Source organism: Micromonospora sp. CNZ296 (assembly GCF_007827635.1).
The window spans coordinates 1-53,579 of record NZ_VISW01000031.1 but is presented as its reverse complement, the minus strand read 5'-3'; the positions used below and the strand labels follow the sequence as shown (position 1 = coordinate 53,579).

At 73.1% G+C, this 53,579-nt stretch carries 49 protein-coding genes; 28 read left to right on the top strand and 21 right to left on the bottom strand.

Annotation, left to right across the window (positions count from 1 at the left end; genetic code table 11):
* Window positions 1-462, top strand: a 462-nt coding sequence (locus FB455_RS31800) for a hypothetical protein (RefSeq protein ID WP_145755696.1), incomplete at its 5' end; no start/stop codon positions are given.
* A 58-nt stretch (window positions 463-520) separates the two neighbouring features.
* On the opposite strand, the gene FB455_RS31795 is transcribed toward FB455_RS31800, so the two are convergent.
* Window positions 521-1,327: a DUF3109 family protein gene (locus FB455_RS31795; protein ID WP_145755695.1), complete on the bottom strand. Its 807-nt coding sequence runs from the start codon at window positions 1,325-1,327 to the stop codon at window positions 521-523.
* Window positions 1,328-1,401: 74 nt separating this feature from the next.
* Between FB455_RS31795 and FB455_RS31790 the strand changes: the two genes are divergently transcribed.
* Both FB455_RS31790 and FB455_RS31785 read left to right on the top strand, forming a co-directional pair.
* Window positions 1,402-2,346 (top strand): Ppx/GppA phosphatase family protein, encoded by a 945-nt coding sequence (locus tag FB455_RS31790; protein WP_013475139.1) that lies wholly within the window; start codon window positions 1,402-1,404, stop codon window positions 2,344-2,346.
* Window positions 2,347-2,421: 75 nt separating this feature from the next.
* Entirely contained in the window at window positions 2,422-3,228 is an 807-nt protein-coding gene (locus FB455_RS31785) for a sugar phosphate isomerase/epimerase family protein (protein WP_013288771.1), read from the top strand.
* 57 nt (window positions 3,229-3,285) lie between these two features.
* Here FB455_RS31785 and FB455_RS31780 read toward each other — a convergent pair whose 3' ends face one another.
* From FB455_RS31780 to FB455_RS31770, 3 genes are read right to left on the bottom strand one after another with little or no spacing between them, the layout of a single operon-like run.
* Complete coding sequence (locus FB455_RS31780; protein WP_013288770.1) at window positions 3,286-3,852, bottom strand: CGNR zinc finger domain-containing protein; 567 nt, start codon at window positions 3,850-3,852, stop codon at window positions 3,286-3,288.
* A 19-nt stretch (window positions 3,853-3,871) separates the two neighbouring features.
* Window positions 3,872-5,038, bottom strand: a complete 1,167-nt coding sequence (locus FB455_RS31775; RefSeq protein ID WP_013288769.1) for a glutathionylspermidine synthase family protein — start codon at window positions 5,036-5,038, stop codon at window positions 3,872-3,874.
* A gap of 1 nt (window position 5,039) precedes the next feature.
* On the bottom strand, window positions 5,040-5,315 hold the full coding sequence (locus tag FB455_RS31770; RefSeq protein ID WP_225319763.1) for a hypothetical protein: 276 nt from the start codon (window positions 5,313-5,315) through the stop codon (window positions 5,040-5,042).
* A 117-nt stretch (window positions 5,316-5,432) separates the two neighbouring features.
* Between FB455_RS31770 and FB455_RS31765 the strand changes: the two genes are divergently transcribed.
* Window positions 5,433-6,353: a proline dehydrogenase family protein gene (locus FB455_RS31765; RefSeq protein ID WP_013288767.1), complete on the top strand. Its 921-nt coding sequence runs from the start codon at window positions 5,433-5,435 to the stop codon at window positions 6,351-6,353.
* Between the two features lies 1 nt (window position 6,354).
* Here FB455_RS31765 and FB455_RS31760 read toward each other — a convergent pair whose 3' ends face one another.
* On the bottom strand, window positions 6,355-6,759 hold the full coding sequence (locus FB455_RS31760) for a VOC family protein (protein WP_030269182.1): 405 nt from the start codon (window positions 6,757-6,759) through the stop codon (window positions 6,355-6,357).
* A 77-nt stretch (window positions 6,760-6,836) separates the two neighbouring features.
* Between FB455_RS31760 and FB455_RS31755 the strand changes: the two genes are divergently transcribed.
* The 11 genes from FB455_RS31755 (at window position 6,837) to FB455_RS31705 (ending at window position 16,796) form a co-directional block, all read left to right on the top strand.
* Window positions 6,837-7,631 (top strand): alpha/beta fold hydrolase, encoded by a 795-nt coding sequence (locus FB455_RS31755; RefSeq protein ID WP_145755694.1) that lies wholly within the window; start codon window positions 6,837-6,839, stop codon window positions 7,629-7,631.
* Entirely contained in the window at window positions 7,624-8,193 is a 570-nt protein-coding gene (locus tag FB455_RS31750; protein ID WP_145755693.1) for a TetR-like C-terminal domain-containing protein, read from the top strand. Before FB455_RS31755 ends, FB455_RS31750 begins: the two co-directional genes overlap by 8 nt.
* The gene (locus FB455_RS31745; protein ID WP_013288764.1) at window positions 8,190-8,525 is read left to right on the top strand and encodes a YrdB family protein; all 336 of its coding nucleotides are present in this window, start codon (window positions 8,190-8,192) and stop codon (window positions 8,523-8,525) included. The genes FB455_RS31750 and FB455_RS31745 overlap by 4 nt, the downstream gene beginning before the upstream one ends.
* Window positions 8,526-8,641: 116 nt before the next feature.
* Entirely contained in the window at window positions 8,642-10,189 is a 1,548-nt protein-coding gene (locus tag FB455_RS31740; protein WP_145755692.1) for a hypothetical protein, read from the top strand.
* 28 nt (window positions 10,190-10,217) lie between these two features.
* A complete protein-coding gene (locus tag FB455_RS31735) occupies window positions 10,218-11,615 on the top strand; it encodes an efflux RND transporter periplasmic adaptor subunit (RefSeq protein ID WP_145755691.1) in 1,398 nt (465 codons plus the stop codon).
* Window positions 11,612-12,481 carry an ABC transporter ATP-binding protein gene (locus tag FB455_RS31730; protein ID WP_013288761.1) on the top strand — a complete coding sequence of 290 codons (870 nt, stop codon included), beginning with the start codon at window positions 11,612-11,614 and terminating at the stop codon, window positions 12,479-12,481. The genes FB455_RS31735 and FB455_RS31730 overlap by 4 nt, the downstream gene beginning before the upstream one ends.
* Window positions 12,478-13,662: an ABC transporter permease gene (locus FB455_RS31725; protein WP_013288760.1), complete on the top strand. Its 1,185-nt coding sequence runs from the start codon at window positions 12,478-12,480 to the stop codon at window positions 13,660-13,662. The genes FB455_RS31730 and FB455_RS31725 overlap by 4 nt, the downstream gene beginning before the upstream one ends.
* A 213-nt stretch (window positions 13,663-13,875) precedes the next feature.
* On the top strand, window positions 13,876-14,085 hold the full coding sequence (locus FB455_RS31720) for a helix-turn-helix domain-containing protein (protein ID WP_013288759.1): 210 nt from the start codon (window positions 13,876-13,878) through the stop codon (window positions 14,083-14,085).
* 220 nt (window positions 14,086-14,305) lie between these two features.
* On the top strand, window positions 14,306-14,407 hold the full coding sequence (locus FB455_RS31715; RefSeq protein ID WP_007465623.1) for a 30S ribosomal protein bS22: 102 nt from the start codon (window positions 14,306-14,308) through the stop codon (window positions 14,405-14,407).
* A 119-nt stretch (window positions 14,408-14,526) separates the two neighbouring features.
* On the top strand, window positions 14,527-15,600 hold the full coding sequence (locus FB455_RS31710; RefSeq protein ID WP_013288758.1) for an NAD-dependent epimerase/dehydratase family protein: 1,074 nt from the start codon (window positions 14,527-14,529) through the stop codon (window positions 15,598-15,600).
* A gap of 338 nt (window positions 15,601-15,938) precedes the next feature.
* Complete coding sequence (locus FB455_RS31705) at window positions 15,939-16,796, top strand: lysophospholipid acyltransferase family protein (protein ID WP_030269196.1); 858 nt, start codon at window positions 15,939-15,941, stop codon at window positions 16,794-16,796.
* Window positions 16,797-16,811: 15 nt separating this feature from the next.
* On the opposite strand, the gene FB455_RS31700 is transcribed toward FB455_RS31705, so the two are convergent.
* From FB455_RS31700 to FB455_RS31690, 3 genes are all read right to left on the bottom strand, one after another.
* Complete coding sequence (locus FB455_RS31700; RefSeq protein ID WP_145755690.1) at window positions 16,812-17,690, bottom strand: HAD family hydrolase; 879 nt, start codon at window positions 17,688-17,690, stop codon at window positions 16,812-16,814.
* Window positions 17,691-17,802: 112 nt separating this feature from the next.
* A complete protein-coding gene (locus FB455_RS31695; RefSeq protein ID WP_013288755.1) occupies window positions 17,803-18,660 on the bottom strand; it encodes a DUF5667 domain-containing protein in 858 nt (285 codons plus the stop codon).
* 283 nt (window positions 18,661-18,943) lie between these two features.
* Window positions 18,944-19,915, bottom strand: coding sequence for an ECF subfamily RNA polymerase sigma factor, BldN family (locus tag FB455_RS31690; RefSeq protein WP_013288754.1), 972 nt, complete (start codon window positions 19,913-19,915; stop codon window positions 18,944-18,946).
* A gap of 495 nt (window positions 19,916-20,410) precedes the next feature.
* On the opposite strand from FB455_RS31690, the gene FB455_RS31685 reads away from it, so the two are divergent.
* From FB455_RS31685 to FB455_RS31675, 3 genes are read left to right on the top strand one after another with little or no spacing between them, the layout of a single operon-like run.
* Window positions 20,411-22,087, top strand: a complete 1,677-nt coding sequence (locus FB455_RS31685) for an AMP-binding protein (RefSeq protein WP_013475151.1) — start codon at window positions 20,411-20,413, stop codon at window positions 22,085-22,087.
* On the top strand, window positions 22,077-22,331 hold the full coding sequence (locus FB455_RS31680; RefSeq protein ID WP_145755689.1) for a glutaredoxin family protein: 255 nt from the start codon (window positions 22,077-22,079) through the stop codon (window positions 22,329-22,331). The genes FB455_RS31685 and FB455_RS31680 overlap by 11 nt, the downstream gene beginning before the upstream one ends.
* Before the next feature lie 24 nt (window positions 22,332-22,355).
* Entirely contained in the window at window positions 22,356-22,997 is a 642-nt protein-coding gene (locus FB455_RS31675) for an HAD family hydrolase (protein ID WP_013288751.1), read from the top strand.
* Between the two features lie 9 nt (window positions 22,998-23,006).
* On the opposite strand, the gene FB455_RS31670 is transcribed toward FB455_RS31675, so the two are convergent.
* Complete coding sequence (locus tag FB455_RS31670; protein ID WP_013475153.1) at window positions 23,007-23,663, bottom strand: LuxR C-terminal-related transcriptional regulator; 657 nt, start codon at window positions 23,661-23,663, stop codon at window positions 23,007-23,009.
* A gap of 102 nt (window positions 23,664-23,765) precedes the next feature.
* Entirely contained in the window at window positions 23,766-25,070 is a 1,305-nt protein-coding gene (locus FB455_RS31665; protein ID WP_047893141.1) for a sensor histidine kinase, read from the bottom strand.
* Between the two features lie 389 nt (window positions 25,071-25,459).
* Between FB455_RS31665 and FB455_RS31660 the strand changes: the two genes are divergently transcribed.
* The 6 genes from FB455_RS31660 to FB455_RS31635 all read left to right on the top strand — a co-directional run bounded on the left by FB455_RS31660 (window position 25,460) and on the right by FB455_RS31635 (window position 32,339).
* The gene (locus tag FB455_RS31660; protein WP_013288748.1) at window positions 25,460-26,230 is read left to right on the top strand and encodes a redox-sensing transcriptional repressor Rex; all 771 of its coding nucleotides are present in this window, start codon (window positions 25,460-25,462) and stop codon (window positions 26,228-26,230) included.
* The gene (locus tag FB455_RS31655; RefSeq protein ID WP_013288747.1) at window positions 26,227-27,600 is read left to right on the top strand and encodes a glutamyl-tRNA reductase; all 1,374 of its coding nucleotides are present in this window, start codon (window positions 26,227-26,229) and stop codon (window positions 27,598-27,600) included. Before FB455_RS31660 ends, FB455_RS31655 begins: the two co-directional genes overlap by 4 nt.
* A complete protein-coding gene (gene hemC, locus FB455_RS31650; RefSeq protein WP_013288746.1) occupies window positions 27,597-28,583 on the top strand; it encodes a hydroxymethylbilane synthase in 987 nt (328 codons plus the stop codon). Before FB455_RS31655 ends, hemC begins: the two co-directional genes overlap by 4 nt.
* Complete coding sequence (locus FB455_RS31645) at window positions 28,580-30,160, top strand: bifunctional uroporphyrinogen-III C-methyltransferase/uroporphyrinogen-III synthase (protein WP_013475156.1); 1,581 nt, start codon at window positions 28,580-28,582, stop codon at window positions 30,158-30,160. The genes hemC and FB455_RS31645 overlap by 4 nt, the downstream gene beginning before the upstream one ends.
* Before the next feature lie 13 nt (window positions 30,161-30,173).
* On the top strand, window positions 30,174-31,157 hold the full coding sequence (gene hemB / locus FB455_RS31640; protein ID WP_145755688.1) for a porphobilinogen synthase: 984 nt from the start codon (window positions 30,174-30,176) through the stop codon (window positions 31,155-31,157).
* Window positions 31,158-31,640: 483 nt separating this feature from the next.
* Window positions 31,641-32,339, top strand: coding sequence for a helix-turn-helix domain-containing protein (locus FB455_RS31635; RefSeq protein WP_486481626.1), 699 nt, complete (start codon window positions 31,641-31,643; stop codon window positions 32,337-32,339).
* A gap of 32 nt (window positions 32,340-32,371) precedes the next feature.
* Here the strand turns inward: FB455_RS31635 and FB455_RS31630 are convergent, their stop codons facing one another.
* The 3 genes from FB455_RS31630 to FB455_RS31620 all read right to left on the bottom strand — a co-directional run bounded on the left by FB455_RS31630 (window position 32,372) and on the right by FB455_RS31620 (window position 38,130).
* On the bottom strand, window positions 32,372-35,641 hold the full coding sequence (locus FB455_RS31630) for a lamin tail domain-containing protein (RefSeq protein WP_145755686.1): 3,270 nt from the start codon (window positions 35,639-35,641) through the stop codon (window positions 32,372-32,374).
* Window positions 35,642-35,732: 91 nt separating this feature from the next.
* On the bottom strand, window positions 35,733-36,749 hold the full coding sequence (locus tag FB455_RS31625) for a GNAT family N-acetyltransferase (protein WP_013288741.1): 1,017 nt from the start codon (window positions 36,747-36,749) through the stop codon (window positions 35,733-35,735).
* A gap of 67 nt (window positions 36,750-36,816) precedes the next feature.
* A complete protein-coding gene (locus tag FB455_RS31620) occupies window positions 36,817-38,130 on the bottom strand; it encodes a murein transglycosylase (protein ID WP_145755685.1) in 1,314 nt (437 codons plus the stop codon).
* A gap of 38 nt (window positions 38,131-38,168) precedes the next feature.
* Here FB455_RS31620 and FB455_RS31615 point away from each other — a divergent pair, with 38 nt between their 5' ends.
* On the top strand, window positions 38,169-38,384 hold the full coding sequence (locus FB455_RS31615) for an FmdB family zinc ribbon protein (protein WP_013288739.1): 216 nt from the start codon (window positions 38,169-38,171) through the stop codon (window positions 38,382-38,384).
* Window positions 38,385-38,539: 155 nt separating this feature from the next.
* Window positions 38,540-41,356 (top strand): ATP-binding protein, encoded by a 2,817-nt coding sequence (locus FB455_RS31610; protein ID WP_013475161.1) that lies wholly within the window; start codon window positions 38,540-38,542, stop codon window positions 41,354-41,356.
* A gap of 58 nt (window positions 41,357-41,414) precedes the next feature.
* Here the strand turns inward: FB455_RS31610 and FB455_RS31605 are convergent, their stop codons facing one another.
* Together FB455_RS31605 and FB455_RS31600 are read right to left on the bottom strand one after the other, a co-directional pair.
* Window positions 41,415-41,957, bottom strand: coding sequence for a phospholipase (locus FB455_RS31605; RefSeq protein ID WP_013475162.1), 543 nt, complete (start codon window positions 41,955-41,957; stop codon window positions 41,415-41,417).
* Window positions 41,958-42,116: 159 nt separating this feature from the next.
* On the bottom strand, window positions 42,117-43,784 hold the full coding sequence (locus FB455_RS31600; RefSeq protein ID WP_145755684.1) for a family 10 glycosylhydrolase: 1,668 nt from the start codon (window positions 43,782-43,784) through the stop codon (window positions 42,117-42,119).
* Window positions 43,785-44,057: 273 nt separating this feature from the next.
* Between FB455_RS31600 and FB455_RS31595 the strand changes: the two genes are divergently transcribed.
* Entirely contained in the window at window positions 44,058-45,551 is a 1,494-nt protein-coding gene (locus tag FB455_RS31595) for an amino acid permease (RefSeq protein WP_145755683.1), read from the top strand.
* 96 nt (window positions 45,552-45,647) lie between these two features.
* Here FB455_RS31595 and FB455_RS31590 read toward each other — a convergent pair whose 3' ends face one another.
* The 4 genes from FB455_RS31590 to arfA are packed head-to-tail and all read right to left on the bottom strand — an operon-like array spanning window position 45,648 to window position 50,331.
* Entirely contained in the window at window positions 45,648-46,472 is an 825-nt protein-coding gene (locus FB455_RS31590; protein ID WP_013288734.1) for a carbohydrate ABC transporter permease, read from the bottom strand.
* Between the two features lie 9 nt (window positions 46,473-46,481).
* Window positions 46,482-47,444 carry a carbohydrate ABC transporter permease gene (locus tag FB455_RS31585; protein ID WP_013288733.1) on the bottom strand — a complete coding sequence of 321 codons (963 nt, stop codon included), beginning with the start codon at window positions 47,442-47,444 and terminating at the stop codon, window positions 46,482-46,484.
* Window positions 47,445-47,450: 6 nt separating this feature from the next.
* On the bottom strand, window positions 47,451-48,782 hold the full coding sequence (locus tag FB455_RS31580) for an ABC transporter substrate-binding protein (RefSeq protein ID WP_047894643.1): 1,332 nt from the start codon (window positions 48,780-48,782) through the stop codon (window positions 47,451-47,453).
* Between the two features lie 37 nt (window positions 48,783-48,819).
* Complete coding sequence (gene arfA / locus FB455_RS31575; RefSeq protein WP_114921144.1) at window positions 48,820-50,331, bottom strand: arabinosylfuranosidase ArfA; 1,512 nt, start codon at window positions 50,329-50,331, stop codon at window positions 48,820-48,822.
* Between the two features lie 150 nt (window positions 50,332-50,481).
* Between arfA and FB455_RS31570 the strand changes: the two genes are divergently transcribed.
* Complete coding sequence (locus FB455_RS31570) at window positions 50,482-51,480, top strand: LacI family DNA-binding transcriptional regulator (RefSeq protein WP_145755682.1); 999 nt, start codon at window positions 50,482-50,484, stop codon at window positions 51,478-51,480.
* Between the two features lie 15 nt (window positions 51,481-51,495).
* On the opposite strand, the gene FB455_RS31565 is transcribed toward FB455_RS31570, so the two are convergent.
* A protein-coding gene (locus tag FB455_RS31565) for an IS5 family transposase (RefSeq protein WP_145823076.1) occupies window positions 51,496-52,361 on the bottom strand; the annotation gives its coding sequence in 2 pieces (ribosomal slippage) (window positions 51,496-52,028 and window positions 52,028-52,361; 867 coding nt in all).
* 162 nt (window positions 52,362-52,523) lie between these two features.
* Window positions 52,524-53,249: a BON domain-containing class I SAM-dependent methyltransferase gene (locus FB455_RS31560; RefSeq protein WP_123110762.1), complete on the bottom strand. Its 726-nt coding sequence runs from the start codon at window positions 53,247-53,249 to the stop codon at window positions 52,524-52,526.
* Between the last annotated feature and the right edge of the window lie 330 nt (window positions 53,250-53,579).

Below are 53,579 nucleotides of genomic sequence, written 5' to 3'. Positions count from 1 at the left end.
CCGGTCAGTGTGAGCGTGCAGGGTGACAAGCTGATCCCGCACGGTGTGCAGGGTGAGCAGTCGCGTATCGACCTGAACGACGAGCAGACCAAGAATGTGAAGGCGATCATTGCGGCGACGAAGAAGGCCGGTATGGACGAGCGTGCCGCGGTCGTGTCGATCGCCACGGCGTTGCAGGAGTCGAAGCTGGAGAACCTCGGCCACCTCGGTGACCGTAACGACCATGACTCGCAGGGCCTGTTCCAGCAGCGCCCGTCCAGTGGCTGGGGCACGGTGGAGCAGATCACCGACCCGGAGTACTCCACGACGGCGTTCCTGAAGGGTCTGAAGCAGGTCGACGGCTGGCAGGACATGCCGCTGACCAAGTCCGCCCAGACCGTTCAGGTGTCGGCCTACCCGGACCACTACGCCCAGTGGGAACAGCAGGCCGCCGACCTCGTCGCCCAGCACTGGAACAGCTAAGACCAACAAGTAAGACCAAGCTGAAGGCCGGCACCCCGAACCAACGGGGTGCCGGCCTTCACTCGCTTGCGGGGTGCGGGGCGATCTGACCCTGGCGCTGCCGGGCGGCGCAGAGTTCGGCCAGCTTCGCGTACGCGGGCGCACCGATCAGCGCGGTCAGCTCGGGCCCGTACGAGACGTACATCGGCTCGGTGCCGACGTGCGCGTCGGTGGAGGACGTGCACCACCAGTCGAGGTCGTGCCCGCCGGCGCCCCAGCCGCGCCTGTCGAACTCGGCCAGCGTGGAGATCAGCACCTTCGTGTTGTCCGGCCGCTTGTGCCACTCCTGGTCGCGGCGTACCGGCAACTGCCAGCAGACGTCCGGCTTGTACTCCAGCGGGTGCACGCCGTCGCGCAGCGCCTGGGCGTGCAGCGCGCAGCCGCCCCCAGCGGGGAAGTCGGCGTCGTTGAGGAACACGCACGGGGCGTCGACGTCGCGGGTGGCGGTACGCCGGGCCGGCGTCTTGCCGTCGACGGTGTCGTTCTCGGTCCAGTTCTTGAAGCCGCGCCGGAAGTGCTGCCACGTCTCCGGCGTCAGCCGCTTCACCGCTGCCCGGACCCGCTTCTCGTCGTCGGAGTCGGTGAAGAACGCGCCGTGCGAGCAGCACCCGTCGGCGGCGCGTCCGGCGATGATGCCGTGGCAGCCCTGACCGAAGATGCACGTCCAGCGGGACAGCAACCAGGTCAGGTCGGCGCGGACGACGTGCTTCGCGTCGGCCGGGTCGACGAACTCGATCCACTCCCGTGGGAAGTCCAGCCCGACCTCGCGGCTGCGCGGGTCCTCGGGGTCGTCCACCAGCACGTGAAGCTCGATCTGCCCTGTCACTCGGACCAGCGTACGCGCGGTGACCCCGCCCGGCCGCCGAGCCGACGAAACGTGTTGGCCCTAGGGTCTTCCCCATGCGACTGGGTGTCCTCGACGTCGGTTCCAACACGGTGCACCTGCTGGTGGTCGACGCCCACCACGGCGCGCATCCCTGGCCGGCGCACTCGGAGAAGGTGGTGCTGCGGCTGGCCGAGCAGATCGGGCCGGACGGCGCGCTCACCGACGGCGGCGCGGACGGCCTGGTCAAGGCGGTCGGCATGGCCCGGGCGGCGGCTGACGGGCTGGGCGCCGAGGATCTGCTGGCGTTCGCGACGAGCGCGGTCCGCGACGCCACGAACGCCGCCGACGTGCTGGCGCGCGTCCGCGACGAGACGGGCGTACGCCTGGAGGTGCTCTCCGGCGCGGACGAGGCGCGGATGACGTTCCTGGCGGTGCGGCGGTGGTTCGGCTGGTCCGCAGGGCGGCTGCTGGCGATGGACATCGGCGGCGGCTCGCTGGAGCTGGCCGCCGGCATCGACGAGCACCCGGACGTGGCGATCTCGCTGCCGCTCGGCGCGGGGCGGCTCAGCCGGGAGCGGCTCGCCGTCGATCCGGCCGGCACGGCGCCGCCGTCGGCCGAGGCCGTGGAGGAACTGCGGGCGTACGTGAACGCGCAGCTCGACCCGGTGGTGGAGCAGTTGACAGCGGTGGGCTGGGAGCGTCCGGTGGCCACCTCGAAGACGTTCCGCACGCTGGCCCGGCTGGCCGGCGCCGCGCCTTCGGGTGCGGGTCTGTGGGCGCGCCGCAGCCTGACCCGTACCGGCCTGCGGCAGGTGCTGGGGTTCATCAGGCACATCCCGCCGGCCCAGTTGCCCGAGCTGGAGGGGGTGAGCGCGCAGCGGGCCCACCAGCTCCTCGCGGGCGCGGTGGTGGCGGAGGCGGTGATGCGGCGCCTCGACGTGGACTGCGTGGACATCTGCCCGTGGGCGCTGCGGGAGGGCGTCATCCTGCGCCGGCTGGATCAGCTCGCGCCGATGTGACAGTACGAGCGCTCTGGGTTGCTTTGCGCTTGCTCGTCCCGATGCTCGCTGGCGGTTGGAGCTACCCTCGGAGGTGTGACTTACCGCGTTCCGGTGCTCCTGTCCACGTCCTCGGTCTTTCCCGAACGGACCGCGGCGGCGTTCCAGCTCGCCGCCGAGCTCGGCTACGACGGCATCGAGGTGATGGTCTGGACCGACCCGGTCAGCCAGGACGCGGGCGCGCTGCGCGGCCTCGCCGAGCACTACGGCGTCCCGGTGCTGTCGGTCCACGCCCCGTGCCTGCTCGTCACCCAGCGGGTGTGGAGCCCCGACCCGTGGGAGCGGCTGCGCAAGGCCGCCGAGCTGGCCGAGACGCTGGAGGCGCCCACTGTCGTGGTGCATCCGCCGTTCACCTGGCAGCGTGACTACGCGCGTACCTTCGCCGACGGGCTTGACACGATCGCCGGGCAGTTCGGCGGCCTGCACTTCGGGGTGGAGAACATGTACCCGGTGCGGATGGCCGGGCGGCAGTTCGTCCCGTACGCGCCGGGCTGGGATCCGACCGAGATCGGGTACGCCTCGTACACGCTGGACCTGTCGCACTGCGCGGCCTCGCACACCGACGCGATGGCGATGGCCGACCGGATGGGTTCCGGGCTGGCGCACGTGCACCTGGGCGACGGCACCGGCGAGGGGCGCGACGAGCACCTGGTGCCCGGTCGCGGCGGTCAGCCCTGCGCGGAGATGCTCCGCTCGCTCGCCGGGCGGGGGTTCACCGGCTCGGTGGCGGTGGAGGTGACCACCCGGGGCGCGAAGAGCCGCGCGGTCCGCGAGGCGGACCTGCGGGAGTCGCTGGAGTTCGCCCGGGCCAACCTGACCGCGCCGTCGCCGGTCGACGTCTGACCGGCACGCGCCGCCCCGGCCGCCGTTCGAGCAAGGGCGGCCGGAGCGCTGCGGAGGTCAGCTCACCGGGGACAGCGGCTGCGCCGGGACGGCCTGCTCGCCGACCGCGGCCCGCTTGCGGGCCCGGTGCGCTGCCACGTGGGAGCGGGTGGCGCAGCGCTCGGAGCAGAACCGCCGGCAGCAGTTGGACGAGGTGTCCAGGTAGACGTTGCCGCAGCGGTCGTCGGCGCAGACCCCGAAGCGGGCGCTGCCGTACTCGCACAGCCACACCGACAGGCCCCAGACCGCGCCGGCCAGGTATTCGGAGGAGACCGACGCGCCCCGGCTGGTCACGTGCATGTGCCAGTCGGAGGAGTCGTGCCCGGAGATGCGCGGCTGCACCGGGAACGCCTCCAGCATCGCGTTCAGTTCGGAGACCGCGTCGGCGTCCCGGCCCGAGGTGCCGTACTCGAAGACGTCCCGGAGGCGTTTCTGCGCCCGCCGGAAGATCGCCAGGTCCCGTTCCGCGACCTCGTCGCGCATCCAGCCCTGCTCGTCCGAGAAGACGGCCCGCAGGCCGTCCAGGTCGTCCAGCCGGGCGTTGACGAGCTCGACCCCGGTCCGGGCGTACGCGTCGAAGTTCACGACACCAACGGTAGACGACTCAGAGCACACGCGGTGCGTCGATGTAGTGGGGCAGGAACCGCGCGTAACCGTCAGTGATGAGGCTCTCGCTCTCACGGACCCCGGCGCCTGCCGACTCGCCGTCCACGATCCAGCTGCCGAGCACCGTCCGGTTGCCCTCGAACTCGGGCAACGCGCGGAACTCCTGGAAGCAGAAGCCCTCGTCGCCATAGATCCCCGGGTTGGTGATCTCCGTGTCGCCGGTCACGATCCGTACCGAGCCGCCCTCGCGGCCGAGCAGCGGCTTGGCCACGTACTCGGTCATGCCGCGCGGCGAGTCCAGGTACGCGGGCAGCAGGTAGTCGTGCCCCGGGTACATCTCCCAGAGCACCGCCAGCAGCGCCTTGTTCGACAGCAGCAGCTTCCAGGCCGGCTCGATCCAGGTGGTGGGCGTGCCCGGGTCGAGCGCCGGCCGCCCGTACGGCTCGGCCAGCATCCACTCCCAGGGGTAGAGCTTGAAGCAGGTGGTGATCGGCCGATCGTCGGCGTCGACGAAACGCCGCCCGTCCCAGCCGACCCGCTGGATCGGCATGAGCGTCACGTCCAGCCCGGCCTGGCGGGCCGTCTCGGCCAGGTAGCCGGCGGTGATCTGGTCCTCGCCCGACTCCTCCTCGGAGGACCAGAGCACGTGTGCCCTCGGCTCGTGCAGGCCGGCGCCGATCTTGGCCCACGCGCCGACCAGCCGTTCGTGCAGGCTGTTCCACTGGTCCGCGTCCGGGCGGGTGTGCTCCAGCCAGTACCACTGCACGATGCTCGCCTCGACCAGCGCGGTCGGGGTGTCGGCGTTGTACTCCAGCATCTTCGGCGGTCCGCTGCCGTCGTACCAGAGGTCGAACCGGCCGTAGAGCGTCGGCGGGGACTCCCGCAGCGAGCGGGCGACCGCCTCGGCGGCCCACTCGGGGATGCCGAACTCGGCGTACCGGCGGCGGGCCACCACGTGCTCGGCGGCGGCCACCGACATCCGGTGCAGTTCCTCCGTGGCCTCCTCCAGCCGGAGCACCTCGTCGAGCGTGAACGAGTACGCCGCAGTCTCGTCCCAGTACGACATGATCTCGCCGTCGGGCAGCTCGGTGTCCACGTACACCAGGCCCTGGGCCCGGATGGTCTCGTCCCAGCCGGGGCGCGGCGTGCTCGCCTCGCGGCGCACGTCAGCCGCCGCAGGAGGCGAGGTGGGTGCCGAAGCCGCCGCGCTCGGGCAGCGCGGCGGTCGGGGCGGGTTCGCCGCGCGCGGCGGTGGCCGGCGCGGGCACGAGCAGGGCGACCGCGACGGTGTCGCCGCCTCCGCCGGCCGGTCCGAGCGCGCAGTCGTCATCGTCGTCGTCGTAACCGTTGTTGCAGCCGGAGAGCGCGAGGGCCAGCGCGGTCAGCGCGCCGAGCTGCACGGAGGCCGAGCGGAGCCGGCGCCGGGGGTGTCGTCGATCCACGTGAACGTTGTAGCCGATCCCCGCCAGCCGGGGGTGCCCGGGCCGGTCGGAGGGCGGGAGGGAACGGGCCTCGGACGCACCCGGCGAGGGCCCGGTGGTGAGCGTTACGCTCGGCTCATGCTCCGTTCCGTCATCCTCGCCGCCTCCCGGTCTACCCAGGTGGAGCGGCTCGTCGCGACGGCCCCGTTCACCCGGGACGTCGTCCGCCGGTTCGTCGCCGGCGCCGCCACCGACGACGCGCTGCGCGCAACCCGCGAGCTGGTCGCCGACGGCCAAGCGGTCACCCTCGACTACCTGGGCGAGGACACCACCACCCCGGAGCAGGCGAACGCCACCCGGGACGAGTACCTCACGCTGCTGAGCCGCCTCGCCGCCGCCGGGCTCACCCCGGCCGCCGAGGTCAGCGTGAAGCTGTCCGCGCTGGGCCAGATGTTCGACGAGCAGCTCGCGTACGACAACGCGCGGGCGATCTGCGCGGCGGCCGACGCGGCGGGCACCACTGTCACGCTGGACATGGAGGACCACACCACCACCGACTCGACGCTGGACATCCTGGCGAAGCTCCGCAAGGACCACCCGGGGACGGGTGCGGTGCTCCAGGCGTACCTGCGGCGGACCGAGTCGGACTGCCGGGAGCTGGCCTCGGCCGGGTCGCGGGTGCGGCTGTGCAAGGGCGCGTACAAGGAGCCGGAGTCGGTGGCGTACCAGTCCGCCCGCGAGGTGGACAAGTCGTACGTGCGCTGCATGAACGTGCTGATGTCCGGCGACGGCTACCCGATGCTCGCCACGCACGACCCGCGGCTGATCGCGATCGGCGAGGACCGGGCGCGCTGGTTCGACCGCGACCCGGGCCGGTTCGAGTTCCAGATGCTCTACGGCATCCGCCCGGAGGAGCAGCAGCGCCTGGTCGGCGAGGGCTACACGGTGCGGACGTACGTCCCCTACGGCGACCAGTGGTACGGCTACCTGATGCGCCGGCTCGCGGAGCGCCCGGCCAACCTGGCGTTCTTCGGCCGCGCGGTGCTGTCGAAGAAGTGAGTCAGTCGTTCGACCAGGCCCGGGTGCACAGCACGAGGCGGTAGCCGTCCGGGTCGGCGAACGTGACACCCCACCTGTCCCAGTACGGGCCGGCGGAGACCCTGGTCCCGCCGGCCCGTTCCAGTCTCGGGACCAGCTCGTCGTCGGCCGGGCCGTCGAGATAGAGCACGAACAGGTCCTCTCCGGTGGGACGCGGCTCGACCGCGAGCGTCGCGCCGCCGACCAGCTCCAGGTGCCAGCCGGCCCCGGGCAGCCCGAGCATCACCAGGTCGTGCTCGTCCGCGTGACCGCCCTCGCTCCGGTAGAGCACGTCCAGGCCCAGCCCTTGCGTCCAGAACCGTTCGGCGGCGGCGAGGTCGCGGCTCGGGCGGGCGAGGCGTACGTGGGTGTCGGCGGTGATCGGCATGCCCGGGATCGTGCGACCTCATCCCGGGTTGAGGTCAAGCTTGACGGTGGTTGGCTAATACCATTAGCTTTACGGCTATGACGGTTAGCCAAGTGGCGCGGGACGGCGGCACGATCGCGTACGAGGTGCACGGGTCGGGACCGCTCGTGGTCCTCTCGCACGGCATGGGGGAGAACCGGGCGGCCTTCCGCCACCTGACGCCCCGGCTGGTCGCGGCCGGTTACCGGGTCGCATCGGTCGACGTACGCGGGCACGGCGACTCCAGCCCGCGCTGGCCCACGTACGCCCCCGAGCACGTCGGCGGCGACCTGCTCGCCGTGGTGCGGGCGCTCGGCGGGGAGCCCGCCACCCTGGTCGGCAGCTCGTCCAGCGCCGCCGCGGTCGTCTTCGCCGCCGCCGAGGCGCCGGAACTGGTCAGCGGCATCGTGCAGATCGGCGCGTTCGTCGGCACGCCGAAGCCGAACCCGCTGATGCGGGTCGCGCAGGCCGCAGTACTCCGTAGCCCTCGCCTGTTCGGGCTGTTCCACCGCACGCTGTTCCCGTGCGGGCGCCCGGCGGACGACGCCGCGTACCGCAGGGAGCTGGTCGCCAAGCTGCGCGGGCGGATGGCCGCGGTGCGCGGCGTGGTCGCACCGGCCGACCCGCACTGGACCGCGCGGGCGCCCGAGGTGCGCCGCCCGGTGCTGGTGCTGATGGGCACGAAGGACCCGGACTTCCCCGACCCGGGCGCCGAGGCGCGGGCCGCGCGCCGGCTGTTCGCCGTCGCCGAGGCCCGGATGATCGCCGACTCCGGGCACTACCCGCACGCCGACCAGCGCGACGTCACCGCCGCCGACCTGGTCGAGTTCCTGGCGGTGACCGCGCGTGCCTAGGGCCGGCCTGACCCCGTCGACCGTCGTGCGGGAGGCCGCCACGCTCGCCGACGAGGTCGGCTACGAGAAGCTGACGCTGGCCGCGCTCGCCGCCCGCCTCGGCGTCGCGCTGCCGAGCCTCTACAAGCACGTCCGGGGTGTGGACGCGCTGCACCAGAAGCTCGCCGTGCTCGCCACCGCCGAGATCGCCGACGTGCTCACGGCCGCCGCCGCGGGCCGGGCCGGTGGCGACGCGTTGCGCGCCGTCGCCGCCGCCTACCGGGCGTACGCGCGGCAGCACCCCGGCCGCTACCCGGCCGCCCAGCGGGCGCCCGACCCGGCCGACCCCGAACACCTCGCCGCCGGGCAGCGCGCGGTCGGCGCGGTCCGCGCCATCCTGCTCGGGTACGGCCTCGACGGCGACGCCGCCACCGACGCCATCCGGATGTTCCGGGCCGCCGTGCACGGCTTCGTCGCCCTGGAGGCGGCGGGCGGATTCGGGCTGCCCCGCGACACCGACCGTTCCTTCGACGAGATGATCGCCGGCCTGGACCGCGCCTACCTCTCCTGGGAGAACCGATGAAGGCCCTGCTGCTCGGCGTGATCTTCCTGCTGGAACTGGCCCTTCTGGGCTCGGCCGGATACTGGGGCTTCACGCTCGGCACCGGCTGGCCGGTACGCCTGCTGGCCGGGCTCGGCACGCCGCTGGTGATCGCCGTGGTGTGGGGTCTGTTCTGCTCGCCGCGTGCAGCCGTTACGCTGCCCGACCCGGCCAAGCTCGCCGTCCAGGCCGCCTGCTTCCTGACCGGCGGCGTCCTGCTGACCCTGGCCGGCCACACGGTGCCGGCGGTCGCCCTGGTGGCCCTCTGGGCAGCCGACAAGACGGCCTTGACGCTGACCGGCACCCCGATCTGAGAGATCTTGGTACGAAACGGCCCCCATCAGGGCGCTTTCGTACCAAGATCTCTCGGCGGGGCGGAACAGCGGCGGGACTCTTTCCCGGAACGCCCGATTGGTCGTACCCTTCGCCGGTGACCGACGGCGACGAGCAGCCTCCCGGCCGGACGACGGACGGCGACGAGCCTCGCCCCACCGCCGACGCCGCCGCCGACGCAGGCGCCGCCAACGTCAGCGCCGCCGCCAGCGCTGACGACACGCGCGCTGACGACGCCCGCGTCGAAAACGCCGCCACCTCCGCCGGCGTGGACGCCGCCGTCGACACCATCGCACCGGCACCGGCACCGGCACCGGATGCGGCGTCATTGCCGCACCCCGCCGCTGGTCCGGCGTCGTACCCCGTACCCCTGGCGCAGCCGGACCCGACGCGGACGGTGCGGCAACGACGGCGGTGGCCGCTCTGGACCGCGCTCGGGCTGGCGCTCGGCCTGGTGGCGGGCGCCGTGCCCGGCGTGCTCCTGCGGGAGTCGGCGCCTGATGCGGCCGGGCGGTCGGCCGCGAACGCCGACCCGGGCACGGCGGCGCAGCGGCGGCTCGGCGAGCGGATGCTCGCGCTGCTGGACCGGCAGGCCGCCGCCCTCGTCGGCGCGGACCGGGCCGGCTTCCTCGCGGTCGCCGAGCCGGCGGCCCGGCCGGCGCTGAGCCGCCGGTACGCGGCGCTGCGGGCGCTGCGGGTCACCGCCTGGCGGCCGGCTGCGGACGGTGTGCCGGAGGCTGTCGAGGGGCGGCCGGGGGAGTGGCGGCAGACGGTGACAGTGGGCTACTGCTTCGTGGTGCCGGAATGTGAGCCGAGCACTGTGGAGCTGGGTGCGCGCTGGCGGCTGGCCGGGGAGGAACCCCGGCTGACCGCGCTGGAACCGTCCGAGGCGGACCTGGCCGGTGTACGGCCGTGGCAGATGAACGACCTGGCCGTGACGGTCGGCAAGCGGGTCGTGGTGGCCACCACGCCGGCCCAGCGGCGCAAGTTGCCCGGCCTGCTCGCCCAGGCCGAGACCGCCGCCCGGGCCGCGGACCGGTACGCGATCGGCGGCCGGCCGCCGGACCGGTACCTCGTCTACTACGCCGGGAAGGGCGAGTGGCAGCGCTGGTACGGAGGCGGGCGGCCGAAGTGGACAGCCGGTTACGCGGTGGGCGTCGGCGGTGGACGCCACGACGTGGTGCTCAACGCCCAGATCGTCACCCCGGCCGGCCTCGACGACCTGCTCCGGCACGAGCTGACCCACGCCGCCTCGCTGCCCGACCGGGGCTACGCCGACCGCGCGGACTGGTGGCTGGTGGAGGGGCTGGCCGAGTACGCCGGTGCCGACGGCCAGCCCGTACACCGCTACGACGGCCTGACCGAGGTGCGGGACCTGCTGCGCGGCGGCTGGTCCGGGCGGCTGGAGGCGGTGGCGCCCGCCGACGACGCGAGCGACGACCGGGTCGGCGGCGCGTACGGCGTCGGCTACCTGGCCGTACGCCATCTGGTCGACAGGTACGGCGAGCAGCGGATGCTGGACTTCTACCGGGCCGTGGTGCACCAGGGACGGACCCCGGAGCAGGCCGCCGACGAGGTGTTCGGCGACCCGTGGTCGATGCTGCACGACGACTGCGTGGCCTACGTGCGGGCCGTCATCGGCTGAACGTCGACGCCTGTCGACGGGTCGTAGCATGGGCCGGGTGGCCCGCACTCCCTCGCCGCGGCTGCCCGCGGCCCGCCGCCCCCGTCTCGTCACAGCGGTGCTCGCCGTCGTCGCGCTGACCGGCACGACCGCCGCGTCCTGCGGCGACGACGCCCCGGCGGTCACAGTCGCCGAGGTGGGCCGCGCGCCGGTCAGCGAGGTGATCGACGCCCCGGCCACAGTCACCGCGCGAGCCGCCGCCACCCTCACCGCACCCGCCGACGGCACGCTCGCACGTCTGCGGGTGCAGCCGGGGCAGCGGGTGACCCGGGGGCAGGTGCTCGCGGTGATCGACTCGCCGTCGGCCCGGGACCGCCTGGCGAAGGCGCGGGACGCGCTGCGTGCGGCGAAGCGGGCCGGGCGGGGCACCGGCACCGGCGGCCTGGGTGGCAGCCGGCGCGGCACCGACCGGGCTGCCGACGAGGCGTTCGCCGCCGCCCGCGCCGCCGCCGGCAAGGTCGGCGATCCGCAGGTACGCGCCGCGCTCCTGCTCCAGGTCCAGTCGGCGCAGCGGCAGTACGAGTCGGCCGCCCGCGCCGCCGACCGGGCCGTGGCCCAGGTGCAGCGCGGGGTCGCCGGCCTGAACAGCGCCGTCGGCGCGCTGTCGTCCGCGCAACGACTCCAGGCCCAGCAGGCGTACGACCTGGCGAAGGCGACAGTGGACGCGTTGACGTTGCGCGCGCCGATCGCCGGTGTGGTGCAGCCGGGCGGCACCCGGTCGGCGGGGCCGGCCGACCTGGCCGGGCTGCTCGGCGCGGCGGGTGGCGCGGCGGTGCCCGGTCTCGACCCGTCGGCGCTGGGCGGTGGCGGGCAGGGCGGCCCGCCGCCGGGGGTGGACGACGCGATCCCGGCCGGTGGCCGGGTCACCGCCGGCACGCCGGTGCTCACCGTGGTGGACCTCGGCCGGCTCGGCCTGCTCGCCGAGGTGGACGAGACCGACGTGCTGCTGGTCCGGGCCGGGGTGCCCGCCTCGGTCGAGCTGGACGCGGTGACCGGCGCGACGTACGAGGCGACTGTGCGGTCGGTGGACGTGCTGCCGACCAGCTCGGCGCGGGGCGGCGTCACCTACCGGGTCCGCCTCGACCTGGGCGCCGGCCGCCTCGGTGAGGCCGAGGCCGCTCCGGCCCCACGGCCGGGTATGAACGCGGTGGTGCGGCTGCGGGTGCGGGAGGCCGCCGACGCGGTGGCGGTGCCGGCGTCGGCGGTGTTCTCCACCGACGGGCGGGACGCGGTCTGGGTGCTGCGGGACGGCCGGGCCGACCGGGTGCCGGTGACGGTGGGCGTGCAGGGGCAGGACCTGGTGCAGATCGTCGACGGCGTACGGGCCGGTGACCGGGTGGTGGTGCGCGGCGCCGACCAGGTGCGCGACGGCCAGGAACTCCGGTGACCGTACCGGCGGTCGAGGCGGTCGACGTCTGGCGCACGTACGAGCTGGACGGTGTCTCGGTGTCCGCGCTGCGCGGGGTGTCGCTCACCATCGACCAGGGCGAGTACGTGGCGGTGATCGGGCCGTCCGGCTCGGGCAAGTCGACGCTCATGCACCTGCTCGGCGGGCTGGACCGGCCCAGCGGCGGCCGGCTGGTGATCGGCGGGCGGGACGTGACCACGCTCACCGCGCCGGAGCTGGCGACGCTGCGCAACGAGACCATCGGCTTCGTGTTCCAGGCGTTCCATCTGCTGGCCCGTACGTCGGCAGTGGACAACGTGGCGTTGCCGCTCGTCTACCGGGGTGTCGGGGCGCGGCAGCGGCGGGAGCGGGCGGCGGCGATGCTGGGCCGGGTGGGGCTCGGTCACCGGCTGCACCACCGGCCCAACCAGCTCTCCGGCGGTGAGCAGCAGCGGGTGGCGATCGCCCGGGCGCTGGTCACCGAACCGGCGGTGCTGCTCGCCGACGAGCCGACCGGCAACCTGGACAGCGCCACCGGCGAGGCGGTGCTGGAGCTGCTGGAACAGTTGAACGCCGAGTCCGGGGTGGCGCTGGTGATGGTGACCCACGACCAGGAGGTGGCCGCCCGGGCACACCGGCGCATCGCGGTACGGGACGGGCTCATCCGGTCCGACAGCCTTCATGATCGACCGGCGTCGGACGGCTCCGGCGTACCTGCGACACTGGACCCCGCTCCCAGCGCGGAGCCCCGGTCCGCGTCCGGAAGCGGCCCGGGGCACCCGCCCGGTGGCCCCGGTGGCGCCACCGGGGCCACCGGGCGCCTTCCGCGCGCCGCAGGCGGCCGTCAGCAGGGCGACGCCGGATGAGGCTGGCCGAGGCGTGGCGGGTGGCGTCGGACGCGCTGCGGGCCAACCGGATGCGCAGCCTGCTGACCATGCTCGGGGTGATCATCGGGGTGGCCTCGGTAGTGATCCTGGTGGCCATCGGCACCGGCACGAAGCAGCAGGTCGAGCAGCAGGTCGAAGGGCTCGGCTCGAACCTGCTGCTGGTGGTGCCGGGCCGGATCGAGGTGGGCAACGCGCCTGTGGTCTCGCCGCTGGACCTCAGCGACGCCGACGCGGTCTCCCGGGTGGTCGGCGACCCCGGCCGGGTCGCCGTCACGGTGGCCTCCGGCGCTACCGCACGGGCCGGCAACCGGTCCGACTTCACCACTGTGCAGGGCGTCCTGGAGACCACCCCGTCGGTGTTCACCAGGTCGCTGTCGCGGGGCCGCTACCTCACCGGGGCGGACGTGGACACCAGCCGCCGGGTGGCGGTGCTCGGCGACTCGGTGGCCCGCGCGCTCTTCCCCGATCGGGATCCGCTCGGTCAGCAGGTCACGCTGGCCGGGGTGCGGTTCCGGGTGATCGGCGTCTTCGCCCCGCTCGGGCAGAGCCTCGGCGTGGACCGGGACGACGAGGTGCACGTACCGGTGACGGCGGCGCAACGGCTGTGGGGCACCCAGCGCATCGACGGCATCGCGGTGAAGGCGCCGGACCGGGAGCGGATCGACGAGCTCGGCGACCGGATCGTCGCGGAACTGTCCCGCCGGCACCCGGACACCGAGTTCAGCGCCGTCACCCAGCGGCAGATCCTCGGCGTGCTCGGCGACATCCTGGGTGTCCTGACCGGCGTGCTGGCCGCCATCGCGGGCATCTCGCTGCTCGTCGGCGGCGTCGGTGTCTCCAACATCATGCTGGTCTCGGTACGCGAGCGGACCCGCGAGATCGGCCTGCGCAAGGCGGTCGGCGCCCGCCCCCGGGACATCGGCGTGCAGTTCCTGCTGGAGGCGGTGCTGCTGACATCGGTCGGCGGCCTGACCGGGATGGCGCTGGGCGTGGGCACCGCGCTGCTCGTGGACGCGTTCTCGCCGATTCCGGCGGCGATCACCTGGTGGTCGCTGGCGCTGGCGTTCGGCGTCTCCGCGGCGGTCGGCATCGTCTTCGGCGTGGTGCCGGCGCAGCGGGCCGGACGGCTCGACCCGGTGGTGGCGCTGCGCGCCGAGTAGACGGCGGTCGCCCGGATCGGACGAGACACCCGTCCGGGCGAAAAAGCCCTGGTGGACATCGGGTGAACGGCTGTCTCGCCATGATCAAAGGGTGGAAGGGATCGCGCAGGTCACAGCCGTCCCGCTACCGTACTGGTTACACGCGCGTCGCTCGTCGAGGCGGGAACACCTGCCCGGTGACACGCGCCGGGCACGGGAATGGGTCGGTGAGCCATGGCCGGGTCGCAGTCCGACGCACGGCTGTCGGATGTCAGGTTCCTGACCGTCGCCGAGGTGGCGACGGTCATGCGGGTCTCCAAGATGACCGTCTACCGCCTCGTGCACAGCGGTGAGCTGACCGCGGTACGGGTCGGCAGGTCGTTCCGGGTGCCCGAGCACGCCGTGCACGAATACCTCCGGGGCGCCTTCCAGGAGTCCGCCTGAGCCCTCGGCGCACCGTCCGCCGAGTGCGACGAAAAGGGGCATCGACGGGGGCGCGTTGGTCCTGCTGACGCACTCCGGTTAGGCTGGGCCACGACCGTGACCGCTCTCTGGTGTGCCCTGCCCACCACGCTGGTCCGGTCCGTTGTCCGCAAGCGGTCACGGCGCCACCCGTGGTGGTGCCGTCCGGTCCGCCCCGCACGTTGCATCGAAAGGCTGTCGTATGGGCTCGGTGGTCAAGAAGCGCCGCAAGCGCATGGCTAAGAAGAAGCACCGCAAGCTGCTGCGCAAGACCCGCGTCCAGCGTCGCCGTCTCGGCAAGTGACCGGGGCCGGGCAGCAGCCCGGCACCGGCACCACTTGCCAACTGTCGACCCTCGGAGGCTCAGGTGATCAGGCCGCGGACGTCCCGGCTCGATCCCGCCTGCCGCGCTAGGCGCATGACATGACCCCCGGTGACACCTCCGGTGCCCCGGGGGTCGTCGTCGTCACCGGGGTCGGGCGCTGGCTCGGCGCCCACGTGGCCGCCCGGCTCGCCGCCGACGAGCGGATCGAACGCGTCATCGGGGTCGACCCGGCACCACCCAACCCCGAGCTGACCGACCTGCTCTCCGACGTCGAACGCATCCGTCTGGACCTCGACTCGCTCGGCGGCCTCCTGCACGACCTCGACGTCGACACGGTGGTGCACCTGGCGCTCGTCACCGCCCCCGACCCGCAGCAGGGCGGCCGGGCGGGGATGAAGGAACAGAACGTCATCGGCACCATGCAGCTGCTCGCCGCCGCGCAGCGCGCGCCCCGGCTGCGCAAGCTCGTGGTCCGCTCGTCCACCGCCGCGTACGGGGTGTCGTTCCGCGATCCGGCCGTCTTCACCGAGGAGACCGAGCCGCGCGAGGTGCCGCGTGGCGGTTTCGGCCGCGACATCCTCGACATCGAGGGGTACGTCCGCGGGTTCCGCCGCCGTAGGCCCGACGTCACCGCGACGGTGCTGCGCTTCGCGCCGTTCATCGGGTACGCCGCCGACACCACGCTCACCCGCTACTTCTCCCAGCCGGTGGTGCCCACCGTCTTCGGCCGCGATCCGCGCCTGCAGTTCGTGCACTTCGACGACGCGCTGGAGGTGCTGCACCGGTCCGTCGCCGAGGATCACCCGGGCACGTACAACGTCGCCGGGCCGGGGGTGCTGTCGCTGTCGCAGGCGATCCGCCGGGCCGGCCGGGTGGCGGTGCCGGTGCTGGAACCGGGCCTGGCCGGGGTCGCCGCGGTCGCCCGCAGCCTGGGCTTCGGCCGGTACGGCTTGGACCAGGTGGACCTCTTCGTGCACGGTCGGGTGGTGGACACCAGCCGACTGGAGCGGGAGTACGGCTTCACGCCCCGCTCGACCGCCGCCGCGTTCGAGGACTTCATCCGCGCCCACCACGGCGGCGTCGTGGTCACCCGGGACCAGCTCGCCGCCGCCGAGCAGTTGGTGCTGGAGAGCATCCGGCAGGTCCGCTCGACCGTACGGGAGCGTTCGTGAGCAGCCCCGACGAGCGGCGTGACGCGCGTTACGACGTACCGCTGGGTGTGCCGGATCCGGGCGCGGAGCCCGCGCGGCGCAACGGGCACCGCCGGCTGACCGCGCCGTCCGCCCGCCCGGCGGCGCCGCCGGACGAGCCGGACACCTCCGCCGACGAGCCGGGCGCCTCCGCCGACGCGGGCGTTCCGGCCACGCGGCACCAGCCGGCGAAGAAGACAGTGGCCAAGAAGACGGTCGCGAAGAAGGCCGTGGCGAAGAAGGCCGTGGCCAAGAAGGCTGTCGTGCAGCAGGCCCCCGCGGACGAGGCACCGACCGGGAACGCGCCGTCGGGTCCGGCCGTGGCCGACCGTCCGGGGGACCACTGGGACCGCAAGGTGGCCCAGGGGCTGGCGTTCCTGCGGCGGCGGCTCGCCGGTGACTACGAGGTCGACGAGTTCGGCTTCGACCCCGACCTGACCGACGCGGTGGTCCACCCGCTGGTCCGGCTGCTCTACCGGGACTGGTTCCGCACCGAGGTCAGCGGCATCGAGCACGTACCAGACGAGGGCGCCGGTCTCGTCGTCGGCAACCACTCCGGCACCGTGGCGCTCGACGCGCTGATCCTCTCCACCGCGCTGCACGACCGGCACCCGGCGCACCGCTACCTGCGGCTGCTCGGCGCCGACCTGGTCTTCCGGATGCCCGTCGTCTCCGAGATAGCCCGCAAGACCGGCGGCACCGTCGCGTGCAACCCGGACGCGGAGCGGCTGCTCGGCAACGGGGAACTGGTGGGCGTGTTCCCGGAGGGCTTCAAGGGCGTCGGCAAGCTCTACGCCGACCGCTACAAGCTCCAGCGCTTCGGCCGGGGCGGGTTCGTCTCCGCCGCGCTGCGCACCGGTACGCCGATCGTGCCGGTGGCGATCGTCGGCGGCGAGGAGATCTATCCGATGCTCGCCGACATCAAGCCGCTGGCCCGGCTGCTCAAACTGCCGTACTTCCCGGTCACGCCGACGTTCCCCTGGCTGGGGCCGCTGGGCATGGTGCCGCTGCCGAGCAAGTGGCTGATCGAGTTCTGCCCGCCGATCCCGACCGCGCACCTGCGCGACGCGGCGGACGACCCGCTCGTGGTGTTCAACCTCGCCGACCAGGTGCGGGAGACGATCCAGCAGACGCTGCACAAGCTGCTCGAACGCCGGCCGGACCCGTTCGGCCCCTGAGCCGGGCCGCGCCGGTCAGGCGTCGCGGTGGCGGCGCCGGTGCAGCGCCAGACCGGCCGTGACCGCGCCGGCGAGCAGCCCGGCCGCCGCGGTGGAGGGCACGGCGATGCGTACGGCCCGGCGCCCGGTGCGGAAGTCGCGCACGTCCCAGCCCCGCTCGCGGGCCTGCCGCAGCAGCGCCGGGTCGGGATTGACCGCCACCGCGCGGCCGACCGCGCGGAGCATCGGCAGGTCGTTCGCCGAGTCGCTGTAGGCCGCGCACCGGGCCAGGTCCAGCCCTTCCACGGCGGCGAGCTGGGTGACCGCCTCGGCCTTCGCCGGCCCGTGCATCAGGTCACCGACCAGCCGCCCGGTGTACGCGCCGTCGACCACCTCGGCCACAGTGCCGATCGCGCCGGTCAGGCCGAGCCGGGTCGCGATCACCCGGCCGATCTCCACCGGGGCGGCGCTGACCAGCCAGACCCGCTCGCCCGCGTCGAGGTGGCGCTGCGCCAGGCGACGGGTGCCGGCCCAGATGCGCGGCGCCATCAGCTCGTCGAAGATCTCGTCGGTGAGGCGTTCCATGTCGTCGACCCGCCAGCCCTGGACGAAGGCGAGCGCGGCCTCCTTGGCCTGCGACATGTCGCCCGCGTGCTCGGTGGCGAGCAGCCGGAACCGTGCCTGCTGCCAGGCGAACCGGGCCAGGTCCCCGGTGGTGAAGTACTTCCGGGCGGCCAGCCCGCGGGCGAACCAGTAGATCGACGCGCCCTGCATCATCGTGTTGTCCACGTCGAAGAACGCGGCCGCGGTGGGGTCGGGCGTGACTGTGGTCGCCGGTGCCGACGGGGTCTCCGACCAGCCCGCGGTGTGCCCGTGCGCGTCGGTGCTGACGGTCACCTTCCGGCTCCCGGCCACGGCGACCTCCCTGCCTCGACGACGGCGTACGCCCTCCTCGTCGAGCGTATCCGGCACGATGTGACGGCCGGGTGTCCGCCGGGAGAAGTGTGGCGCGGTAGGCGTCCGCCGCTCAGCGGTCGGCCGGGCAGGTGGCCGGAGCGGGCCCGAGCATGTCGCTGGCCTGCGGCGCGGGCAGCCCGCAGGCGATCGCCTCGCGGAGCGCGTCGGCGCGCTTGCCCGCCGCGTCGAGCAGGGACAGCGAGCGGCGGGTGCGGTCCCGGTCGGCGTGGTCGGGCCGGTCGAGCAGGCCGCTGACCACCCGGCGCTGGCCGGCGAGGAAGGTGTCCACCGCGTCCAGCGCCGTCGGGTCCGAGCGCTGCGCGGCGACAGTGGTCAGCAGGCGTACGCCCTGGCGGGTGTCCGCGTCCATGTCGTCCAGGACGGCGCTGAAACCGATGCGGTCGTCGCGCACCGAGGCGGCCTCGTCGAGCCGGGTGCGGGCGAAGTCGAGGAAGAGCTGGCCTCGGCTGATGTCCGAGCTGGCGAGCGCGAGCTGGGCGCGCTCGGTGGAGCGCTTCATGCCGTACAGGGCGTCGCCGGGCAGCGCGTTCTCGCTGGCGGCGGAGATACCGGAGAGGGCGACCGCCCCGGCGGCCACGCCGACCAGGATCGCGCCCCGGGCCCGCGCCCGGCGGCCGGTGATGGCGGGGAGCAGCGCACCGCGTACGCCGGAGGTGGCGGTCCTGGCCGGAGCGCCGACGCCCTCGCGTTCGGCGGTGGCCACGAGCATCGCCCGCAGGCCGGTACGGAACTCGGCGTCCACCTCGACGTCGGGCCGCTCGGCGGTGAGCCGGCGGCTCACCTCGACGAGTGCGGTGAGTTCACCGTCCGCCTTGGACCGGACGTGGTGCCGGCGTCCGCCGTTGGCCTCGTCGAGGAGTTGCGCGAAGCGCTCGGCTCGCCGACGGGAGAAGAGGTCGCTGTCCACCGCGGCACCCCCTCTCGCTGGTCACGGCCGGGCGGCCGTCGTCGTCACCAGCGACCGGTGGCAGCGTGTGGCCCAGGGCCGACCGGAACGGCCGACCTGACCCGCCGGACCGGGTGGCCCGGGGGACGCCGGGACAACCACTGGTCGCACCCGGAGAAACGGACCGCGCCGGTCGCCGGTTACGGCTGGGGCGGCGGCGAAATCACCGGGAGTGAGGGGCGGGTGGGGGGTACGTCGGGCATGCGACACCGCCCGGCGTCGTGCGCCGGCCGGGTCGGGACCGTCAGGAGTGGAAGCCGTCGGGCAGCAGCCGGGCCAGCGCCCGGACCGCCCGGTACTGCAGGGCCTTGATGGCGCCCTCGTTCTTGCCCATGGAGCGGGCCGTCTCGGCCACCGAGAAGCCCTGGAGGAATCGCAGCACGATGCACTCCTGCTGCTCCGGGTTGAGCTGCTTGACGGCGGTGAGCAGGGCGACGTTCGTGATGTGCTCCACCACCGCCGCCTCGGGGCTGCCCTCGGGTCCGCGGTCCTCCCGGTCGGCGTCCAGGACGTCACCGGTGGTGACCTCCAGCCGGTAGCGCCCGGACTTGAAGTGGTCGGCGACCAGGTTGCGGGCGATGGTGACCAGCCAGGCGCCGAGGTCGCGCCCCTGCCAGGTGAAGCTGCCGATCCGCTTGAGCGCCCGCAGGAACGTGTCGGAGGTGAGGTCCTCGGCGAGCTGGCGGTTGCCGACGCGGAAGTAGACGAACCGGAAGACGGTGTCGACGTACCTGTCGTAGATCAGCCCGAACGCCTCGGACTCGCCCGCCTGTGCGCGCTCGACCAGCGTCCACACCTCGGTGGCCGGGTCGGACGGGTCGGGGCGGCTGGGGAAGCCGGTGGCGGGCGCGGCGGCCGGCACGGCGGGCAGGACGGCGGTGTCGCCGGTGGTCACCGCCGGCAGGACCGCGGTCTCGGCGGCGGACGGCTCGGCCCCGGTCGCCGCGTCGCCGCGTCGCGCCTGGGCCGGCATGGTCGGGCGGGTCGGACTGCCCAGGCGGCCGGTCGCGGGCTTCGCGTTGCCGCCCGGGGTCGCGGGGCGGGGCGGCGCCTCGTTCGTGTGGTGCGCGCGGCTGCGGACGCGCCGCCCGTCGCCGCGTACCGCGAGCTGGCCGTCGGTGCCCCGGGGGCCGGGGTCCGCGCGCTCGTTGAGCGGGTTGCGCTGGGCCGGCCCGGTGACACCGGCCGGTCGTTCGGCGTAACCGAAGGTGGTCACCGCGCCTCCCCAGGCTGAGCGGACAGTGACCGCGCCGGAGGACCGGGTAACACCCGGTCGGGCACGGCCGGGTCGGGACGTGCCGACGGGCGGCAGATCCCCTTGAGGTGCTGGTCCAATGCGCTCACGGGCACGGGGGCCTCCTCGGGCTGAGGGGTGTCGACTCACGGCAAATGGGGTGAGCCGACCCGAGTGATGATAGGGCCAACGTCACCCACGCGTGGCAAGTCCGTTACACAGAGCGGAAGTATTTCCCGCCAGGTCGCACACATGGCGGACCCGTTGTCCGTCGTGTGTGGTTGACTTTCGCGCCGGAACCTGGTCCGCAGTGGAAAGTCCTGGTCGGAGCCGATTTTCTTTCCGCTCGGCGTGTCGCGGGAGCGGTGCGGCCGGGTCACGTCCGGCTTCCCGCCCGGGCACCGGTGGAGATCCTCATCCCGTGGCTAGGAATCCCACCGTACGGCAATTGCAGTCCCGTGCGGCGGACCCGGCGCCGTGTTCGGGCATGGCCTGTCGGACACCGCTGTGCCAGACTCAGCCACCGTGCAGGACGCCGCCGAAAGCTCCGCGCCGAACCTCGCCGACCGGCTCCGCCACGCCGCCGCGCAACGGGGCGACCGGGCCGCGCTGCACTGGCGCGACCGGACGCTGCTCTGGTCCGAGCTGGACGACGCGGTCACCGCCACCGCCCGCGCACTGCTCGCCGACGCGCCACCGGCCGACGGAACCGGCCACCCGCCCCGGGTGGCGATCGCGTTCGGCAACACCCCCGACTTCGTGGTCACCTACCTCGCCGCGCTCCGGGCCGGGCTGGTGGCCGTACCGGTCAACCCGACGCTGACCGCCCGCGAGCTGCGGCACGTCCTCGCCGACTCCGGCGCGACCGTGCTCGTCGGCGCGCCCGAGGTGACCGCTCGGGTGGACCCCGCCGAGCTGCCCGCGCTGCGTGCCGTGCACACCGCGCCGCCGGTGTCCGGCGACGCCGCGCCGGCCCGGTTCCCGGCCCGCTCCGGCGACGACCTCGCAGTCCTGCTCTACACCTCCGGCACCGAGGGCCGGCCCAAGGGCGCGATGCTGTCACACCGGGCGCTCGCCGCCAACCACGACCAGGTCGACCGCATCGAACCGCCTGTGGTCGGCCCCGACGACGTCGTGCTGCTCGCCCTTCCGCTGTTCCACGCGTACGGGCTGAACTCCGCACTCGGCGCCGTCGTGCGGCACGGCGCGACCGGGGTGCTCGTCGACGAGCCCGGCCCGGCCGGCGCGCTGGACGACATCGCCCGGCACCGGGTCACAGTGCTCGTCGGCGTACCGCCGATGTTCCTGACCTGGGCCGAGGCGGAGCGTGACCCGGCCGCGGCGCTCGCCTCGGTACGCGTCGCGGTGTGCGGCGCGGCGCCGCTGCCGCTCGCAGCCGGCGCGCGCTTCACCGAGCTGACCGGGCATCCGGTGCACGTCGGCTACGGGCTCACCGAGACCGCGCCGGTGCTCACCTCGACGCTCGTCGGCGGCGAGCCGAAACCCGGGTCGATCGGCCGCCCGCTGCCCGGCGTCGGGCTGCGCCTCGTCGGGTCCGACGGCACCGAGCTGTGGCGCGACGGGGTGCCCGCCGACGCCCCCGACGAGGACGAGATGGACCTCTCCGACGAGCCGTCCGGCACCGACCCCGGGCAGATCGTGGTACGCGGCCCGAACCTGTTCGCCGGATACTGGCCGGACGGGCGGGGTGGGCCGGACCCGGACGGCTGGTGGCCCACCGGCGACGTGGCGTACGCCGACGGCGACGGCGACCTGTTCCTGGTCGACCGGCTCGGCGAGCTGATCCTCGTCAACGGCTTCAACGTCTACCCGCACGAGGTGGAGCTGGTGCTCCAGGCGCACCCCGGGGTGGCCGAGTCGGCCGTCCTGGGCGTGCCGCACCCGCGGACCGGCGAGACTGTGCGGGCGTACGTGGTCCGGGCGGCCGGCCCGCCGGTGACGGCGGAGGACCTGCTCGCCCACTGCGCGCGTAACCTGGCCCGGTTCAAGTGCCCGACCGCCGTCGAGTTCGTCGACAGCCTGCCGTACTCGGCGATCGGGAAGGTACGCAAGACCGAGCTGCGCCCGGCGCCCGCGGTGCCGTCCCCGGCGACGCCGACCGAGATCCGCACGGAGGTATCCGATGTCCAGTGACCCGAGGCTCATCCTGATCACCCGGTCCGGCTGTCACCTGTGCGACGACGCCAAGGCCGCGCTCGACCGGGTGGTGGCGGTCACCGGCGACCGGTGGGTGGAGCGGGACGTCACAGGCGACCTGGAGATGGAGCGCGACTACGGCGACCGGCTGCCTGTGGTGCTGCTCGACGGCAAGGAGCACGGCTACTGGCGGGTCGAGGAGGACCGGCTGCTGCGCGATCTGACCACGCCGCAGCTCTAGCACTATGGTGCTCGGGTGACGGGTATGCGACGCCACCTCGTGTGGGACTGGAACGGAACGCTCCTCGACGACCTCGACCTGGTGGTCCAGGCCACTAACGTCGCCTTCGCCAGCGCCGGCGGGCCGGCGGTCACCGCGGCCGAGCACCGGGTCCGGTTCCGGCGGCCGATCGCCGACTACTACGCCGAGATGCTCGGCCGGGCCGTGGACGCCGAGGCGTTCGGGACGCTCGACCGGGTCTTCCACGACGCCTACCGGGCCGGGCTGACCACCTGCGCCCTGGCCGCCGACGCCACCACCGCGATCGAGTCCTGGGAGGGCAGCCAGTCGCTGTTGTCCATGTGGTTCCACGACGAGCTGGTGCCGACCGTGCACACGTACGGCCTGACCCCGCACTTCCGCCGGGTGGACGGGCTGCGCGCCACGGTCGGCGGCGGGCACAAGGCCGAGTGGCTGGAGAAGCACCTGGCCGAGCTGGGGCTGGGCGGGCACGAGGTGGTGCTGATCGGCGACTCGCTCGACGACGCCGACGCGGCCGCCTCGGTCGGCGCCCGCTGCGTCCTCTACACCGGCGGCCTGTCCGACCCGGACCGGCTGCGCGGCAGCGGCCACCCGGCCGCCGACACGCTCACCGAGGCGGTGACAGTGGCCCGCACGCTCGCCTGACCGGCCCGGTCAGGCGCGCAGGTGGGCCAGGACAGCCAGGACGCGGCGATGGTGGGTGGTCGCATCAGGGGGCAGGTCGAGCTTGGTGAAGATGTTGCGGACGTGCTTCTCCACCGCGCCGTCGCTGACCACGAGCGTCCGGGCGATGGCGGTGTTCGAGCGGCCCTCGGCCATCAGCGCCAGCACCTCGCGCTCGCGCGGGGTCAGCGACGCCAGCGGGTCGTCGCGCCGCCGCCGGACCAGCAACTGGCTGATCACCTCCGGGTCGAGCACGGTGCCGCCGGCCGCCACCCGGGCCAGGCCGTCGAGGAACTCGTCGATCGCGGCGACCCGGTCCTTGAGCAGGTAGCCGATCCCACCGCCGCCCCCGCCCGCGGTGTCCAGCAGGTCGTCGGCGTACGACACCTCGACGTACTGGGACAGCACCAGGATCGGCGTACCGGGCACCCGGCGGCGGGCCTCCACCGCGGCGCGCAGTCCCTCGTCGGTGTGTGACGGCGGCATCCGCACGTCCACCACCGACACGTCGGGCCGGTGCGCCACCACCGCCTCGACCAGCGCGTCACCGTCACCGACGGCCGCCACCACCTCGTGCCCGTACTCGGTCAGCAGCCGGACCAGCCCCTCCCGGAGCAGTACGGCGTCGTCCGCGATCACCACCCGCATGGGTCCGGTGTCTATCACGCCCGGACCCGGTTGCCGCCCGGCGGCCCGGATGCCGGGCGCGCCGCGCCACCGCGCGACGGCCCGGAGCCCGGGCGAACCAGGTCACCTCGGCAGTTCGGCGTGGATCCGGGTCGGGCCGCCGGCCGGGCTGGCCACCTCCAGGGTGCCGCCCGCCGCCCGGACCCGGTCGGCGATGCCGCTGAGCCCGTGCCCCTTGGCCAGGTGCGCGCCGCCGGCGCCGTCGTCGGTGACGGTGATCTCCAGCCGGCCCACCTTCCGGGTGACCTCCACCCGGCAGATGTTCGCCCGGCTGTGCTTCGAGACGTTCGTCAGGGCCTCGGCCACCACGAAGTACGCGGTGCTCTCCAGCCCCGGGTCGAGCCGTCCGGCGGCGGTGCCCAGGTCGTCGTCCACGGTCAGCTCGGTGGGTACCAGGGCGCGGGCGGCGAGCGCGGCGAGCGCGCTGGGCAGGCCCCGGTCGACCAGGATCGGCGGCGCGATGCCCCGGGACAGGGCACGCAGCTCGTCCAGCGTCTCCCGGGTCTGCGCGACCGCCTCGTCGAGCGTCTGCCGGGCCGCCTCCGGGTCGGCGGCGAGCTGGTGGCGGGCCCGGCCGAGGTCCATGGCGAGCCGGACCAGCCGCTGCTGCGGGCCGTCGTGGATGTCGCGCTCCAGCCGGCGCAGCGCGACCGCCTCGGCCGAGGCGGCGGCCCGCTTCTGCTCCTCCAGCGTGACGATCCGCTGCCGCATCTCGGCCACGCCGGTGAGCAGCGAGTACGCCAGCCCGGCCTGGAGCCGGGCGCACCCGCGTGCCACCAGCGGGAGGGTGAACAGGGCGAACAGCCCGATCGCGGTGTTCAGGGCGATCCGCGCGCCGGGGCCGTCGCCCATCCCGAGGAGCTGGCTCAGGTCCTGGTCGTCCGCGCCGCGCGGGATGGCCCAGTCGTACGCGATGTAGAGGGTGCCGCCCAGTGCGAGCACCCACCAGACCACGAGCAGCACGAACGTGGGCACCGCCACGAGCAGCCGGACGAAGGCGTGCAGCAGGTCGAGCCACGACTGCGCGTCCCGGATCGGGGTGAACACCCGGCGCCAGAACCCGGCACCCGGCTCCGGTCTGCGGTAGACCGGGCGTACCCGGGGCCGGTCCTGCACCCCGGCGAGCCGGAGCCGCTCGATGTCGGCCAGCCCGCGGGCCGCGTAGAGGAAGCCGGCGAGGATCGGCAGGCCGAGCGTGGTCACCAGCAGCCCGGCGCTGAGTGAGATCCCCACCACTGCCAGCACGAAGCTGACGATCGCCAGCGGGAGGCCCACGAGCACGTAGGTGGTGTCGCGGGCGAGGCGGCGCAGGAGCCCGTGGACGGGGGACAGCGGAGCGGGCGCGGTGGCCAGTGGTGCTGCGGTCATGGTTCGAGGCTATGGGCGCGTGCCCCGCCCACCCATCCCGCACGCTGGCCTGTTCGGGGTGGGGTTCTCCCTACTCGAAACGTGAGACTCGCCTCGCCACGCCGGTCACGGAGCGCTACGGGCCCCGCGCGATTGGTCAGGGAAGTCTGGATTGAGCAATAATCGGCATGCGCCGCCGAGAGAGGCGGTTGATCGATCTTGCGGGAATGGAGGGGCAGGTGAAGGCGCGTCGCGAGCTTTCAAGATCGCGATTTGTGCACCCCTTCACAAACACCTACTCTGTAGTTCCGACGCGCCCTGCTAGCACAGCCGGCAATCTCGGTCGCCAGCGGGAGTCCCGAAACGACCGGCCCCCGTCGCTGGTCGAGGATCGCACCGCACGGAGTCTCATGAGCCAGCACCGTCAACCAGGCGCGCCCGGTCGCACCGGTGCCGTACCGGCGCTTCCGGACCTGCCCGAGGCGACCGTGTCCCGGCTCCCGGAATACCTGCGTGCGCTGCACGCGCTCGCCGACGCCGGGCACGAGACGGTGTCCAGCGAGGGCCTCGCCAACGCCGCCGGCGTCAACTCCGCGAAGCTCCGCAAGGACCTGTCCCACCTCGGCTCGTACGGCACCCGCGGCGTCGGCTACGACGTGGCGCTGCTGGTCGACCAGATCTCCTCGGTGCTCGGGCTCACCCAGTGCCGGACCGTCGCGCTCGTCGGCGTGGGTAATCTCGGTCACGCCCTGGCCGGCTACGACGGCTTCGCCAACCGCGGATTCCGCATCGCCGCGCTGGTCGACGCCGACCGGTCCCGCGTCGGCGAAGTGATCAACGGCCTGGTCGTACGGCACGTCGACGAGCTGCCCCAGATCGTCGCCGAGGAGTCGATCTCGATCGGCGTCATCGCCACCCCCGCCCCGGCCGCCCAGGCGGTCGCCGACCAGTTGGTCGCCGTCGGCGTGACGAGCATCCTCAACTTCGCGCCCTGCGTACTCTCGGTTCCGGACGGGGTCGACGTGCGCAAGGTCGACCTCGCCATCGAGCTGCAGATCCTGTCCTTCCACGAGCACCGCAAGGCATCGCTGACCGCGCTCCCCGCCACCGGCGGGTCCGCCCTCACCGCACTGCCCGGCGGACTCGCGGCAACCGACACCCAGGAGGCGATCGGCACGTGAAACTGCTCGTCGTCGGCGCGTCCTACCGCACCGCCCCGGTCGCCACCCTGGAACAGCTGGCCGTCCCGCCCGCCGACCTCACCCGCACGCTGGACCGCCTGATCGCCCAGCCGTACGTCGCCGAGGCCGTCCTGGTCTCCACCTGCAACCGGGTGGAGGTCTACGCCGCCGTCTCCGGGTTCCACGGCGGACTCGGTGACATCTGCGCGGTCCTGGCCGACCAGGCCGGCTGCCAGCCCGCGGCGCTCGCCCCGCACCTCTACGTCCACTACGACGCCGCCGCCGTGGACCACGTCTTCCGGGTGGCCGCCGGGCTCGACTCGATGGTGGTGGGCGAGGCGCAGATCCTCGGCCAGCTTCGCGACGCCTACCACTCCGCCGGTGGCGCCGACTCCGCCGGGCGGCTGCTGCACGAGCTGATGCAGCAGGCGCTGCGGGTCGGCAAGCGCGCGCACGCCGAGACCAACATCGACCGGGCCGGGCAGAGCGTCGTCACCGCCGCACTCGATCTCGCCGCCGGGCTGCTCGACGGCGACCTGGCCGGCCGGCCCGCCATGGTGGTGGGCGCCGGCGCGATGGGCTCGCTGGGCGTGGCCACGCTGTCCCGGCTGGGCGCCGGCCCGCTCACCGTGACCAACCGGGGCGCCGCCCGTGCCGTCCGGCTCGCCGAGTCGTACGGCGCGTCCGCCGTGCCGATGGCCGAGCTGATCACCGCGCTCGCCGACGTCGACGTCGTGGTCGCCGCCACCGCCGCCACCGAGGCGGTGCTCACCCGCGACGTGGTGACCCGGGCGCTGGCCCGCCGGGACGCCGACCGCGGCCCGCTGGTCCTGCTCGACCTGGCCGTCCCGCGCGACGTCGAGCCCGGCGTCGCCGAGCTGCCCGGCGTCGAGGTGATCGACATCGACCGGATGGCCGCCGTCCTCGCCGACGGACCGGCCGCGGCCGACGCCGCCGAGGTGGCCCGGATCGTGACCGGCGAGGTCGAGGCGTTCCTGAGCTGGCTGCGCGGCGCCGACGTCGCACCGACGGTGGCCGCCCTGCGCGGCCGGGCCGAGGACGTCGTCACCACCGAGCTGCGCCGACTCGGCCAGCGCCGCCCCGACCTCAGCGACGACCAGCGCGCCGAGGTCGCCCGCACCGTGCACCGGGTCGTGCAGCGGCTGCTGCACCAGCCGACCGTACGGGTCCGCCAGCTCGCCGCCGAGCCCGGCGGCGACCAGTACGCGGCGCTGCTGCGCGAACTGTTCGACCTGGACGTTCCGCAGACGTCCCCGGTCGACACCGTCCCCGACGTGGTCGCCACCGACCTCGACGGCCGGCCGTCGTTCGACGCCGCCGACGTCCCGCCCACCGGAGGTGCGCGATGACCGCCCCCCTTCGCCTCGGTACCCGGGGCAGCGCCCTGGCGATGGCCCAGTCCGGCCACGTCGCCGAGGCCCTCACCGCGGCCACCGGCCGCCCGGTCGAGCTGGTCGAGGTGGTGACCGCCGGCGACAGGTCCACCGCCCCGGTGCAGCGGCTCGGCGTCGGCGTGTTCGTCTCCGCGCTGCGCGACGCGCTGACCGCCGGCGAGATCGACTTCGCCGTCCACTCGTACAAGGACCTGCCCACCGCGGCGGCGCCCGGCCTGCATGTCGCGGCCGTACCGCCCCGGCAGGATCCGCGTGACGCGCTGGTGGCCACGAACGGCCGTACGCTCGCCGAGCTGCCGCCCGGCGCCCGCGTCGGCACCGGCGCGCTGCGCCGGATCGCCCAGTTGCACGCGCTGGGCATGCAGTTGGAGGTCAGCCCGATCCGGGGCAACGTCGACACCCGGCTCGGCCGCGTGCTCGGCCCGGACGCCGACCTCGACGCCGTCGTGCTCGCCCGCGCCGGGCTCAACCGGATCGGCCGCGCCGACGTCATCACCGAGACGCTCGACCCGATGCTCATGCTGCCCGCACCCGCCCAGGGTGCGCTCGCCGTCGAGTGCCGGGCCGACGACCAGGACGTGATCGAGCTGCTCGCGCTGCTCGACCACGCACCGTCCCGTGCCGCGATCACCGCGGAACGGGCGCTGCTGGCCACCCTGGAGGCAGGGTGCAGCGCGCCCGTGGCCGCGTACGCCGTTCTCGCCGAAGGCGAGCCCACCGACGAGGGCGACGTCAATCAGGAGATCTACCTGCGCGGTGCGGTGATCAGCCCGGACGGTACTCGTGACCTCCGGCTGTCCCGCACCGGAACGCCCGCCGACGCGGCGGAGATCGGCAAGGCACTCGCCGCCGAACTCCTCGAACTCGGCGCCGACTCGATCCTCGGCCAGGACGCACAGGCCGGCCCGGGGACCCAGCAACTTGGGAGCACAGAATGACCCGCACCCGTAAGCCCGTAGGCCAGATCGCATTCGTCGGGGCCGGTCCCGGCGACCCGGGCCTGCTGACCCGCCGGGCGCTGGACGCCCTGGTCGAGGCCGACCAGGTGGTCTACGACCGGGGCGTACCCGAGTCGCTCCTGGCGCACGTCCGCGCCCAGGCCCGGCCGGACGCCGAGTTCAGCCCCGCCGAGGGCGTGCCGGGGGACGTGGCGAAGGTGCTGATCTCCGCGGCCCGGTCCGGGCAGAACGCCGTGCACCTGGTCGCCGGTGACCCGTTCGGCCACGACTCGGTGGTCAAGGAGGTGCAGGCGGTCGCGCGTACCGCCGCGCACTTCGAGGTGGTCCCGGGCGTCGGTCAGGCCGAGGGCGTGGCCACGTACGCGGGTGTCCCGCTGCCGGGCGTACGCACCGCCGCCGACGTCGAGGACGTCACCGCGCTGGACTTCGAGGCGCTCGCCACCGCCGTCGGGCGGGGTTCGCTGGCGCTCGCCGTGGACGCCGGTGACCTGGCCGCCGTCCGGGACGGCCTGCTGGCCGCCGGGGTCGACGGCACCACTGCGGTCGGGGTGACCGGTGACGGCACCGGCGAGACGCAGTACACCACCACGTCGACAGTCGACTCCTTCGTCGCGGCGGCGCTCGGCTTCACCGGCCGGGTGGTGCTCACCGTCGGCGCGGCCGTCACCGACCGCGACAAGCTGAGCTGGTGGGAGAACCGCCCGCTGTACGGCTGGAAGGTGCTGGTGCCCCGCACCAAGGAGCAGGCCGGCGTGATGAGCGCGCGGCTGCGCGCGTACGGGGCGATCCCGTGCGAGGTGCCGACCATCGCGGTCGAGCCGCCGCGTACCCCGGCGCAGATGGAGCGGGCCGTGAAGGGCCTGGTCGACGGCCGGTACGCCTGGGTCATCTTCACCTCGGTGAACGCGGTCCGGGCGGTGTGGGAGAAGTTCGCCGAGCACGGCCTCGACGCCCGCCACTTCGGTGGCGTGAAGATCGCCTGCATCGGTGACGCCACCGCCGAGGCGGTCCGTGCCTTCGGCATCCAGCCCGAGCTGATCCCCTCCGGGGAGCAGTCCTCCGAGGGCCTGCTGGCCGAGTTCTCGCCGCACGACGAGATCCTCGACCCGGTCGGCCGGGTGCTGCTGCCGCGCGCCGACATCGCCACCGAGACCCTGGCCGCCGGCCTGACCGAGCGCGGCTGGGAGGTCGACGACGTGACCGCGTACCGGACCGTGCGCGCGGCGCCGCCGCCCGCCGAGATCCGCGACGCGATCAAGTCCGGCGGGTTCGACGCGGTGCTGTTCACCTCGTCGTCCACCGTGCGGAACCTCGTCGGTATCGCCGGGAAGCCGCACGCGCGGACCGTTGTTGCAGTGATCGGGCCCAAGACGGCGGAGACCGCCACCGAGTTCGGCCTGCGCGTCGACGTGCAGCCGCCGCACGCCTCGGTGCCCGACCTGGTGGAGGCGCTCGCCGCCTACGCCGTCGAGCTGCGGGAGAAGCTCGCCGCCATGCCGGCGAAGCAGCGCCGGGGCTCGAAGGTGCAGGGCCCGACCGCCCTGCGGTTCCGCTGACAGGAGGCCCGTCATGCCGTACCCCGAGATCCGGCCCCGCCGGCTGCGCCGCAACGCGGCCGTGCGGCGGCTGGTCTCCGAGACCCGCGTCGACCCGGCCGAGCTGGTCGTGCCGATGTTCGTCAAGGAGGGGCTGACCGAGCCGCGGGCCATCGCGTCGCTCCCGGGGGTGCTCCAGCACTCCCGGGACTCGCTGCGCAAGGCCGCCGCGGAGGCGGTCCAGGCCGGGGTCGGCGGGATCATGCTGTTCGGGGTGCCGGCGACGCGGGACGAGACCGGCTCCGGTGGCATCGACCCGGCCGGCGTGCTCAACACGGCGATCCGGGACGTGGTCGCCGAGGTCGGCGACTCGACTGTGGTGATGAGCGACCTGTGCCTGGACGAGTTCACCTCGCACGGGCACTGCGGCCTGCTCACCCCGGACGGCGGGGTCGACAACGACGCCACGCTCGCCGCGTACGCCGACATGGCGATGGCCCAGGCCGCCGCCGGGGTCCACGTGGTCGGGCCGTCCGGGATGATGGACGGCCAGGTCGGTGTGGTCCGCAAGGCGCTCGACGCCGCCGGGCACCAGGACGTCTCGGTGCTCGCGTACGCGGTGAAGTACGCCTCCGCCTTCTACGGCCCGTTCCGCGACGCCGTGGAGTCGGCGCTGGAGGGGGACCGGCGCACCTACCAGCAGGACCCGGCGAACCTGCGCGAGTCGCTGCGCGAGGTCGAGCTGGACGTGGCCGAGGGCGCCGACATGGTGATGGTCAAGCCCGCGCTGCCCTACCTCGACGTGGTGTCGGCGGTCCGGGACGCGGTGAACGTCCCGGTCGCCGCCTACCAGGTCTCCGGCGAGTACGCGATGGTCGAGGCGGCCGCCGCGAACGGCTGGATCGACCGGGAGCGGGTGATGCTGGAGACGCTCACCTCGATCCGCCGGGCCGGTGCCCAGATCATCCTCACCTACTGGGCCGTCGAGGCCGCCCAGTTGCTGCGCGAGCGCTACTGACCTACTGACCGCTGCTCGGCCGACGTGGTCCGTCTGCTGCCGCCACGTGCGGCGGCAGGGCTCGGCTCGCCGTTCTCCGGTTTCGCCCTCCTCGTTGTGGTCGCCGCACGTTGTCCACAGCCCAAGGCGGTCACTCAGCGTATCTTTTCGGCCGGCGGGACACTTCACCCCTCGCCGACTTTGCTCTGCAGCCACGGGCGCAACTGTCACGAATCGTGAGCGCTGCCTCGGTGGCTGCAGAGCAAAGTCTGCCGAGGTGGTCATCCCTGCCGTGGCGATCGTGAGGTTTGTGTCCGCTTAAGTCGGCTTTGTGCTGCAGCTGGGTCACTTGCTTTGATGGTAGCCCTTAACGCTGAGTGATCGTCACCCTCTGTGTGTGCTGGCGGTCGCTGCCATGCGGATTTGGACGCCGAATCCCGGGTTCTCCACAAGGGCGGGGAGCGGGGTTGCCGGGCCGGTGCGGGAGACGGGACCGTGGGCGGCGTGACAGACATCGCCGACACCGAGCCGGAGGCGGGCGCCGCCGCCGGCACCGCCACGGGCGCCCACAGCGGCACCGCCACCGCCACCGCCGCTGCCACGGGCGCGAGGACGGGGACGGGAACGGGGACGGGGACGGGAGCCTGCGCCGCACCCGGCGTGCCCACCGTGGCGGCGGGAGGCGACGGGCCGGCGCTGCTCACCGAGCCGTTCGACGTCCCGTTCCCGGCACCGGGGATCGTCCGGGCGGTGCGTCGCCGGGCCGACGCCAGCCAACGAGAGCTGGCCCGGTTCGCCCGGGTGCATCCGAGCACGATCGGGCGGATCGAGGCGGGGACGCTGACGCCGAGCCTGGCCATGCTGTCGCGCATCGTCGGCACGGCCGGCTTCCGGCTCGTGGTCGTCGACGAGACCGGCAAGGTGCTCAAGCCGATGCGTGACCGGGCCGACCTGCGGGACGGCGCGGAGCGGCGGTACCCGTCCCACCTCGACGTCATCACCGACCCGGAGCCGGGGGAGTGGTGGGCCGACCGGTACGGGCTGGCCCGCCCGCCGGAGACGTTCTACCGCAACCGGGAGGTCCGGGACTGGCTGCGCCGCCGCAGCCAGTGGGAGGTGCGGGTGGCCAAGTACCGGAGCGTGCCGCCTCCGCCCGATCCGCAGCGGTGCGGATACCGCGGCGGCCCGCCGATCCGCCCATGAGGGGATCGACGGGCCGCCGCGCGGCACACCGCTCAGTCGTCGTTCAGGATCGTCCCGACGCCGGACGGGTCGGCGAGCCGCAGGCCCGGCACCCCGGCCACGTACAGCGTGAGCTTCTCGTCCGTCTCGCGCTTGCGGTCACCGCGCACGGTGACCGGGAACGTCAGCGAGGTCCGGCCCGCGGCCAGCACCCGGCAGCCCACGTACGGGTCGTAGTCCGACCCGGCCTGGGCGGTGGTGCCGTAGGTGGCCGCGCAGATCAGGGCCGGCTCGGAGAGCGGGCGGGACACGGTGACGGTGAACGTCATCGTGCTGGTGCCCTTGTCGCCCTCGGTGACCGAGGTGTCCGCGACCCGCAGCGAGGCGCGCGACCGGAACCGGGCCACCTGCGGGTCGTGGTCGCTGGCACCCCGGTCGCCCAGCTCCGGCGCGTCGGTCGGGTAGTCGGCGTTGATGTGCGCCGTCCGTACCTGCACCAGGTCGTCGTGCATCGGGTCGTTCACGAAGAGGTTGTCCAGCGTCTGCGCCTGACCGCTGAATGTGTACGAGTACGCCGACGCCGGTGCGTCCTTCACCAGGTCGTCCCAGAGGTTGTGCAGCCCGGCCTCGTACAGCGGGGCGAGCTGGTCCGACGGGGTCGGGTTCTGGGCGGTGGCGATCGGGTCGTCCGGGCGGGGGAAGACGTTCAGGTCCCCGCCGTAGACCACGCGGGCGTTCGGGTCGCTCGCCTCGACCGCCTCGACGATCGCTGCCCCGTACGCGGCCTGCTCGCGGCGCTGCCCGACCCGGCTGTCCGGTCCGGACGAGAAGTGGTTGGCGACCGCCCAGAGCGTGAACCGCTCGGTCGATCCGGGGCCGGCCTTCACTGTGAACCGGGCCACCTGCGCCGCGCGGGTGTAGACGTTGCTGCCGTCCACCCCGGTCGACCGGTCCACGTCGGCAGGCAGCACCGCGTTGAGCGCCTTGGGGTTCTGCACGTCTGCGTTGGACGGCAGCGCCGCCGAGCGGTACTGGACGGTCGGGGCGGAGCCCAGCAGCGGGTCCGCGGCGGTCGCCTCGGCGAGCGTCAGCCGGTCGGTCCGGTAGAGGAACGCCGAGGCGATGCCCCGGGCGTCCGCGCCGGTCCGGTCGTACGCGGCGGCGTACGCCGGGCCGCCGTTGGCCGCGATGGCGAGCGCCAGCTCCTGCACGGTGTCCGGCGCGCCGTCGGCGTTGTTGGTGTCGCCGCAGGCCAGAGCGCCGTCGACCACCGAGCAGATGTCCTGGTCCTCGGCCTCCTGCACCAGGATCAGATCCGGGCTGTGCAGCGACTGGACGATCTGCCGGGCCTGCACGGCCAGCTTGGCCGCGTACGCCTCCGGGCTCGCCGGCACGTAGTCGAACGGCGGGCTGACGCCGGGGCAGCCGGTGTTGCCGGCGAAGTCGCAGCCGTCGAACGGGTCGTCGCGGTAGTCGTACAGGTTCTCCACGTTGTAGGTGGCGATCGCGACCTCGCTGCCGCGGTCGGCCGGCTGCGGCGGGTGGTTGGCGGCCGGGTCGGTGCCACCGGTCAGCGTGAGCTGCTCGGGCTGCACGCTGTACTTGCTGAACGCGTACGAGACGGAGCCGTAGGCGTCCTCGGTGAGCGTGTCGAACGTGCGTGCCTCGGGCAGCAGCGCCCGGGAGTCACCGGCGGTCGCCTTCACACCGCCCGCACCCAGCAGGATGCGCTGGTTGTTGCCGTTGTCGAACAGCGTGCCGGGGATGTCGTCGAGCGGGTGCGCGTCCCGGAACACCCGCCGGGCGTACGGGTCGGACCGCTTCATCACCGGGTCCTCGCGGTCCAGCACGTAGATCTCGGAGTCGGCGGTGGAGGAGTAGATGTGCCGGGGCGCGGAGACGCCGCTGCCGGCGCGTACCCGCATCCGCTCGCCCTCGTGCCGCTCCCAGAACAGGTCGGCGGCGGCCGCCTCGGCCGGCGGGACCGCGTCGTCGACCCGGACCACGGTGTCCACGTCGAGGCCGGAGTCGAGCTTGCGGACCAGCGAGGCGCTGGACAGCTGGGTCTGGCTGAAGTACTCGGAGACCCGGCCGCGCAGCACGACCTCGTCACCGACGGTCGGGGCGTACCCGCCGATCAGCGTGGTGAACGAGCCCATGAAGACGAACAGGCCGTCGGAGGTCAGCGGGTCGCCGTCCTCGCTGCCGAGCCGGCTCTGGAGGTAGAAGCCCCACTGGTCGGCCCCGGCCGAACTGCGGGTCAGGGACATGCCGGTGATGACGCCGCGTACGTCGTACAGCGTGGAGCTGGTGCCGTTGCCGCTGGCCGGTGCGAGCGGCGACCGGTCGGTGCGGCCGTCCTCGTCGTCGGCGGTGCGGCCCTGCACCTCGCCGACCGACAGCACGCTCGTGGCCTGCACGGTGAGCGTGCAGGTGGCGCTGTCGCCGTCGGTGTCGGTGGAGGTCACGGTGACCGCGTAGCCGCCGGCCGGCAGGCCGGTGGCGGTCAGCGTCGCGGTGGCCGTGCCGCCGTCGGCGGTCGCCGGGGTGAACGCGGTACGGCTGATCGAGCCGCTCGCCGGCGCCGGCACGACCGAGGTGACCGCCAGGTCGGTGATCGTGTCGTCGGCGTCGGTCGCGGTCACCTCGCGGGTCGCGGTGGCGCCCGCCGACAGCGTCAGCGCGCCGCCGCAGGCCACTGTGGGCGGCTGGTCGACCGGACCGTCGCCGACGGTGTGGCTGCCCAGGCCGTCGAACGTGTCGGTGGCGAAGCCGGCCCACTGCGCGGCCGGGTCGAACGGGTCCGCCGGGTCGGTGTCGCCGGCGGCCACCGAGGGCAGCCGGCGCAGCGTGTTGTCCGCAGTGCTGGTGAGGCCGCTGCCCCACTCGCTGCCCGGGTCGACGCCGACCTGGCCCAGGGAGTCGACCACCGTGCCACCCTTGCGCAGCACGATCGCGTCGTCGCCGTTGAACAGCGAACCGGAGTACGTCTGGTCGGCTTGGGCGAGGATCGCCGGCGCGGCCGCCGCGGCGGCGAAGACGAACACGTCACCGGCGGCGACGGTCCCGGTGAGGGCCACGTTCGTCGAGGTGGTGGCGCCGTTGAAGAAGAGCTGGAGCTGGTAGCCGCCGGCTCCCAGGTCGATCGGGGCGCCGGTGCCGTTGTACAGCTCGACGGCCTTGTTGTTGGACGACCCCTCGACGTACTCCGAGATGAACAGGTCGGTGGGCGCGGCGCTGGCCGCGGTGGGTGCGACAGCGATCGCCGTGAGGGTGACGGCGGCGGTGGTCGCGAGCGCGGCGAGGGTGCGGCGCGGGCGCATGGGGCCTCCACGATGGGTGGACAGGAACTAACGAACGTTAAGGCTCTCGTGGGTACACCGTCCAGCCCTTCGATGGCCGGACGGTGAACGGTCAGCGGTGACTGTCCAGCCGGTGCACCAGTTCGGCCACGTCCACACCGTATTCGCACCAGTCGCGGTCGGGGCGGTAGCCCAGCTCGGCGTTGACCTTCAGCATCGACTCGTTGTCCTGCGCGTTCCAGGTCTGCACCTCGGCCACCTCGGGCTCGGCCGAACGCAGCTCCAGCAGCATCCGCGCCTTGATGGCCCGGTCGATGCCGTAGCCGCGGTGGTCATGGACGACGATCGTGTCGTACTGGTCGGCCCGGGTCGGGTGCTGCGCCGGCACCACCACCTCGGTCAACCCGGCCACCTCGCCGGTCTGCTCGTGCAGCGCCAGCACGATGTACGGCTTCATGCCGCGCCGGTGCAGCGTGGCGAGGCTGTCGCGCAGCCGGTCCGGGTCGTAGGAGCTGGGCCGCAGCTCCACGTCGTCGGAGTCGCGCACCTCGGCCTTGGCCCGCGCGTACGCCTCGATCAGCTCGTCCGGCGGGCCACCCGGCCAGAACTCCACGCGGTAGCCCGCGCCGACCTCGGCGGCCATCTCGGTGAGCGCCGGCCAGTCCACCGAGCGCAGGTCGAGCACGCTGCGGGTCTCCACGTAGTCGCGGGTGAAGCCCAGCGACTCGTAGAACCCCACGGCCGGGGTGTCGCCGACCACCTCCACACCGATCGACTGGAAGCCCTCGTCCCAGACCCGGCGGGCGGCCACCCGCACCAGCTCGCGGCCGACGCCGCTGCGCCGGATCGCCGGGTGCACCAGCACCTCGAGCACGCCGATCCCGCCGAGCAGCAGCACGTGCACATGCCCGAGGATCGCCCCGGGCGTGCCGTCCGGGCCGGCGTCCTCCTGCGCGACCCACGAGATCCGCCGCTCGCCGGGCATCACCTCGGAGAGATACTCCCGCATGGAGCTCTCCCGCCATGGCGGATCCTGCGGCAGATCGGCCGCCAGGACCGCGTTCAGCGTGTCCAGCAGGGACGCGATCTCGGCGGACGACGCGGTCCTGGGATCCCACTCGCGCACCATCACCCGTCTAGCTTGCCGTCAACGGCAGCCGGGGGGAAGGGTTGAGTCCGCGAATGTACGCGAGCCGTCACCTCACGTTGCGGCTGAGCCTGCCGTACTCGTCGGCCTTGTCGAAGACGGCCTGGGCGTACCGACGCACATCGTTGTAGGAAAGGATGGCGCCCCACCAGTCACCCGGGATGGTCATGTTCCGGCCGCCCTTGCACAGGTAGAGCCCGGCGGCCAGCGCCGCGTCGTCGATGTCGTGCGGGTTCTTCACGCCGTCGCCGTCCGCGTCCGCGCCGATCTCCTGCCAGGTGGTCGGGATGAACTGCATCGGGCCGAGCGCCCGGTCGTGGACCCGGTCGCCGTCGAGCAGCCCCTGGTCGGTGTCGAGGATCCGGGACCGGCCGCCCTGCCCGTCGAGTGGCTCTCCCTTGATCTCCGGCAGGGCCCGCCCGTCGGCTTGCAGCGTGGCGCCGTTGGCCGCGCCGTGGCGCGACTCGACGTAACCGATCGCGGCCAGCGTGGTCCAGCTCAGCTGGCACCCACGGTTGGTCTGGGCGAGCACCAGCTCGGCGTAGGCGTACGCCTGAAGCGCCACCACGGGGACGCCGGTCACCGCGCCGACCCGCTGCGCCCAGCCGGTGAGCGCGTCGGCGGGACGCCCGGCGGGCAGCACCGGCGCGGTGGTCGCACCGGGCAGCGGCGTGCCGGTGGGCGCGGCGGTTCCGGGCAGGCCGGTCAGCTCCGGCAACGGCGGCGTGGCGGGTGCCGCCGCGGTCTGCGGCACGCTCTGCGACGGCGTGGCCTCGGCGACCGGCTCCGGCCGGCCGACCGCCGCCGGCACGACCACCGCACCGGCAGTGGCGGCGGCGGCGACCAGCGCGAGCAGGAACAGCGCGGGCAGCGTGGTGCGGCCGCCGGGCCGCCGGGACCAGGCGCGGGTGGCCCGGGCCGCGCCGACTGTGAGTTGCCTCGGGCGCGTCCGGACGGCGTGCGCGAACGGCATCCGCCGACGCCGCCCGCCGCTCTCGGCCGCCGCCTCGGCCTGTGCCTTCGCCCCCGAGCCCGGCTGCTCGTCCCCGCCCGCTCCGGGCTCGGCGTCCGCCTTCACGGCCGATTCGGGCTGCGGCTTCCCGCCGGGCCGGGCGTCCAGCTCGACGCCCGGCTTGGGGGCCGGCTTCCCACCGGCCTCGACGCCGGGCGTGGCGTCCGGGTTCGCGCCGGGCTCGGCGTCCGCGTCGCGGGCCGGGTCGGCGGGCGACTTCGGGGGGAGGGAATCGCGTTCGCGGCGGGGCCGCGGGATGGGCGGGGTGCCGTCGTCGGGTGGCGCGGCGGGTCGCAGGGGCCGGGCCGTCGCTCGCCGTTCGCCGTCCACCACCCGTCGAGTATCACCCATCCGGGTGACGACGTCAGGCCCGGCCGTACGCTTGGGACATGCCCCGGTACGAGTTCCGTTGCCGCGCCTGCGGCGACACCTTCGAGGTCAACCGCCCGATGGCCGAGGCCGGACGGCCGGCCACCTGCCCGCAGGGCCACGCCGACACGGTGAAACTGCTGTCCACGGTGGCCGTCACCGGCCGGGGCGGCTCCGCTCCGAGCGGTGGGATTCCCAGCGGCGGCGGTTGCTGCGGCGGCTCCTGCGGCTGCTGACTTTCCGCCGTCCGTCCCGCGGGTCGATCGGGGTCTTGCCGCCGGTGTGATCCTTTGGCACCTTGGGGCGGAATCTGCCCAGCCGTTCTCACGATGCGTGACGGCACGACCATAGGGCAGCATGGACCCGACGTCACCGGGCGGAGGTTCGACGTATGTCGCAAGGACACCACCTCCCCAGCGGGTGGGTGACCTTCGTGTTCACCGACATCGAGGGCTCGACGCGGCTGGCCCGGATGCTCGGCCCGGTCTACCGCCCGGTCCTGCACGAGCACCGGCGGCTGCTGCGCGACACCCTGGCCGGCACCGACGGCGCGGAGCTGCTGACCGAGGGGGACTCGTTCTTCCTCGCGTTCCCCGACGCCGCCGCCGCGGTCCGCGCCTGCCTGACCGCGCAGCGCGCGCTCGCCGGCCACGAGTGGCCCAACCCGGACGCCACCCCCCGGGTACGGATGGGACTGCACACCGGGTACGCCGAGCCCCGCGACGGCGAGTACGCCAGCCCCGAGGTGCACCGGGCCGCCCGGGTGGCCGCCGCCGCGCACGGCGGGCAGGTGCTCTGCTCCGCCGCCACCGCCCGGCACGCCGACCCGCTGCCGGACGGGGTGTCCCTGCTGGACCTCGGACTGCACCGGCTGCGCGGCTTCGACGACCGGGAGCGGCTGTTCCAGCTCGTCGCACCCGGGCTGGAGCGGCGGTTCCCGCGTCCGCGTACCGCCGACGCGACAGCACACAACCTGCCCACCCAGGTCACCTCGTTCGTCGGCCGGCAGGCCGAGCGCGCCGAGCTGGGGCGGCTGGTCGAGGCGTACCGCCTGGTGACGGTGCTCGGCGCGGGCGGCGCCGGCAAGACCCGGCTGGCGGTGGAGCTGGCCTCCGGGATCGTCGAGGACTACCCCGACGGCGTCTGGTTCGTCGACATCGCCGCGGTGACCGACCCGGGGCTGGTGGCGTTCGAGATCGCCGCCGTGCTCGGCCTGCGCCCGGAGCCCGGCCGGCCGATGGTCGACACCCTCGTGGAGTACGCGGCGCCGCGCCGGATGCTCGTGCTGCTGGACACCTGCGACGCCCAGACCGCGGCGTCGGCCGAGGTGATCGGCCGGCTGCTCGCCGGTGGCCGGGGTGTGCGGGTGCTGGCGACCAGCCGGGAGTCGTTCGGCGTACCCGGCGAGGTGGTGTGGCGGATACCGCCGCTGTCGGTGGACGAGGGCCCCGACGGCGGGGGGAGCGACGCGGTGGCGCTGCTGCTGGACCGTACCGCCGTGGCCCGCGGCGGCCGGGCGCCGGAGCCGGCCGAGCAGGCCGACCTGCACCGGGTGGTACGCCGTCTGGACGGGTTGCCGCTGGCCATCGAGCTTGCCGCGGCCCGGCTGCGGGTGCTCTCGGCCGGGCAACTGGCCGAGCGGCTGGACGACATGCTGGGCACGCTCGACGCCGGGCGGGAGACGGCGGAGCCGCCGCCGGTGGAGGCCGGCTGGAGTGGCAACCAGCAGGACACGGTGGACCTGGTGGCCGCCGCGACCGGCGCCGCACCGCCCACCCCGGCGACCCGGGCGGTGCAGCGGTCGGCGAGCGAGCGGCACCTGACCATCCAGGCCACAGTGACGTGGTCGTACCGGACGCTCGGCGCGCGCTCGGCCCGGCTGCTGCGCTGGATGGCGGTGTTCGCCGGCCCGGTGGACCTGCCCACCGTGCAGTGGCTGCTCGACGAGGACCCGCTCGACCCGCTCTCGGTGCTGGTGGACAAGTCGATGGTGCTGGCCGAGCCGCACGCCTCCGGCAGCACCTACCGGATGCTCGACCCGATCCGGGCGTACGCGGCCCGGCGGCTGGTCGAGGCGGGCGAGGAGCAGAGCGCCCGGGACCGGCACGTCGCCTGGTGCCGGCACGCGCTGGACCGGGCGCACCTGGGGCCGGACGGCCGCCCGGTGACGCTCTCCCTGTACGCGCTCGACCCGCTGGCGAACGAGTTGCGGGCCGCGTTGCGCTGGTGCGCCACAGGTGGCAGCGCCCGGTCGGGACTGTCGCTGGCGGGTGACCTGGATCAGTGGTGGCGGGAGCGCGGGCTGGCCCGGGAGGGGCGGCTCTGGCTGTTCCGGCTCTACGGCCGGCTCGCCGAGACCGGCGAGGTGATGCCGGACGCCGAGCTGGCCGCCGCGTACCACATGCACTCGCTGCACGCGGGCGCGGACGGCGAGTTCGGCGAGGAGCTGCGGTACTCGCAGCGGGCCGAGGCGGCCGCCCGGCAGTCCGGTGACCGAGGGCTGCTGGCCCGGGTGCTGGCCGGTCGCGCGGCGCCGCTGGTCGACATGGGGCAGTTCGCCGAGGCGGAGCGGGTCTGCCGTGAGGTGATCGACTGGGCGTACGCGCAGGACGTGGTGGGCGACGCGCTCCTGGCCGTCTACAACCTCGCCGAGCTGCTCTGGCGCCGGGGCGCGCTGGACGAGGCGGCCGACCTGCTCGCCGCAGCCCGTCCGGTCGAGGCGGCCCGGCCCGCCGAGCGGGGCGGCCGGTCGGTGGACATGCTGCTCGGCATGGTGGCCCTGGCTCGGGGCGACCTGGTCGCCGCGCACGAGCACCTGCTGGTGGCGTTGCGGTCCCGGATGAGTCACGGCTACCTGGGCCGGGCCTGCGACACGATCAACGCGATAGCGGTTCGCTGCGCGCTCGCCGGGGACGCGCTGGCGGCGGCCCGGCTGTTCGGGGCGGCGCAGGCCACCCGGGCGAACCTGCGGGCCACACCGGGGATATACGGCCCGTACTGGTCGGCACGGCAGACGGAGCTGCGGCGGGTGCTGGGCGACGAGGCGTTCGACGCCGCCTACGGCGCCGGGACGGGGCTGCGGCTGGACGAGGTGGCGGCGCTGGCGCTGCACGTCGAGCACCCGGACCTGGCCGCCGACTCGCCCCGGTTCGGCAAGCAGACGCCGGGTTCGTGGCCGGCGTTCGAGCCGCGCAGCACAACGGGCTGAGCCGGGCGGCCGACGAGGGCGGGGAGCCCGCCGGGTGGCGGACTCCCCGCGCGGTACGTCAGGCGGTCGCGGCGGCGCGACGCTGGGCGTCGGCCTTCATCCGGGCGGCGCGGTCGAGGTCGGCCTGCGACACGGCGGCGACCGAGCCGAAGACGCTCACCGCCTGGTAGTACGTCCAGGCGAGGCTGTAGCAGGCGGGCCGGACCACCGCGTTGTACGTGGCGCAGACCCGCTTCAGGTCGGCGTAGAAGGCGCTGTCCAGGCGGGACTTGCTGGACGAGAAGACGCCCATCGCCTTGTGGTTGCGGTAGCCGAAGTCGTGCCGGTAGCAGGAGAGCTTGAAGTTGAACCCGATCGGGTTGTCCGGGCTGGACGAGCAGTAGTCGGTGGACCAGTCGAAGCCGTACTCCGTCCAGGGTGCCCGGTTCTGCCGGGCGCTGTTCCAGGCGTTGTAGCTGGACGCGCTGGTCTGCGTCCAGCTGGTCAGGACGGACAGTTTCTGCTGGGTGCTCACCGCGGCGGCGGCCGGTGTGGCCAGGCCGAGCATGGTGAGCAGGGCGAGTGTTCCGGCGGCGAGGATGGTGGCGAGGCGACGGGACACGGGAACCTCCGCGGGTGGTGGCCGGGATCTCCGGATGTCGACAAGTGTCGATCAAGTGGGTGACCTGGGGCGATGCTCCGGGGAACGGCTCGCTGACATCCGCCCAAACAGACGAATGCCCCCGGGCCGGCGAGGCGGCCCGGGGGCATTCGACGGGGGTCAGCGCACGAAGCGCGGCGGGCTCGCCGGGCTCTCGTTCGCCAGCCGGTCCAGCGCGGTCACGTAGTACGTGTACCGGGCGCCGTCGGCCGCCGTCGTGTCCACCCAGGACTGCACCGCGCCGTCCGTGGCCCGGACGGTGCCGACCAGGTGGGAGGCGTCGGCGAAGTCGCAGCGCCCGGCCAGGCCGTGCCCGTCGAACCGGTAGATCGCGTACGACGCGGCGGTGCCGAGCGGGCCCTTGCCGTCGGCCGGCTGACGCCAGCTCAGGCGTACCCCGTCCGCCTCGCGCTGGGCCTTGGTGACCACCGGGAACAGCAGCGGCTTGCGCGGCAGGTGCGTCATGGTGGGCACCAGCGCCGGGCGGGAGTAGTGCTCGGCGGCGTAGATGTCGGTGGCGCCGAGCCGGTTCGCCCGGACCTGCACCGCGGAGAAGTGCACGTTGCCGAGCACCTCCGGGTACGACCGGTTGAGCGTCAGGTGGTTCGACAGCTCCTGCGGGTTCATCCAGAACGACCCGTACGCCGGGTCACCGCTCTTGTAGTCGGCCTGGCCGATGTAGAGCTGCACCCGCGTGCCGCGCACCTGCTCGGCCCACCACGGCACCAGCCGGGCGTAGTCGGCGGCCGGGTACTGGCCGATGTACCAGTAGAGCTGCGGCACGATGTAGTCGATCCACTCCTCCTTGACCCACTTGCGGGAGTCGGCGGAGATGATGTCGTACGACTGCGAGCCGGTGGTGTCCGAGCCGTTCGGATCGGCCGACGCGTTGCGCCAGATGCCGAACGGGCTGACGCCGAACTTCACATACGGCTTGACCGCCTTGATCTTGGCGTTCATCTCCTGGATCAGCAGGTTGATGTTGTCCCGCCGCCAGTCGGCCTTGTCGGTAAAGCCCCTGTTGTACGCCGCGAACGTGGCGTCGTCGGGCACCTGGTGGGTGCCGCTCGGGTACGGGTAGAAGTAGTCGTCGAAGTGCACGCCGTCGATGTCGTACCGCTTGACCGCGTCCATCATCGCGGTCTGGACGAACTCGCGGACCTCGGGGACGCCGGGGTTGTAGTAGAGCCGGCTGCCGGCGACGCCGGCCGGCGGGTAGGCGAAGACCCAGTCGGGGTGCTGGCGGGCCGGGCTGTCCGGGGCCAGTTGCGACAGGTCGGCGCCGGCGCCGCCGGGCGCGGGCATGGAGACGCGGTACGGGTTGAACCAGGCGTGGAACTCCAGGTTGCGCTTGTGCGACTCGGCGACCAGGAAGTCCAGCGGATCCCAGCCGGGGTTCTTGCCGCGTACGCCGGTCAGGTACTCCGACCACGGCTCGTACGGCGAGGGCCAGAACGCGTCCGCGGTCGGGCGGACCTGGACCACGACGGCGTTGTGGTTGAGCTTCTGGGCCAGGTCGAGCCAGGCCAGGTATTCGGCCTTCTGCTTGGCCACCTGGTCCGGCGCGGTCCAGGAACCCTTGCTGGGCCAGTCGATGTTCGTCACCGAGGCGATCCACATGGCCCGGAACTGGCGCTTGGGGGTGGCCGGGTCGGTGACGCAGTCGGTGGAGGGGGAAGTGGCGGTGCCTGTGTTGTCGCCGGGGGCGGCCTGCGCCGGTGTGCCGGCGACCAGCGTGCCGAGCAGCGCCGCGGCCAGCGCGGCGGCTCCGAGCCGAGTTGCCTTCATGCGGTGCGGTCCCTTCGTCGGGTCCGGGGGGACGGTCGGCGGCGGGGCGTCACGGCAAGATTCGCCGCGATGCCCATGCCTCCGGTAGAAAACTTTCATCTATCCGTGCCCGGCGCAAGACCCTGAGGGCCGATCGATGTCCGGCGTCGTCCGATCGGCCGGATCGTGACGATTCCGAGACACACCGCGCGGGATTGGAGCGCAAAACGGCTGGGTAGCTTGCCCGGTCACAGACCGCCACCGTGGCGGCCGCACGGCGGGGGAGGTGATCAGATGTCGGTCCTGCGGACCAAGCCGATCGGCGACGTGCTCGCCCAGAGCGACGCCGACGGCGAGGACGGCAAACCGGGCCTGCGGCGCCGGCTCGGCGCGGTCGACCTGATGGGCTTCGGCATCGGCATCGTGATCGGCACCGGCATCTTCACCCTCACCGGTGTCGAGGCGCGCAACAGCGCCGGGCCGGGTGTGGTGATCTCGTTCGGCATCGCCGGCCTGGTCGCGCTGCTCGCCGCGCTCTGCTACGCCGAACTCGCCAGCAGCGTGCCGACCGCCGGCAGCGCCTACACCTACGCGTACGCGACGATGGGCGAGATCGTCGCCTGGATCATCGGCTGGGACCTGCTGCTGGAGTTCGCGCTCGGCGCGGCGGTGGTCGCCCGTGGCTGGTCCGGCTACCTCGCCGACCTGTTCGGCCTGCCCAGCGCCTGGTTCGCCGAGGAGGGCAGCGTCGTCAACCTCGGCGCGATCGGCATCGTGCTGGTGCTCGGTGTGGTCGCCGTCGTCGGCATCCGCGAGTCGGCCCGGCTCACCAACCTGCTCGTGCTGGTCAAGGTGGCGATCTGTGCCTTCGTCATCATCGCCGGGCTGTTCTTCGTCAAGGCGGCCAACCTCAGCCCGTTCATCCCGTCCGCCGAGCCGGCCGGGGCCGGGGACGACGGCGTCAAGCAGCCGGTCACCCAGGCGATCTTCGGGTTGGAGCCGTCCGTCTTCGGCTTCGCCGGGGTGCTCACCGCCGCCGCAGTGGTGTTCTTCGCGTACACCGGGTTCGAGGCCGTGGCGAACCTGGGTGAGGAGACCCGCAAGCCCAAGCGGGACCTGCCGCTGGGTCTGCTCGGCACGCTGCTCATCTCCACGGTGCTCTACATCGGCGTCTCGCTCGTCGTTGTCGGCATGGTCAAGTACACCGAGATCGACGAGGGCGCGCCCATCGCGTCCGCGTTCCGGGCGGTCGGCGCCGGCTGGGCCGCGGTGCTCGTCTCCATCGCCGCCGTCGCCGGGCTCACCAGCGTGATCCTGGTCGACCTGGTGGCGATGGGCCGGATCGGCTTCGCCATCGCCCGCGACGGGCTCATCCCACCCGCCATCGCCAAGGTGCACCCGCGCTGGGGCACCCCGTACCGGATCGCCGGGATCATGACCGTCGCGGTGGCGCTGCTGGCCGGCTTCCTGCCGCTGTCGGCGCTGGCCGACCTGGTCAGCATCGGCGCGCTCTGCGCGTTCACGCTGGTCGCGATCGCGGTGCCGATCCTGCGCAGGCGCCGCCCCGACCTGGAGCGGCCGTTCAAGGTGCCGTTCTCGCCGGTGCTGCCGATCGTCACGGCAGTGGCCTGTCTCTACCTGAGCCTGAACCTGTCGGTGGAGACCTGGCTGCGGTTCCTCGCCTGGATGCTGCTCGGCGCGGTCATCTACTTCGGGTACGGCCACCGCAAGAACCGGCTCGCCCGTCGCGAGCACTCGGACACCCCCGAGCCCGCCCCCACCCCCTGAGGCGGGCCCCCCGAAGGAAGGGCCCCTTCTTAACGCCTGGCGTTAAGAAGGGGCCCTTCTGCTACCGGAGGCGTTAAGAAGGGGCCCTTCCTTACCTCACCCCTTCAGGCCGCTGCGGGACACGCCCTGGATGACGTGCCGCTGGGCGAACACGAACAGGATCAGCACCGGTACGCTCGCCAGCACCGCGCCCGCCATGATGACCGGATAGTCGGTCACGTACGCGCCCTGGAGCAGGCCCAGGCCCGCCGGCAGCGTCAGCCGTTCCGGGCTGAACAGCACGTACACCGGCCAGAGGAAGTCGTTCCAGTTGGTCAGGAACGACAGCACCGCCAGCGTCGCCAGGGCCGGCTTCGACAGCGGCAGCAGCACCCGGCGGAAGACCTGCCAGTGGTTCGCGCCGTCCAGCACTGCCGCCTCCTCCAGCTCGGCCGGGATGGACAGGAAGAACTGGCGCAGGAAGAACACCCCGAACGCGCTCGCCGCACCCGGCACGATCACCACTGTGAGCGTGTCGATCCAGTTCAGCCGCTCGGCGATGATGAAGTTCGGGATGATCAGCGAGGTGGGCGGCAGGAACAGCGTGCCCACGATCAGCGCGAACAGCACCTTGCGGCCGCGGAACCGCATCCGGGCCAGCGCGTACGCGGCCATCGACGCGGTCACCAGCACCAGCAGCGTGTGCAGGGTGGCCGCCAGCATGCTGTTGACGAACCAGCGCAGCACCGGGTTCGCCGCGTTGTCGACGATCTGCTGGTAGCCGTAGCTGGAGAACGGGTTCGGCAGCCAGCCGGGCGGCACCCGCTGCGCGTCGTCGTACGTCTTCACCGAGGTCAGCAGCATCCAGACCAGCGGGGTCACGAAGATCGCGGTGATCAGCAGCAGTACGCCGTACCGCGCCACCGCGCGCATGTTCCTCATGTCGTCCCCTCAGTCTTCCCGGTAGCGGAACAGCCGGAAGTTGACGACGCTCACCACTGCGAGCATCAGCGCGAAGAACACGCTCATCGCGGCGGCCCGCCCGGCGTCGTAGTCCCGCAGCCCTTCGTCGACGATCCGCCAGACCACGGTCCGGGTCTGTTCGCCGGGCGCGCCCTGGGTGATCAGGAACGCCTGCCCGAACACGTTCGCCGAGGCGAGGATCGTGGTGGTGAAGACGAACAGCATCACCGGCCGCAGGCCGGGGATCGTGACGTGGCGGAACCGGTCCCACGCGCCCGCGCCGTCCACCTTGGCCGCCTCGTACAGCTCGGCCGGGATGTCCTGGAGGCCGGCCAGGTAGATCACCGCGTTGAAGCCGCACGTCCACCACACGGTCACGCCGACGAGTGACACCCAGGCCCACGGCACGTCGGTCACCCACGGCGTGTCCGAGGGGAGCCCGAGCACGCCGAGCAGCCGGTTGACCAGGCCCAGGTTGGCGTCGAGCAGGAACCGCCAGAGCAGGCCGATCACCGCCACGCCCAGCACGTACGGCGCGAAGAACGCGGCCCGGAAGAACGTCCGGCCGGGGAACGAGCGGTTGAGCAGCAGCGCCAGCCCGAGCGGGACGACCACGAGCAGCGGTACGGAGAACAGCGTGAAGATCCCTGTCGCCCGGACGCTCGACCACCAGTCCCCGTAGATCGCCGAGTCGCTGGAGAACAGGTCCCGGTAGTTGCCGAGCCCGACGAACGGCCGGTTGGGCAGTTGCAGATCCCACTGGTGCAGGCTGATCCAGACCCCGAACAGGATCGGCGCCAGGCCGAAGACGCCGAACAGGATCAGGTACGGCGCGAGGAAGAGGTACGGCGTCGTCCGGTTGCCGCGTTCCGTCGCGCCCCGGCGGCGGGTGCGTGCCGCCGGGGGCGGCGCGCCGTCACGCGCCGCCCCGACCTCGATCACGTCCGCCACGGCGGATCAGTTCCCGTACTTCTTGCGGTTGTCCTCCAGCTGCTTGTTCGCCTTGGCCACGCCGTCGTCGAGCGCCTGCTTCGGCGACTTCTTGCCCAGCGCCGCCTCGTTGAAGGCGCTGTAGAAGGTCAGGATGACCTCGCCCAGGCCGGGCGCGGCGGGCGGGAACGCGGCGTACTCCAGTTCCGGGGCGAGCGCGTTGACCTCGGTGAGCGCGGTGAACTCGCTGCTCTCGCGGACCGCCTTGCGGGCCGGCACCTGGCCGCCCTTGGCCCAGTCCAGCGAGTGCTGGCTCAGCCAGTTGATGAACACCTTCGCCCCGGCGGTCTTGTCGGCGTTCGCGGAGCGCTGCTTGACGATTGTGAAGTTGTGCGAGTTCGCCCAGGCGGCCTTCTGGCTGCCGATCTGCGGCAGCGGCGCGACGCCCCACTGCACGTTCGGGCTCTTCTTCAGGTCGTTGATCTGCCAGATGCCGTTCCAGGTGAACGCGTTCTTGCCGCTCTTGAACGCCAGGTAGTCGGCGTCCTGGCCGACGTTCGCCGGGGAGTGGCCCTGCTTGATCAGGTCGACCAGCCAGGTGCACGCCTCGACGGCCGGGTCGGAGTTGAACGTCGCCTTCGCCACCTCGGCGTCGAAGACGGTGCCGCCCCACTGGTGCAGCAGGCTGTAGTACGTCATGCCGCCGGTGAACTGGAACGGGCTGACCCAGAAGCCCTGCACGCCGGACTTCTTCAGCTCGGTGAGCGCGGCTGTGTACTCGTCCCTGGTGGCCGGTGGCTTCTCCGGGTCCAGGCCGGCCTTCTGCATGACCGCCTTGTTGTAGTAGAAGCCCAGCGGGTGCATGTCCAGCGGGATGCCGTACCGCTTGTCGTTGTAGAGGCCGCCCTTCCACACAGTCGGGGCGAAGTCTCCCTCGCTCAGCTCCAGCGCCTTCGCCACGTCGTCCAGTTCGGTGATCACGCCGCGGGCGGCGAACGTGGCGAGCTGGTCCATGTGCATGACCGCGATGTCCGGGCCGTTGCCGCTGGAGACCGCGCCGGGGAGCTTGCTGTAGTAGTCCTCCCACTGATAGGTAATCACGCTGACCGCGATGTTCTTGTGCTCGCTGTTGAACTGCTGGACGAGCGTCTTGAAGATGTCGCCGTCGCCGCCGGTGAAGCCGTTCCACAGCTTCAGGTCGACTTTCGGGCCGGTGTAGTCCTTGCCGCCGTTGCCGGAGGCGCCGGAGCTGTCGGAGCTGCTGCCGCCGCCGCAGCCGCTGAGTGTCAGCGTGGCCGCCGCGCCGAGCCCGACGCCGAGCCCGAGCAGGCGCCGCCGGCTCATCTCGTTCTGGATCATGGGTACTCCTTGGGGGACGGGATGGAGTATTTGCCGGTCACAGCGCCGGCACGAAGCGCAGCAGGTTCCAGGAGGTGGCCGGCAGCAGCACGGAGGCCCGGCCGCCGTCGACAGTGGGTGTGGTGAGGTCCCGGGGCGTGACCCGCTCCGGGTCCGCTTCGGTGTTCGTGGCGTCCGGGTCGGTTCCGGCCGCCACCGTGGTGTGCGCCTCGGCCCGCAGGCCGGGCAGGCCGCGCAGGTCCAGGTCGAGCGGGAGGTCCTGCGGGCCGCGGTTGACCGCGAAGACGGCCAGCTCGCCGCTCTCCTCGTCGTGCACGGCGACGGTGTCCAGCGCGGGCACGTCGCCGTACCGCGGGGTCTCGTAGGTGGGGCCGGTGGGCTCGGTCCGCAGCACGGTGCCGCGGGCGTACCGGGCGGTCAGCGCGAACGGGTGGAAGATGCTCTGCCGCCAGGCCGGGCCGCCGTTGCGGGTACGGATCGGGGCGATCACGTTCGCGAGCTGAGCCTGGCAGGCCACGCCGATGCGGTCGGCGTGCCGGAGCAGGGTGATCAGCAGGTCGCCCACCACCACCGCGTCGACGGCTGTGTAGTCGTCCTCGATCAGCGCGGGCGCCTCGACCCAGCCGCGCCGGTCCAGGTCGGACTGGAGGCGGGACTGGTACCAGACGTTCCACTCGTCGAACGAGATCTTCAGCTTGCGCTTCTGCCGCAGCTTGGCGCCGACGTGGTCGGCGGTGGCGACGACCTCGGTGATGAAGGCGTCCATGTCGACGGCGGAGGCGAGCAGGCTGGCCCGGTCACCGTCGGACGGGTCGTAGTAGGTGTGGGCGGAGATGTAGTCGACGTGCTCGTAGGTGTGCTCCAGCACCGTCGCCTCCCACGAGGCGAACGTGGGCATGCCCCGGTTGGAGCTTCCGCAGGCGACCAGGCTGATCGAGGGGTCGATCATCTTCATCGCGCGGGCGGTCTCGGCGGCGAGGCGGCCGTACTCGTCGGCGGTCTTGTGCCCGACCTGCCACGGCCCGTCCATCTCGTTGCCGAGGCACCACAGCCGCACCCCGTACGGCTTCTCGGCGCCGTGCTTGCGGCGCAGGTCGGACAGCTGGCTGCCGCCCGGGTGGTTGGTGTACTCCAGCAGTTCGAGCGCCTCGGTGACGCCGCGGGTGCCGAGGTTGACAGCCATCATCGGCTCGACCCCGGCCTCCGCCGCCCAGGTCATGAACTCGTCCAGCCCGAACTCGTTGGTCTCGATGGTCTTCCAGGCCAGGTCGAGCCGGCGTGGGCGGTCACCGACCGGGCCGATGCCGTCCTCCCAGCGGTAGCTGGAGACGAAGTTGCCGCCCGGGTAGCGGACCACGGAGACGCCCAGCTCACGGGTCAGGTCCAGCACGTCGCGCCGCAGCCCTCGCCGATCGGCTGTGGGGTGGCCCGGTTCGTACACCCCGCCGTAGACGCAGCGCCCCATGTGCTCGACGAAGGAACCGAAGATCCGGCGGTCCGCCGGCGCGACCCGGAACGCCGGATCGATCGTGAGCTGCGCGTTCGGCACGATGCCAACCTCTCCCTCGCTGCTGGTGCGGGTGACCGCGGTCACTCCGCTGTCAGTGGTTTCTACAACGTTGTAAGCGCTCGTGTAAAGAGGCAGTCGCGTCGTCGTGGCGCGGTACAGTGCGGCCAGCGTTCACCGGAAGGAAGTGCAGTGCGGCACAGGCTCAAGGACGTCGCGGAGCGGGCCGGAGTGTCGGTGAAGACCGTCTCCAACGTCGTGAACGGCTACCAGCACGTGCGCGCCGACACCCGGGCCCGGGTCGAGGAGGCCATCGCCGCACTCAACTACCGGCCCAACCTCTCGGCCCGCAACCTGCGCAAGGGCCGTACCGGTGTGATCGCACTGGCCGTGCCCGAGCTGGACATCCCCTACTTCGCCGAGCTGGCCCGGCACGTCGTCGCCGCCGCCGCCGACCAGGGCTGGACCGTGCTCATCGACCAGACCGGCGGCGGCTCCGAGCAGGAACGCAAGGCCGCCAGCGGCATCGGCGACCACATGATCGACGGCCTGATCCTGAGCCCGCTCGCACTCACCGCCGACGACCTCGCCGCGCTGGCCGGACTGCCCATGGTGCTGCTCGGCGAACGCGTCGACCACGGCCCCGCCGACCACGTGATGATCGACAACGTGGCCGCCGCCCGCGAGATCACCGCCCACCTCATCGGGCTCGGCCGCCGCCGGATCGCCGCGATCGGCTCCCAGCGGACCCCCGAGGGCGCCAGCGCCCGGCTCCGCCTGGCCGGCTACACCGCCGCGCTGACCGAGGCCGGCATCGCCTACGACGACCGCCTGGTGGCGCCCGCGCCGGCCTGGCACCGCGCGGACGGCGCCGCCGCCATGCGGCACCTGCTCACCACGGGGGTACGCCCCGACGCCGTCTTCTGCTTCAACGACACCCTTGCGCTCGGCGCGCTGCGTGCCCTGCACGAGATGGGCCTGCGCGTGCCCGAGGACGTCGCGGTGGCCGGCTTCGACGACATCGAGGACGGTCGCTTCTCGATCCCGACGCTGACCACAGTCGTCCCCGACAAGGAGCGCATCGCCCGCCTCGCGGTCGAGCTGCTGGCGGGCCGCCTGGGCCCCGATCGCGGGTCCCCACCGCGCGAACTGGTGGCCCCCCACCACGTAGCCCTCCGCGAATCCGCCTAGGCCCTGTCCTGTCGATCATGGAAGCCAGATGATGGCGGCGATGAGGACCAGGCTGGATCGGTAGAGGGACGCGCGTTTGGCGTAGCGGGTGGCCAGTTCGCGCCACTGCTTGAGCCGGTTGAAGCAGCGTTCCACGACGTTGCGCTTGCGGTAGACCTGCTTGTCGAAGGCCGGTGGTCGCCCGCCATGGCTGCCCTTGGCGGCCCGGCGGGCGACCTGGTCGCTGCGTTCCGGGATGACATGTCGGATCCCGCGTTGTCGTAGGGCTCGGCGGGTCGAGTCATGCGCATAGCCCTTGTCCGCGATCAGCACGTCCGGTCGCTTGCGGGGCCGACCCGGTCCGGGCTCGTTGACGCGGATAGCGTCCAGCAGCGCCAACAGTTGCGGGTTGTCGCCGGCTTGGCCGGGGGTGAGCAGGACCGACAGCGGCCGTCCGCGTCCGTCGACGGCGAGGTGGATCTTCGTGCTCAACCCGCCGCGGGACCGGCCGATGGCCTCGCCATCTTGCGCACCAGGCGTCGCCGCACTTGTCGGGGAGCCCCCTTTTTGCGGGCGCCAGCGGCATGCTGGTGCGCCCGCACGATCGACGAGTCGATGCTGATCGTCCACTGCACCGGCGTGCCGTCGTCATGCACCTGCGCCGCCGCGAGAATCCGATCCCATGTCCCGTCGGCCGTCCACCGACGCAGGCGTTCGTGACAGGTCTTCCACGGCCCGAAGCGTTCCGGCAGGTCCCGCCACGGCGCGCCCGTGCGCAGCTTCCACAAGATCCCGTTGATGACCTGCCGGTGATCCCGCCACCGCCCCCGCGCACCGCCAGGCTCCGGCAACAGCGGCGCGATCACCGCCCACGCCTCATCGGTCAGCTCACCACGACGCACCACCGGCACATCGTCAACGACCAACCACTACAAGATCGGCAGGACACGCCCTAGTCCTGTTCTTGGCCCCGTCGATCATGAAGTTGACGGCGAAGTCGATCTCCTTGAGTGCCGCCAACTTCATGATCGACGGGGTGGTCCCTCGGGTCGGCCGGCGCGGCTTCAGTCGAAGAAGCGGGCCAGGTGGGAGGAGGGCGGGGCGGGGGCGTCTGGTGGCAGCGGGGTGAGGTCGGCGAAGATCGAGGCGCCGTCGCAGCCGACGTGCAGCGGATACCAGCGCGGCGTACCCGGCGGGCGCTGACCGCAGATGCCCTTGAACGTCTGCACGTCGAGCAGGCGTACGTGCGTCGGGTCGGCCACCGCGTTGACGTGCCGCCACCAGGGACTCATCACGTGCAGCACCCCGCCGGGACGCAGCGCCCGGTGGCACTCGTCGAACAGCGGCAGGAAGTCGATCAGATGCTCGACGATGTGCACCGCGAAGAACACGTCCACCGAGTCGTCGCGCAGCGGCAGTGAGCCGGCCAGGTTGGCGACCGCGTTCACCCCCGGCGCCGGATAGATGTCCAGTCCCAGGTTGCCCGGCCACTGCTTGGTCGCACCGCAGCCCAGGTCGACCACCACCGGCGCCCGCCCGGCCACGCTGACCCGGCACCAGACGCCGAGTACGCCGGACAGCCGGCCGATCAGCTCCCGTACCAGCCGTAGCTGGTCCGGGTCGGCGACCTCGCCGGTCAGGTGCGCCACCCCACGGTCGAAGCGCACCTCGACAGCCGTTCCGCGCAGCCGCTCGTCGTGCCGGACCATGTCGGCCCACGCCTCGGCGAGGAAGCCGTCGGTCTGCCGGAGTCGCTCACCCGAGAGCGCGGTCTGCCCCATCGCCACCATGCGCCACCTCCGGCGGCCCGTTACCCCCGATTCACCCCAATATGCCCCCAGGCACCAAGCCCGCCCCCCGTCACAAATTGATCAAGGAGTTCGTGTCCTGCCAGAGTCGCCCCGCCGACCTCGGTGATCAAGGAGTTCGTGTCCTGTTTCGAGCACGACGTTGACACAAACTCCTTGATCACCGGGGCGGCGGTCGGGGTGTGCGCGCCGATGCCGGCTCCCGTGCCTCCCGTCGCCGTCGATCTGTGAGTGGGGTTGTCAAGGGGTTTGGTGGTGGGTGGTGATGGTGCGGTAGAGCTGTCGGGCGATGTAGCGCTTGAGGCAGCGGGT

Coding starts and splice junctions, on each gene's coding strand:
- FB455_RS31790 (WP_013475139.1), top strand. CDS start 1,402: ATGCGACTGGGTGTCCTCGACGTCGGTTCCAACACGGTGCACCTGCTG.
- FB455_RS31765 (WP_013288767.1), top strand. CDS start 5,433: ATGCTCCGTTCCGTCATCCTCGCCGCCTCCCGGTCTACCCAGGTGGAG.
- FB455_RS31760 (WP_030269182.1), bottom strand. CDS start 6,759: ATGCCGATCACCGCCGACACCCACGTACGCCTCGCCCGCCCGAGCCGC.
- FB455_RS31755 (WP_145755694.1), top strand. CDS start 6,837: ATGACGGTTAGCCAAGTGGCGCGGGACGGCGGCACGATCGCGTACGAG.
- FB455_RS31745 (WP_013288764.1), top strand. CDS start 8,190: ATGAAGGCCCTGCTGCTCGGCGTGATCTTCCTGCTGGAACTGGCCCTT.
- FB455_RS31735 (WP_145755691.1), top strand. CDS start 10,218: ATGGGCCGGGTGGCCCGCACTCCCTCGCCGCGGCTGCCCGCGGCCCGC.
- FB455_RS31725 (WP_013288760.1), top strand. CDS start 12,478: ATGAGGCTGGCCGAGGCGTGGCGGGTGGCGTCGGACGCGCTGCGGGCC.
- FB455_RS31720 (WP_013288759.1), top strand. CDS start 13,876: ATGGCCGGGTCGCAGTCCGACGCACGGCTGTCGGATGTCAGGTTCCTG.
- FB455_RS31715 (WP_007465623.1), top strand. CDS start 14,306: ATGGGCTCGGTGGTCAAGAAGCGCCGCAAGCGCATGGCTAAGAAGAAG.
- FB455_RS31710 (WP_013288758.1), top strand. CDS start 14,527: ATGACCCCCGGTGACACCTCCGGTGCCCCGGGGGTCGTCGTCGTCACC.
- FB455_RS31680 (WP_145755689.1), top strand. CDS start 22,077: ATGTCCAGTGACCCGAGGCTCATCCTGATCACCCGGTCCGGCTGTCAC.
- FB455_RS31675 (WP_013288751.1), top strand. CDS start 22,356: ATGCGACGCCACCTCGTGTGGGACTGGAACGGAACGCTCCTCGACGAC.
- FB455_RS31670 (WP_013475153.1), bottom strand. CDS start 23,663: ATGCGGGTGGTGATCGCGGACGACGCCGTACTGCTCCGGGAGGGGCTG.
- FB455_RS31665 (WP_047893141.1), bottom strand. CDS start 25,070: ATGACCGCAGCACCACTGGCCACCGCGCCCGCTCCGCTGTCCCCCGTC.
- FB455_RS31660 (WP_013288748.1), top strand. CDS start 25,460: ATGAGCCAGCACCGTCAACCAGGCGCGCCCGGTCGCACCGGTGCCGTA.
- hemC (WP_013288746.1), top strand. CDS start 27,597: ATGACCGCCCCCCTTCGCCTCGGTACCCGGGGCAGCGCCCTGGCGATG.
- FB455_RS31645 (WP_013475156.1), top strand. CDS start 28,580: ATGACCCGCACCCGTAAGCCCGTAGGCCAGATCGCATTCGTCGGGGCC.
- hemB (WP_145755688.1), top strand. CDS start 30,174: ATGCCGTACCCCGAGATCCGGCCCCGCCGGCTGCGCCGCAACGCGGCC.
- FB455_RS31630 (WP_145755686.1), bottom strand. CDS start 35,641: ATGCGCCCGCGCCGCACCCTCGCCGCGCTCGCGACCACCGCCGCCGTC.
- FB455_RS31625 (WP_013288741.1), bottom strand. CDS start 36,749: ATGGTGCGCGAGTGGGATCCCAGGACCGCGTCGTCCGCCGAGATCGCG.
- FB455_RS31620 (WP_145755685.1), bottom strand. CDS start 38,130: ATGGGTGATACTCGACGGGTGGTGGACGGCGAACGGCGAGCGACGGCC.
- FB455_RS31615 (WP_013288739.1), top strand. CDS start 38,169: ATGCCCCGGTACGAGTTCCGTTGCCGCGCCTGCGGCGACACCTTCGAG.
- FB455_RS31610 (WP_013475161.1), top strand. CDS start 38,540: ATGTCGCAAGGACACCACCTCCCCAGCGGGTGGGTGACCTTCGTGTTC.
- FB455_RS31600 (WP_145755684.1), bottom strand. CDS start 43,784: ATGAAGGCAACTCGGCTCGGAGCCGCCGCGCTGGCCGCGGCGCTGCTC.
- FB455_RS31595 (WP_145755683.1), top strand. CDS start 44,058: ATGTCGGTCCTGCGGACCAAGCCGATCGGCGACGTGCTCGCCCAGAGC.
- FB455_RS31590 (WP_013288734.1), bottom strand. CDS start 46,472: ATGAGGAACATGCGCGCGGTGGCGCGGTACGGCGTACTGCTGCTGATC.
- FB455_RS31580 (WP_047894643.1), bottom strand. CDS start 48,782: ATGATCCAGAACGAGATGAGCCGGCGGCGCCTGCTCGGGCTCGGCGTC.
- FB455_RS31560 (WP_123110762.1), bottom strand. CDS start 53,249: ATGGTGGCGATGGGGCAGACCGCGCTCTCGGGTGAGCGACTCCGGCAG.